The following is a 43791-nucleotide window of genomic DNA, read 5'->3' as shown; positions in this document are numbered from 1 at the left end:
AACGATTGAGGTTCTTATGTTTTTCATTGGACATGATCCCCTCTCCCGCAACTTGCATTAAAATCATCTACCAACCACTCAACAAACTTGTAGTTGGTCTCCTGCCGCCCTTCTGGTACCTTTAGTTCATAGACAAAACGACCATCACGGATAGAAACTCTCACTTGCGTTCTACCGCGTAAATTCGTTACACTGCTCATGCTAGTTACTCCACACAAGTTGTTATTAGCACCCGACGCCTCGGACCGCATATCTGGGGCGTCAACCTTTCTTATGTAATTTAATGAGCGCATTGATAGCCCCTCTAGTGCTTGCGATTGCTCTATCCAACATTGTCAGAATTTGTTTTTCTTCATGCTTATCAACAACACCGTCTTCCAATGCTTTACCAATGAATACAACTAACTCGCCGCGAGTTGTTGATGCTCGAGTTTGTAATTTGAATAATTCTGGTTCGTCCAAATCCTCTGGGCTTATCTTTTCCACCAGCAATAAATTTCTTCTGTTTGCGTAATACCCTGCAAGAAATGAGGTATTAGATAAATCTTCCATCGCTTCAAGCTCTTCACGCTCAAAAAAACGACAGCCGTTCTTTTCATACAAATTGTTATTGAACGTGGTTTCTGTCATACCCAATGCACCAGCCATCGCTGAACGTCCACCGGGATACGCCTTACACATCTCTTTCACGACTTCTTTTAATGTTTGTTTGCACATATCTACAATTCCGTTGTTTTGTTGGTAGTTAACTCAGTTAGTTGGATTTGGTACTTTATTGATAAAGTGCAGGGTCAAACCTCAATTCACCTTTCGTTCTGTAATCAGCCTCAATGGCGCGATTTTTCGGAATTAATTGATTTGGCCGTTTTTTCCACTGGTAAAAAGCTTCGGGGCTTATCCGAAAAAACTCAGCAATTTTATTAGTGGTTCCGAAGTATTTTTCGATCTGCTCTGTGGTCATAACACCTCCCAATTTCTAAGTTAAGTTAGATGTTAATTGTTAATTTATATTTGGTCAATAAAAACTAAGATAACTTAGGTTTATATGAAATGGACTTAGGAATGAGTAAAACTGAAAACACCATCGGAAGCAGAATAAAGGCCTTGAGGGATATCACTAAAACCACCCAAAAAGAACTTGGGCGGTACTGTGGCGTATCTGATGTTACTGTCGGGTATTGGGAGAGAGACCTAAATGCACCACGGAGTGATGCTCTATTGAAATTAGCTAGGTATTTCAATACAACTGAAGCATATATATTGTATGGTATTCCATCTAAGCAAACATCTAACATAATCACGAGCGCACAAAAGGTGCCGATTTTATCTTATGTCCAAGCTGGCAACTTCACTGACTATGCGCCAAATCAGATTTACGATGATGATTTAGAGTTCATAGAGACAACCCTTAAAGTATCGCCTCTATCATTCGCATTGCGCGTCATTGGCGACTCCATGACAAATCCTTATGGCTTACCGTCAATCCCAGAAGGCTCAACAGTTATTGTTGATCCTGAAGCTGAAGTTGTTAGTGGTAAATTTGTTGTCGCTAGATTGCAAGGCTCTGATGAAGTTACCGTGAAACGTTATGTTGTTGATGGCCCCAATAAATTTTTAATGCCACTAAACCCACGATATGACAACATTCCAATCAATGGTAACTGTGAAATAGTTGGTCTCGTTCGTGGTGTTCAATACGAGCTATAACCTCCCTTCTTAATTTAAATCTAAGTTTTCTTAGATTTTGTATTGACATAGATCCTAAGTTGAATTAGTTTATATCTAAGACAACTTAGGAGGTGTTCAATGCAAACCAATTCAAATGAACCAATCGTAACTTTTAGCGTTGCTATGTCGCAAGAAGATGCTGCAGCATGGATTATGGAAAAAGCCGCTGAACTTCAAAAGCTGGCGGCACTTAAAGCTAAGCAAGTCGACCTGCAGCAGCAACTAGAAAAGCTTGATGAGGATATTTTCGACCAGTCTGAACGCTGCCAAGTCATTATTAGTGCTTAATTAGGCTTAATGTGCGGGGTATGGGTATGGATAATGAATGTAAGTGCCAAGAAATTAAACAGGCATTACTAGAGAAGGTTGAGTGGTTAGAAGGAGCCTCAACAAGAGGGCTCACTTTAAGAGTTCAGAACCCAGATATTCCTGCGGAAAAAATAATTTCGCCTGAACATTGCCAGTGGACATTAAAGAACTGCAAAACATTTCAACATTTTATAGAAGAAAGCTTTAGCAAGGCTAAGTGCCAGAAAATTATTGATCTAATGAATGATAATAACGCTAGAGACAAAGCAAAGGCTACAGCACAAAAAATAGCTAATATGCACACAAAAACAGAAAATAAAACCCATGAGCTAAACGTGGGCTTGCTAGGGATTGCTGGGCACTTACTTGATGAAATGGAAAAGCAATTTCAACTAAAAGGTATAGGCCCAGCAGCTAACTATAAGCTAGCGGTACTTAAAGCTCTGGAATGTATAGTTCTTCTAAAATAATACCCTGCTCTTCTAATCGGTCGCGTAATCGACCAGCTAGAAAGCGATATGTTTTATCAAACTCGTCCCGTTTATGTTCTTCATTGGCGAAATCAATCTCAACGCCATTATTTAAAGAGCCAAATAAGTCGACTGTTTGATCAAAAACATGTAATGCAAATTGTTCTTTGGTCATTTTTAGATTGTCTGACATAAAAAATTCTCTTGGTTGTGTAGGGCTTCCAAGAATACCACAGCCGCCTGATGTGGATAAGTTAGTTCAGGCAACCTTATAAACTGTGTGGAGTGCTTAGTATGGGAATGCTTATTCTTACTCGAAAACCAACCGAAGTTGTGGTTATTGGTGATGATATTAAAGTTACAATTTTAGGAGTAAAGGGTAACCAAGTGCGGATTGGTATTGATGCCCCAAAAGATATTAGTGTCCATCGTGAAGAAATTTATAAACTAATTTTTGCTGATAATAATAAGTTCGAGTGATAGTTATTTATTGTATTTAGATTAAAACCAAATCAATAAATAAAAAAATACCGCCAATAAATTCAGCGGTAAATAATTAACACACAGGGATCAGCTCATTCTATAGGAATATAAGTAACTGTAGAATTACTTAAGCTTAGTCCAAAGATATAAATAAACAAGAAATTAGCAAAAAAAACCGACATATAATATGTCGGCAAATAATAGCAAGTATCGCGTGTTACTTAATAAGTATAGTCAAAAATTAAAAATCTGTATGCGGCAGAATGTGGAGGTAATTATGCAAATGCTAACTTTGGAGGAATGGGCGAGCGAACGTTATAGAAGTCGCCCTCCTCGACTGGGGACATTACAACGCTACGCTAGGAGTGGCTTGTTCTATCCACCAGCACAAAAAGAAGGCGGTATTTGGCGCGTGAGAGAAGATGCCGACTTAGTCGGTAATTTGACATCACCGGTTATCAATAAGAGTGATAACCCAAAATTACAAAGGATTTTAAACGATGGCTGCCCGACCACGTAAAAATAACGTCAACATCCCTAATCTCTACCCACTATTTAGCAGAAAAGCTAACAAGGTTTACTGGCGCTATCGTCACCCAATAACTGGAAAGTATCACGCCCTCGGTGACAATGAATCCGAGGCGCGTGAAATTGCGATTGAAGCTAATAACAGGTTAGCTGAACAACGTAGCCGTCAAGTCATGGCGATCAGCGATAGAGTGGCAAGAATTAAAGGTAAAGAGATCACCGTAAATACTTGGCTGGATCGCTACTGGGTAATACAAGAGGAACGCCTTGCTGACGGTGATATAAAACAAAATACATATAAGCAAAAAAGAAAACCTGTGGACCTAATGCGCCACTCTCTCGCAATGAAGCCTTTACCTGCAGTTGATGCGAGAGATATCGCATCAATACTTGATGAGTATAAATCTAATGGCCAACATCGCATGGCTCAGGTTATTCGATCTGTATTAATCGATGTGTTCAAAGAGGCGCAGCATGCTGGTGAAGTCCCACCAGGATATAACCCTGCACTCGCAACTAAACAACCAAAAAGACGAATTACCCGCCAGCGCCTTAATTTAGAGGAGTGGCAAAAAATATTTGAAGTAGCAGACAAGCAACATAAGTATTTAGGCAATGCGATGCTATTAGCTGTGATAACTGGGCAACGGCTTGGTGATATCTCAGCAATGAAATTTAGCGATATTTGGGATGACCATTTGCATGTAACGCAAGAAAAAACAGGAAGTAAACTGGCTATTCCACTAGCATTAAGATCTGATGCATTAAACATGTCGCTGAGGGATGTTATTTCTAGATGTCGAGACCGTGTTCTCAGCCCATATCTAATCCATTATTTCCGTACAACTTCTCAAGCAAATCGAGGTGACCAAGTCACTGCAAATACAATAACAACAAATTTCAAGAAGGCACGAAATAAAACTGATATTGATTGGGGTGAAGGAACGCCGGCATCATTCCATGAACAACGATCTTTATCAGAAAGACTCTATCGAGAACAAGGAATTAACACTAAAGATTTACTGGGTCATAAATCGCAAAAAATGACTGATAAATATAATGATGATCGGGGTAAAGATTGGTTGCTAGTTAAGCTTTAGGATGGATGCTGCAGCAACTTTCATCCAAATCATCGATTAACTCAAAAGCATCATCTATCTCCTTGATCGTTAGATATATATTTTGATACCTGTATTCCTTTCTCTTAAATTGCGCAAAGAAAATAGGATTATTAATTGTACTTTGTGTAGTATCCAGAGCAACCATAGTAACCTCTTGGCAGTATGGTTCTCTTCTAGCTATTTCTGCTAATTTAAATAAATATGGCTTATATTTACTCCATTTCTCATCTAAGCTTTGCACATCAATAGTATACTCATCAATAGGAGAAATTGAATATTTGTACTTTTGTTCTGTAGGATATAAATCTTCTATTAGTTGATGAGTCAACTCATATGTATTGGCTTTCAATTGCATTTGGAAATATTTAATCCCCCTTCCTTGAAGGGTTTCCATAATCAACCGTATATTTTTCTTTTTCATTCGCAAACCAAAATATATAGACCTTACAGCTCTGAAATCGTAATACTGTTTACCCTCACTTGGTGTGATAATTCTGATTTCTTCTTCATACTCCCATCTCTTAGACTTTACGCTTGTTAATTTTTGAAGAATCTCATTTTGAGCATCTGAAGTAAACATGCTGTCAACATTCATTATCGGTGGCTTATTTTGATATAGGACATCAAAAATAGAATATTTAGTACCTTCAAATTCGCACAATTTATCTAAATCATATTCAATACAAAAGCCATTATGGCTATTAGCATAATGCGCCCATAATAATTCATCAGTAAAAGTTTTACTCAAAGAGTAAATTCCAGACTTATCTTTAATAGCAATTAAATCTCTAAATGCTTCTTTTACTGAATCAAGTGAAATAAATGAAGTTTGTACTGTATTACCAAACATATTATTTAAAACATCTAATTGTTCGAATACTTGATCTGTTAGTACTAGACCTTCACATGGATCATTTAGATTGTCATAATTAGGAGACCAAAAATAATCCTGTTCTAATGAAGATAAATCCCTTGAAAACACCTCTTCATCTCCACCTCTATACTTGAATACTCTCATACTAATTTTCTCTATGACGATATCATTAAGATATAAATTATCTGTACATAATGTAAACTATTTTGATAATTCGTTTTGATAACTTTTTGATAACCATTTCAAATGTGACAATAAAAAACGGGAACTATTAAGCTCCCGTTATTAATCACACCACGTAATAAATTACATGTGTTTAATGATTGCGTCACCGAATTCGCTACATTTCAGTAACTTAGCGCCTTCTAATTGACGTTCGAAGTCATAGGTTACAGTTTTAGCTTCGATTGCGCCTTCCATACCTTTAACGATTAGGTCAGCCGCTTCAGTCCAGCCCATATGGCGCAGCATCATCTCAGCAGAAAGGATAATAGAGCCAGGGTTAACTTTATCTTGGCCTGCATATTTTGGTGCAGTACCATGCGTTGCTTCGAACAAGGCGCACTCAGAACCAATATTTGCACCTGGAGCGATACCAATACCACCAACTTGCGCTGCTAATGCATCAGAAATGTAGTCACCATTTAGGTTCATACAAGCGATAACATCGTATTCTGCTGGGCGCAGCAGGATTTGTTGTAAGAAAGCATCTGCGATAACATCTTTAACGATAATATCTTTGCCAGTTTTAGGGTTTTTAATTTTAACCCATGGGCCGCCATCTAATAATTCGCCGCCAAATTCCTCTTGTGCTAATTGGTATCCCCAATCTTTAAATGCACCTTCAGTGAATTTCATAATGTTACCTTTATGAACTAAAGTCACTGAATCACGGCCATTATCAATAGCATATTCAATAGCAGCACGAACTAAACGTTTTGTGCCTTCTTCTGAACAAGGCTTGATACCAATACCACAGTCTTGTGGGAAACGGATTTTAGTCACACCCATTTCATCTTTCAGGAATTTAATAACTTTATCTGCTTCTGCACTACCCGCTTTCCACTCAATACCCGCATAGATATCTTCAGAGTTTTCACGGAAAATAACCATATCAGTCAGTTCAGGTTGTTTAACTGGGCTTGGAGTGCCTTTGTAGTAGCGAACAGGACGTAAACAGATATACAGGTCAAGTTGTTGACGCAATGCAACGTTCAGAGAACGAATACCACCACCAACAGGAGTTGTTAAAGGGCCTTTAATTGAAACACGGTAATCACGGATTAAATCGAGAGTTTCTTCTGGTAACCAAACATCTTTACCATAAATTTGTGTAGATTTTTCACCGGTGTAAACTTCCATCCAAGAAATTTTGCGCTCACCGTTGTAGGCTTTTTTCACTGCCGCATCAACCACTTTCAACATTGCTGGTGTGACATCGATACCAATGCCGTCACCTTCGATAAAAGGGATAATTGGGTTGTTCGGAACGTTTAGTTTGCCTTTTGCATCAATGGTAATTTTAGCGCCTTCTGCCGGAACTACTACTTTGCTTTCCATTAACCTCTCCTTTCACTTGCGTATTTTGCTTGTTAATTTTTTGTAAGAGACGTGTCAATACTACTTCAATCTGCGTCGAACGCCAATGATTACTCATCTAAGCTTCAATGCCGATCGCATTTAACGTACTGTTTTACCTTGTAAGTTAATCGAATATCTATTTATAAACACTGTTAAATCAATAAATTAATTTAAGCATTCCATTATTAGAAATAAATCAAACTGCGATGAAAAGTTGTCAACGACTCATTTGAGCGAACGACACAACTTTTGTTAAAATACTTCCCTAACAAAAAATAATATTAGCAAGTTAACTCAAATTAAAAATACGTTTTGCTCACACTATCACCATCCAAACAAATTCATATGTACTTATTTTTAAATGGAAAATTGTTTTTATTGATTTAAATGTTTTTAAAGTTGTTAATTAAATATTACATCGCCATGAAAAATCCGTTCTAGGATCAAACCGTTAAATCTCCTACACTAGATGGAATAAATCGCCGTAAATTAAAACTCATAAATTCTCATTGAATGACCATGAACAGACCGAACAAAAAATCAGTTGCGAAGAAAAATCGTTACTCGCCCCCCCCTACTACTTTAAAGCATAGGACTAAACGGGTTTCGGGGCATTCGCAAGCATCAACTAAAATCATCTTATTTAACAAGCCATTTGATGTTCTTCCTCAATTTACTGATGAACAAGGTCGCGATACACTAAAAAAATATATTCCAATCAATGATGTATACGCCGCTGGACGTCTTGATAGAGACAGTGAAGGGCTATTAATATTAACCAATGATGGAAAACTACAGGCACGTTTAACTCAACCACAGAAAAAAACAGGGAAAATATACTATGCTCAGGTAGAAGGTATTCCCGATGAAGACGCACTACTAAAATTTCGACGGGGGTTAACATTAAATGATGGTCCAACACTCCCTGCGGGAGTCGAGTTAGTTGGCGAACCAGAATGGCTATGGCAAAGAACCCCGCCAATACGGGAACGCAAAAATATCCCGACTAGCTGGTTAAAAATTACATTATATGAAGGACGTAATCGGCAAGTCCGTCGTATGACGGCAAATATAGGTTTCCCAACACTTAGGCTAATTCGTTATCAAATTGGTGAATTTAATTTGGGAAATCTTTCAGTTGGCGAATGGAAGGAGGTAACTGTTGTTTAAACCCAATGTGACTGTAGCAACTGTCGTGCATGCACAAGGCAAATTTTTAGTCGTGGAAGAGTGGATAAATGACAAACCCACTTGGAATCAACCTGCTGGGCATTTAGAAGCTGATGAGACTATTTTGCAAGCCGCTGAACGCGAATTATTAGAAGAAACGGGAATCAAAGCAACACCCACACAATTAATTAAGATTCATCAATGGATTGCCCCAGATAAAACCCAGTTTATCCGCTTTTTATTTGCCGTAGAACTTGAATCCATTTGTGAGACACAGCCACAAGACAGTGATATTAGCGACTGTCATTGGCTGACTGCCCAAGAAATTCTAAACAGCAACTGTCTGCGTTCGCCATTAGTGGCGGAAAGTCTGCGCTGTTTTCTCATAGGAAAGCATTATCCTCTCGATATCTTAACAGCTTACGGCGATCATTATCTTTAAGCACTCAACTTCTGCTTGGTGAAGATTTCACCAAGCAATAATATTCCCCCGTAACTCTGGTGTAATGCGGGAACAACATGCTAAAGTATGGGGCTTGATTTTTCCGCAGTGAGATATTTCCATGTCAAATAATAGTACCATGTCAGATAACAGCCAAAAAAAAGTCATCGTCGGGATGTCCGGTGGTGTTGACTCCTCTGTATCCGCTTATTTGCTACAGCAACAAGGGTATCAGGTTGCTGGTCTGTTTATGAAGAACTGGGAAGAAGATGACGACACAGAATATTGTTCAGCTGCTACTGACCTTGCCGATGCACAAGCTGTGTGTGACAAATTGGGTATTGAACTTCATACCATTAATTTCGCTGCTGAATATTGGGACAATGTTTTCGAACATTTCTTAACTGAATACAAAGCAGGCCGCACACCGAACCCAGATATTCTCTGCAACAAAGAAATCAAGTTTAAAGCTTTCTTAGAATTTGCGGCTGAAGATTTAGGCGCAGATTACATTGCTACTGGTCACTATGTGCGCCGCCGTGACATCAATGGTAAAAGCCAATTATTACGTGGTTTAGATAACAACAAAGACCAAAGCTATTTTTTATATACTCTGAGCCACGAACAAGTAGCTAAAAGCCTTTTCCCAGTTGGCGAACTCGAAAAACCTGAAGTACGCCGTATTGCAGAAGAAATTGGCTTAATTACTGCAAAGAAAAAAGACTCCACGGGGATCTGTTTCATTGGTGAGCGTAAGTTCCGCGACTTTTTAGGCCGCTACTTACCCGCTCAACCGGGCCCTATCGTCACTGTTGATGGCGAAACAATTGGTCAGCACGAAGGTTTGATGTACCACACTTTAGGACAACGAAAAGGTCTCGGCATCGGTGGTACAAAAGAAGGCTCCGAAGAACCTTGGTATGTTGTCGATAAAGACGTCGAAAACAACATCCTTATCGTAGCTCAAGGCCATGAACACCCTCGTTTAATGTCTGTTGGGTTAATTGCCCAGCAATTACATTGGGTTGACCGAAAAACCATGACTGAGCCACTACGTTGCGTAGTAAAAACACGTTATCGTCAAGCGGATATCCCTTGTACGATTACCCCACTAAGTGATGATCGCATTGAAGTTACTTTTGACTACCCAGTCGCGGCTGTCACTCCAGGTCAATCCGCTGTATTTTATATCGATGAAGTTTGTCTCGGTGGCGGTATTATTGAAGCCCGTATTCAGGAGTAAATGTGGCAAAAAACTATTATGACATTACGCTTGCTTTAGCGGGTATCTGCCAAGCAAGCGCGATGGTTCAAAAACTCGCACATGAAGGTGTTTGTCTTGAGAAAGACACTGAAACCATGGTCAATAGCCTCACCAATATGAATCCAAAATCCACTTTGGATGTATTTGGTAATGATGCCGAAAATTTAAAGACGGGTCTCAGTGCCATGCTAGGTATGCTGACTGGCGGTAACAGTGGTTTATCCGCTGAAATGACGCGATATATGTTAAGTATTATGACACTTGAACGTCGCCTCAATAAAAATCAAGAAGCGATGAACCAGTTAGGCCAACGTATTGAACAATTTGAGCGCCAAGCGGGTTATTTTGAGCCACTTTCTGAAGGCGTGTTTAACGCACTAGCGGGTATTTATGTAGATGTAGTCAGCCCAGCTGGACCGCGAATTCAAGTCACTGGTTCCCCTGACATCCTAAAAAACACACTCGTTCAAGCAAAAGTTAGAGCCACCTTGCTCGCAGGTATTCGCTGTGCAGTGCTTTGGCAACAAGTTGGTGGAAGTCGTATCCAACTCATGTTCTCTCGCAATCGTCTGGCTAATCAGGCGAAAGATATTTTGTCTCACCTTTAAATCTGGAGTTGCTACCAATGGAATTATCCTCACTGACCGCTGTATCCCCGATTGACGGCCGTTACGGTGATAAAGTCAGCACGTTACGCACTATTTTTAGTGAGTTTGGTTTACTGAAATTTCGCGTACAAGTTGAAGTTCGCTGGCTACAAAAACTGGCTGCAACCGCTCAAATCAAAGAAGTTCCTGCATTTGACGCTGACGCAATCGCTTACTTGGATGAAATTGTCGCGAACTTCTGTGAAAAAGACGCAATGCGTATCAAAGAAATTGAACGCACAACTAACCATGATGTGAAAGCTGTAGAATACTTCCTAAAAGAAAAGGTAGCGGACATCCCTGCTCTTCATGCAGTTTCTGAATTTATTCACTTTGCTTGTACTTCAGAAGATATCAATAACCTCTCTCACGCATTAATGCTGAAAACCGCTCGTGAAGAAGTTTTGCTGCCACAATGGCGTCAAATCATTGATAAAATCAAAACAATGGCTCATGAGTACCGCAATTTACCGTTACTGTCACGTACACACGGCCAACCTGCAACCCCATCCACCATTGGTAAAGAGTTTGCGAACGTTGCTTATCGTTTAGAGCGCCAATTCCGCCAGCTACAACAAGTTGAAATTCTAGGTAAAATCAATGGCGCAGTCGGTAACTATAATGCACATATGGTCGCTTATCCTGAAGTTAACTGGCACGAATTCAGCGAAACCTTCGTCACATCGTTAGGCATTCAATGGAACCCATTCACTACGCAAATTGAACCTCATGACTATATTGCTGAGTTATTTGATTGCGTCGCTCGCTTTAACACTATCGTGTTAGACTTCGACCGTGATATTTGGGGCTATATCGCATTAAATCACTTCAAACAAAAAACAATCGCAGGTGAAATTGGTTCCTCGACCATGCCACACAAAGTCAACCCGATTGATTTCGAAAACTCTGAAGGCAATTTAGGCTTAGCCAATGCCGTCTTAGGCCATTTAGCTAGCAAACTCCCCGTTTCTCGCTGGCAGCGTGACTTAACTGACTCGACAGTATTACGTAATCTCGGTGTCGGCTTAGGTTATGCATTGATTGCTTATCAATCAACCATGAAAGGTTTGAATAAATTAGAAGTTAATGAACAACATTTACTGGATGAATTAGACCAAAACTGGGAAGTATTAGCAGAGCCAATTCAAACTGTAATGCGCCGTTATGGTATTGAAAAACCGTACGAAAAACTCAAAGAATTGACCCGAGGTAAACGTGTTACTGCTGAAGGTATGAAACAATTTATTGATAGTTTAGAATTACCAGAGCACGAAAAAGCGCGTTTGAAGGAAATGACGCCTGCTAACTACATCGGTTACGCTGTCACTTTTATCGATGAGCTAAAATAGCTTTCATGCTTTCAAATTAGGCGGCTTATAAGTCGCCTTTTTTAATTACCATTCTGAATTCCCTGTTCTATCCCTCATACTAAACTATTCAAAGCTAAATATAGATAAATTATATTTCCGCTTCGTTTGATTTATATTTACTTAATCCCTTGTCGTTATTCAGAACTCTTTTTACCATAGCGTATCTAGTGCTACTATCTGATAAGTTGTAGCTATCTCTTTTCAATATGAGGGTTTCCGATGCGAATTCTTATTGTCGAAGACAACGCGTTACTTCGTCACCATTTAACCGTACAGCTTAAAGAGCTTGGCCATCAGGTTGATTCAGCTGAAGACGCAAAAGAAGCTGATTACTTTTTACACGAAAGCTGTCCAGATATCGCAGTTGTCGATTTGGGCCTACCTGATGAAGACGGACTTTCTATGATCAAACGCTGGCGTAGTGAGCACGTCAATATTCCACTTTTAGTATTAACCGCTCGGGAAAGTTGGCAAGAAAAAGTACAAGCGCTAAACAGTGGTGCTGATGACTACGTGACTAAACCTTTCCAGCTAGAAGAACTGGTCGCCCGTATGCAAGCTTTGATGCGCAGAAACAGTGGTCTTGCCTCACAAGTACTCGAATTAGGCAATTTCGTGATTGACCTATCGCGCAAAGAATTTACCGTTAATGGCGAAGCCGTCAAATTAACTGCTTTTGAATACACTATCATCGAGACGCTACTGCGCAACAACGGGAAAGTGGTTAGCAAAGACTCGTTAATGCGCCAGCTTTATCCAGATGCAGAACTCAGAGAAAGTCATACTATTGATGTTCTAATGGGTCGTTTACGCAAAAAAATTCAACAGTTTCATAGTGATGATGTAATTGTCACAGTACGTGGTCAAGGCTACCGTTTTGATGTGAATGGCTAATATGAAGCTACGTAAATTTAAGTTCAAACCCCTTTCGCTACGAGCACGTTTTCTCTGTGCAACATCAGCGGTGATCTTGGCACTCACCTTATCCTACGGTATCGTCGCGATTTTGGGGTATTTGATTAGTTTCGATAAAACCACTTACACCCTATTACGTAGCCAAAGTAATTTAATTTATAGCCTAGCCCAATGGCAAAACCAGAAAATTGACATTCGCGTCCCCCCAAATTTCACGTTAAACAACCCGACTTTGGTCATTATTTATGATGAACAAGGGCTTGTGTTATGGCGCCAACGTGATGTACCTAGCGTTGAACGGCTGATCCGTAATGACTGGCTTAAAAAAGAAGGATTATATGAAATTGATACAGACATTCGCGAAACTCGTCAACTCCTAGATGACAACCCCGAATTCAATACAAAATTAGATGACATGGATAACGACGATGAACCGCTTACTCACTCCGTGTCCGTCAACCAATATGCAGCTAGTGAAAACTTGCCTCCGCTCACCATTGTCGTTGTTGATACACTACCGCAAGACTTACAAAATACGGGTTTAGTTTGGGAATGGTTCGGTTATGTGTTACTGGCTAACTTAATCTTAGTTATCCCACTATTATGGTTAGCGGCCTATTGGAGCCTACGGCCAATTAAATCATTAGTATCACAACTCAGTAGCCTAGAAAAAGGTGAACGAGATACTCTAGATGAGAACCCTCCGTATGAGCTTCGTGGGCTAGTACGTAATCTTAATATTTTATTAACGAATGAACGTAAGCGATACAGTAAATACCGCACGACACTTTCTGATTTAACACACAGTTTAAAGACGCCTTTAGCCGTTTTACAGTCAACGCTGCGGCTACTTCGTTCAGGTAAGCAAATGAATATTGAGCAGGCTGAACCCATCATGCTCGAACAAATTGGCCGTATATCTCAACAGGTGGGTTATTATTTGCACCGCGCATCAACGCAAGGTGATGAAAATATGATGCTACGCGAAATTTCATCTGTTCCATCAATATTAGACAGCCTTGCGAGTGCTCTCCACAAAGTTTACCAGCACAAAGGCGTTTCTATTACGGTGAATGTTTCTCCTGAAACAACTTGGCTGGGTCAACCAAATGACTTTATGGAAGTGATGGGTAATATCATGGAAAACGCGTGTAAATATTGCCTTGAATTCGTCGAGGTTAGCGCTATTACTGGAATTGATAGCTTAACACTGGTTGTTGATGATGATGGCCCGGGTGTGCCTGAAAGCAAACGTAGTTTGATTTTCGTTCGTGGGCAACGTGCAGACACCCTTCGCCCTGGTCAAGGTTTGGGCTTATCCATTGCAGTGGATATTATCGATCAATATGATGGAGATATCACAATTAGTGACAGCCCGCTTGGTGGCGCTCGTTTATCCGTCACATTTAAGCAGCAATCTATGATTGAAGATAGTTAATCTGTGATATGCGTCCGCTTGTCCCCTATTTTACAAACCATTTCCGGTATACTATTTATGAAGTGTTTTATAAAAAGTAATTTAGGGTAATGTACTTGGTTCCTCTCAAGATAAACCTTTAATACCAGTTTCTCAGAAAGTTTATTTAACAGCATACCATTACACACATAAGGTCATTTTGCAGTATTGGGACCGGGTATATTGTAATAAACTGATTAGCAATACTTAGCAGCTCCAAGGGACAATAAGATGGATTACAAACTAAATCTCGACTGGCAAAGTTTCCTCGACAGTCACTGGCAGAAGCGCCCACTGCTTATCAAAAAAGGGTTTGCAAATTTTATTGATCCTATCTCGCCTGATGAACTTGCAGGTTTGGCGATGGAAGATGAGGTTGATAGCCGTTTGGTTAGCCATAAAGAAGGGATTTGGCAGGTTGGTCACGGGCCATTTGAAAGCTATGACCACCTTGGCGAAGAGAATTGGTCTATTTTAGTTCAAGCAGTTGACCATTGGCATCATCCAAGTTCTGCATTGATGAAACCATTTCGCGTGCTTTCGGACTGGCGAATGGACGACTTAATGATTTCCTACTCTGTCCCCGGCGGTGGTGTAGGTCCTCACCTCGACCAATACGATGTGTTTATTATTCAAGGTGAAGGCCGTCGTCATTGGCGAGTGGGTGAAAAAATCCCAATGAAACAACATTCCCCGCACCCTGACTTACTACAAGTTCAACCTTTTGACGCCATCATCGACGAAGAAATGGAACCCGGCGATATTTTATATATTCCACCTGGGTTTCCACATGAAGGTTACGCCATTGAGCCTTCATTAAATTACTCAGTTGGTTTCCGTGCCCCAAATACTCGTGAGCTGCTCAGTAGCTTTGCAGACCACTTAATTTCTAATGACTTAGGCAGTTATCGTTATAGCGATCCTGATTTATCATTCCGTGATAACCCTGCTGAGATCTTGCAAGGTGAACAAATTAAACTACGCGAGATGATGGAATCACTGATTAATGACCCTGAGCTATTTCGTAAATGGCTAGGTGAGTTTATCTCACAATCACGCCACGAATTAGACATTGCCCCACCTGAACCACCTTATGAGCAAGAAGAAATTTATGATTTACTGAAAACTCAGCAAGAAACCTTATACAAATTAAATGGTCTCAGAGCATTACGCGTTGGCGACCAATTTTTTGTTAATGGAGAATGCTTAGAAACTGAGTGTTATGAGGCTGCTGATAGTTTGTGTCGTTATGATGCCGTTAATAGTCAAATTTTAGCTGATGCCATTGATGATGTTAACTTTATCGCACTGCTTACCGCACTCGTCAATAATGGTTATTGGTATTTTGATGATTAATCAGTACTTATAATATTAAATTGGTACTTGATAAAAAGGCTCATTAATTATGAGCCTTTTATTAAAAATAATATTATCGGCATAATATAACCCCGCCCTATTACCCATTAATAAAAGCCGCTGATTGCAATTAAAATATCCTTATTAATGACTAAATTATTTATTTTTTTATATATTTTATTTTTCATTTACATACTCATATTATGATCCTTACTTGCCCGTAAGCACGCAAAGATAAAGCACATTATTTGATTCAACTCTAAACTGTTTTTACTTCACCATTATCAATCTCACACAGTACTAATTACCCCCTTAAAGATGATAACAACATGAACATAGAAACACTTTTGGCTTTATCATTGTTTTCCTTTGTGACATCCATAACTCCAGGTCCAAATAATATTATGTTACTTGCTTCAGGTATTAACTTTGGATTTAGCAAAACACTACCGCATTCATTTGGAGTATCAATTGGTTTTTTTATTATGCTGATTGCTGTCGGACTTGGAGTGGGAGCTTTGATTCAAACATCCCCTATAATTTATTCAATATTAAAATATTTTGGAATTATTTATTTGTTCTGGCTTGCATGGAAAACGACTATTAGCCATTCAGTTGCACAGACAAGTAACCAAGAAACTAAACCGCTAACTTTGTTAGAAGCGGCATTATTTCAATGGATAAACCCTAAAGCATTGATGATGGCTATCTCTGGAATGGCGATGTATACCAATATAAATGCCCCCTATTTATCAATGGTACAGGTTGCCGTTATATTTGCGGCCATCAACTGGCCATGTGTTGCTATTTGGGCGATGTTTGGCAGTAAATTAAGAGAAAAACTAAAACAACCTAAGACATTAAAACGTTTTAATTTAGTCATGGGAGTTTTACTGGCACTTAGTGGTGTTTCTGTATTATTTCAATAGCAAATGTAAGCGCGCTTATTGTTATAAGCACGCTTATTTATCATAAAATATCACGATTGCCTTGCGTGAATAGCCGTTAGTTCCGCAATACGCATGATCACACTAACCGCCTGCTCCATACCCTCTTGTGTTATAAATTCATGTTTACTATGAAAGTTATAGCCACCAGTGAAAATATTTGGGCACGGTAAACCACGATGTGAAAGCTGCGCACCGTCAGTACCACCACGGACGGGTTGAATAATTGGTTCAATACCACAATCAAGCATGGCTTGTTTAGCTAATTCAATAACATGTGGGTACTTCATGACTTCTTTATGCATGTTATAATAGGTATCATCAAGCGTCAGTTCGATATAACAGCTCGGATGTAACCCTTCACCAATTTTTTCAGCAATTCGAATGATATTTTTCTTCCTAGCTTCAAAGCCTGCTAAGTCAAAATCACGAATAATATAATTCAATTCTGCCTTTTCTACTGTCCCTTTTAACGATGTTAAATGATAAAAACCTTCATAACCTTCGGTGTTTTCAGGTGTTTCATCAGGTGGTAACATCGAATGAATACGGTTCGCTAGCCCTAATGCATTCACCATTACGCCTTTAGCTGTGCCGGGATGCGTGTTATTGCCAACAATTTTAATAGAAACATTAGCTGCATTAAAATTTTCATACTCTAACTCACCAACCCCACCACCATCGACGGTATAGGCCCACAATGCATCAAATTGTTTAAAATCGATATGTCGAGCCCCACGACCTATCTCTTCATCAGGGGTAAATGCAAGACAGATTTTACCATGAGGAATGTTCTTACCCTTTAAACGCACTAGAGCTGTAATTATTTCTGCGATACCCGCTTTATCATCGGCACCGAGTAAGGTTTTACCATCGGTCATGATGAGGGTTTTGCCAATCATTTCATGCAGCACCGGAAACATCACTGGGGATAGCACTTCATCACCAATACCTAACGCGATATCCCCCCCCCGATAATTTTCGAGGACTTGTGGACTCACATTTTTACCTGAAAAATCAGGTGCTGTGTCTAAATGTGAAATAAACCCAATAGTAGGAACATCCCAATCAACGTTTGACGGTAAATAAGCCATCACACAACCTTGATCACTAAGCGTTATTTTTTCAAAACCTAATTCATTCAGCTCGCTAACTAATGCACGAGCAAACTTTAGCTGTCCTGCGCTGCTAGGCACTGTCTTGGCGTTTGGTTTTGATTGTGTATCGAAAGCGGTATATTCAAAAAACCGCTCTAAGAGTTTGTCCATACCCTTCCCCCTAAAATATCAATGTCCATATTATGGGAAAGATCACAGATTCAATTATTGTTTCAAATCAGCTTTCCTGTTAATGCTCTCTATTTTTTGCAGGAAATCGTTAGTGAAATTTATTTTTTAGCGTAATTTTTATAGGCTACCTATTACACTGGCAATCAATACCTATAATAAATAAGGGTAATAATCAAATTGTATTAATTAGTAGGTTATTATTTATTTGTTACTTAAATACCTCTCATTTGGTTAAATATCACTCACCTACTACACGAATCATCAATCATTAAATTGAAATAGTATGCTATATATGAAGTCTTATTATTTTATTTATTAGCTGATTAATAAATAAAACGAAATTTTACTCGTTAACAGGAAAACTCATGTCAAAAACATGTTTAATTTATGGTGTTAGCAAAGGCTTAGGTAAAGCATTGGTCGAAGGATTCCCTGAAAAAGCAGACCATATTTATGGAGTGTCTCGCTCAAAACCTCCTTTTGAACATACTAACTTTACGTGGATTCCTGCTGATTTAAATGATATTCATAGCGCGAATGCCATTAAGCAGATTATTCAGGACCAACCTATTCATACCTTAATTTATAATGTGGGTATTTGGGAGAAACTGGCTTTTAGTGAAGAATACCAATTTGAATCGACTGATGACATAGAGTTACTCAATATGATTCAAACCAATATCAGTGCCTGTTTATTAAATTTAAAAGCGCTATTACCCAATTTACGTTTAGCAAAAAATAGCAAGATTATATTGATCGGTTCTACATGGGGTTTAGATAACCATAATGGTAAAGAAGTCACCTTTTCCGCCACTAAATATGCCCTCAGGGGTATAGCACAGTCGTTAAGAGAAACACTACGTGAAGATAAAATAGCCATATCAGTCATAAATTTAGGTTATCTAGCAACTGAATACCCATTAGCCGTTCCGGCTGACGAAGTCATTGAAAAAAGTAATGGGCAGCTAATCCCATTACAAGATGTTGTCAATGCCGTACGCTTTATCGCTAGCACAAGCAATGCAACCTGTGTCAAAGAAATTACGATGCCAGCTATGATGGATACAAATGTCTAACCTATAAGAGAAAACAATACGTTTCCCCTTATATTATTATGTATTGAAAGCTTATTGCGCGGTATTTTTAACCTGTAACTCCGTAATAAGCTTATTGATATATTCAACAACAACTTTGCTGGCTAAACCATAGTGTTTCTCATCAAACTCACTTTCCACTTGGCTAGGCTCTAAATTAAGTTCGACCGTATGTGCCCCATGCAATTTAGCCTCGTGAACAAAACCCGCCGCAGGGTATACATGACCAGACGTCCCAATAGAAATAAAAATAGTCGCAGATTCAAGGGATTGATAGATATAATCCATTCCAATTGGCATCTCACCAAACCAAACAATATGGGGCCTGAGCGGCTGAGGAAATTGGCAACAATGACAACGGTCATCTACAGATAAATCCCCTTTCCACTCCAATACTTGATTTGACCAGTTGCAGCGAACTTTTAGTAATTCACCATGCATATGGATAACTCGCTGACTTCCCGCTCTTTCATGTAAATTATCTATATTTTGCGTAATTAACAAAAAACGGTCACCAAAAAGCTCTTCAAGCTGAGCAAGTGCATAGTGAGCAGCGTTAGGCTTAATATTTTCTTGCTGTAACTGTCGACGTCGCTCATTATAAAAACGCTGTACTAATTTAGGGTTACGTTCGAAACCTTCAGGCGTTGCCACATCTTCAACGCGATGCTCTTCCCATAATCCATCCGCAGAACGGAATGTTTGGATCCCAGATTCAGCTGAAATACCCGCTCCTGTTAAGACGACAATATTGATATTTTTCATGTTATCCAATCTATTATCTATATAAAAAGACCGGTTACGAAGTCGCTGGCGGCGTATACATTTATTCTTACGAGCTTTTTTTAACCTATAACGAAATCGCAACATCAAAGCTTCCTTTCATCCATATAACCAATAAATTTATATCATATTAAATATTAATTGCTTTTTATCATGTCATTATGACATGAATTTAGAAATGCTGATTGTGTGAAATTATTAAAATAATCAAGCTCCAAGTGTTTATTTTATTGGCAAACTAACTATTTCCTTACCATAACTGATGACATTATCTAAATGTTAACATACTAAAACGCATCATCTTGCTGAATGCAAATAAAAATATCGAAGGTATCGATTTTGTCACTTTTTATTCATAAAAATGACATTGTTATTTCATAAATACGCCACAAAACATCCACAATGGTAAAACAATAAAAAAACCTTTCACCTTCACTCTCGCTACCGCTAAAATACGCCTCGCAGATTTTACTGTGTTATTAACTCACCACTACAAGGGATTTCATGGAAAAGTTTTTTGAAAGAGCAATGTATGCTTCACGTTGGATTTTAGCGCCTATCTATTTTGGGCTTTCACTGACACTATTGGCTTTAACCATTAAGTTCTTTCAAGAGCTATACCATATTTTGCCAAATATCCTTTCAATTCCTGAAGCGGACCTAATTTTGACGCTATTATCATTGATTGATATGGCATTAGTCGGTGGTTTATTGGTGATGGTAATGTTTTCAGGTTACGAGAACTTTGTCTCCCAAATGGATATCCCTGACAGTAGTGAAAAACTAGGCTGGCTAGGTAAAATGGACGCCTCATCATTAAAAAATAAAGTCGCGGCTTCCATTGTGGCAATTTCCTCTATTCACCTATTAAAAATCTTCATGGACTTAAAAAGCGTCTCAAATGACAAACTGATGTGGTATGTCGTCATCCACTTGACCTTTGTATTATCTGCATTTGTGATGGGCTATCTAGATAAAATGACCAAGAAATAAACGGTAAAATTTATACTCAAAGTGCCTAATTTAAACATCTAGGCACTTATCTATTCGCTAATCTCATCTTTATCTCCCTCACCAGTTTCCGCTTTGTGTTACCATCAATAGTCTGAAATACCTGTACCAAGGAACTCTACATGAGCCAACATTTCGTCGGTAAATATGAAGCTGAAATTAAATTTCAATTGCCGGACCCCGACACCTTTTTGCACAAAATAAAAGCTGATTTGGCTGAACCATTTACGGAAAATAATACCGAGACAGATTATTTCTATGAAAGTCTACATTCGCCACTAGCTGGCAAGAACGTCAGTATGTGTGTACGTGAAATGGTGCCATCAGGCATAAAGTTATGGATAGTCAAAGGCCCTGGAGCTTCTGAATGCAAAGCCATTAATATTGATGACTGCAATCATGTGCAAAATATGTTAACGACACTGGGATATCATTGCTACTTAACCACAACTAAAATAAGAAGCATTTATTTTCTGAATGATATCCACATCACAATTGATCACTTGAGTGGGATCGGTTGGTTTGCTGAATTTGCCATTATGACTGATGAGCAGAATTTGCTGGATAGTTTATATCAAACGTTGATGGCGACCGCCAAACAGTATGGTTTTACAGAAGCAATGGTAGAAACTCGTAGTTATAAACAAATGTTTTTAGCAGCACAGTGATTATATAAAGAGCCAATAAATTTTTGGATTTGTACCCTAAAAATCATTGGCTCTCTACCCCTAAAAGCTATTGCCCACTGAGAATACGTGCAGGGTCTAACTTACTAGCGCGGCGAGCAGGATACCAACTGGCAAGTAAGCTCAATACAATGGTTGTAATTAAAACATAAACCACATCCATGACATGCAATTCAGAAGGTAAAAAGTCAATAAAATAGACATCACCCGATAAAATGGGATGGCCAACAATGGCCTCTATAACCTTAATCATTGGTGTTAAATTTAAAGATATGACGACCCCAAGTACAGCACCAATCAGAGAACCAACAAGGCCACCCAACAAACCATACCATAAGAAAATAGCACGAATCTGCCTATCTTTTGCCCCTAGAGTGCGCAATACCGCGATATCACTACTTTTATCTTTAACCGCCATAACAAGAGTAGAAACAATATTAAAACACGCGACGCCAATCACTAATATCATAGCTAAGTACATGATACTTCTAACCATTTGAATATCATTGTACATATAGCCATAATCACCTATCCAACTTTTTACAACAACATGATGCATGGTTTTCAAGCCTGCATCATAAACAACTTGATCGGCAATAAATGGGTCTGTGGCTTTGATTTCAAACCCTGTCACGCCATCACCATAGTCGAGATATTCTTGTGCATCTGCGAGAGGAACGAGTGCTAGTTGGTGATCTAGCAAGCCACTAAGCTTAAAAATACCCGTCACTTGTACGCGAATACGTTTAGGTTGCTGAATTTTTAAGCTGGCATCGGTATTTGGGATCATAATTGTCACCCAATCCCCAACTTTCACATTCAATGCATCAGCCACACCTTGGCCTAAAATAATCGATTGTTTGCCCGCTTCAAAATGCTGCCAAGCATCATTAAGAATGAATTGTGGTAATGCACTGACTTGTGGCTGAGTTTCTCGTGAAACCCCCATCACTTGGATTGCTTTTAAATTTGCACCACGCTCAAGTAACCCCGTAAAATTGATGTAAGGGCTAACGCCTTCAACTCCTGGCGTTTTCCGGATAACTTGTTCAGCAAATTCCAAATCCTTATAGGGTGGTTTAACAGCATAAATTTGCCCATGGGGAACAACAGATAACACACGGTTATTTAATTCGCGTTCAAAGCCATTCATTGCGCTTAAACCAATAATTAACACCGCAACCCCAAGAACAATACCCAACGTTGAAACTATCGAAACTAATGAAACCATCCCGGTTCGGCGGCGACCACGGCTGAAACGCAGCGCTGTGAGTAATGAAAGAGGCAACTTAGACATTACCGAGCCCCCAAGGTAATATTCTGCTGCAAATGCCCATCACGCATTTCCAGTTGGCGAGATAACCGGCGAGCCAGTGTCATATCATGGGTAACCACTAAAAATGCGGTCCGCTGTGTTCGGTTTAATTCCCCCAACAATTCAAAAATGGCATCTGCATTACGTAAATCAAGGTTACCCGTAGGCTCATCCGCTAAAACCAGTGCAGGCTCATTCACTAACGCCCTTGCAATAGCAACACGCTGGCGCTCTCCTCCCGATAATTCAGAAGGACGATGCCCAGCCCGATGCGCTAGTCCAACCGCTTCTAGCATTTCAGTTGCTTTCGAAAATGCAGTTTCTTTCGCAATACCACCGATTAATAAAGGCATCGCCACATTTTCAAGTGCGGTAAAATCCGGTAAAAGGTGATGAAATTGATAAATAAAACCTAAATCTTTATTACGAATAGCAGCTCGCTCATCTGAAGATAACTGATTAATATGTTGGCCACGAAAGATAACATTCCCTTCTGAAGGGGTATCTAACCCGCCCAGTAAATGTAATAAGGTACTTTTCCCCGAACCAGAACTTCCCACGATGGCCATCATTTCCCCTAGCCCCATGGAAAAACTGACATTTTTCAACACTTGCGTCGACAATGTCCCTTCCTGATATGTTTTACTTAAATTTTCACAGACCAGAAGTGGTTGTTTATTCATAACGTAACGCCTCAGCAGGTTGAACCGCGGCTGCACGCCAAGAAGGATAAAGCGTTGCCAGCAGAGAAATCAGCATTGCACTAAGTGCAATAATTAAAATACCAGAGTAATCAAGCACAATCGGTAAAGAGACACCTTTAGGTAATAAACCAATCAGCGGCATAATGACATTCAGCTGGCTAGAAAGTATCGTACCTAATATTGTACCAATGAGTGAACCAATCACCCCCGCTCCAGCGCCTTGGATCATAAAAATCATTAAAATTCGCCAACGTTTGAGGCCAAGGGTTTTTAAAATAGCAACTTCACCTTGTTTTTCCATCACTAACAATGATAGTGAAGTAATAATATTGAAGGCCGCCACCGCAATAATTAAACTGAGCAATAAGCCCATCATATTTTTTTCCATGCGAACGGCTTGGAAAAACTCCCCTTTACGCTCTCGCCAATCTTTCCATACTAGGCCATTCGGCAACACTTGCTGACTTAGAACATCAACATTTAGGGGCTCATCCAAATATAAACGCCACCCAGTAATATGCCCTGTAGGGTAACGTAACATACGTGCGGCATCTTGCTGTGCCACGACGAGTTCACTTGTATCCGCTTCCCCATTTGTTTGGAAAATACCCGCCACCGTAAATAGGCGCTGACTAGGAATACGCCCCATTGGCGTTAATTGACTCACTCCAGGTATAATTAAGCGAACTTCATCACCACGTTTTACCCCGAGCGTTTCTGCAAGTTTATTCCCCAGAAAAACATTATAACTGCCTTCTTTAAGGTCACTGCGCTCCCCAACAACCAGTTTATCCAATAACAAAGAAGGTTCTTCAGGTTCAATCCCCCCCATGACACCAACGCCAACATTGGTTCGGCTTTGTAATACCACGTCAGATTGCACAATAGGTGCGATATGGCTGACACCGTTTAAATGCTGTAGATCGGTTATTGGATACTTTGCTGGGTCTATATTTCCGGAGGCAGATGTTAAAATTGCCTGCGGCATATAAGCAAGTATGCTATCTTGTAACGATCGCTCGAACCCATTCATCACTGATGTGACGGTTATTAATGCCGTCACCCCCAGTGTGATACCAATAGCAGATAAACTGGAAACGAAACGACCAAATTTATCCGCAGCACGCCCACGTAAATAGCGTAGGCCTATAAATAATGAGACAGATTGGTGCATGAAATCTATGATGCCCCTGTTGCCAAAGCGAAGTGTTCAGCGATAATAAAGGGTACGATTGATGAATGGAACCACTCGATGGTTTTTTTTCTGCTTTGAATGCCTTTTTGTCTGACTTTCAGACGAATTACGAGTTAAAACAGATTGTTTTGTTACGAATTTTGTAGTTTAACTATCCATTAATTAACTTAACTATTTTTCGTGCAAAAATTGGCTATATTTGTGCTAACTCTTGTTTAACTGCTTACTAACCGCTGTGAGATACCGAAGATTTCTATGTTGTCAAAATTTCGTTATGAACTCCCTAGTCGTAGTGGCGATGTTCGCCATTTAGGTTGCCTTATCGGGGCGGCTGGTGCACTTGAATGTGGAGAAATAATACAACGTCATCAAGGGCCTGTTATCATCGTGACACGTGATATGCAAAATGCATTACGTTTAAGAGATGAAATTCAACAGTTTACAAAACACCCTATAGAGACACTTTCTGACTGGGAAACATTGCCATATGACAATTTCTCCCCTCATCAGGAAATTATTTCTCATCGTTTATCGACACTATACCGCTTATCCAGTTTACAAAAAGGCGCGTTAATTCTTCCCGTCAATACACTGATGCAAAAAGTCTGTCCTGCTGACTTTTTAACTAGTCATGCCTTAGTGATGGCAAAAGGTGACAAACTTTCTCGAGATAACTTACGTAATGAGCTCGATAACGCTGGTTATCGCCATGTAGAACAAGTTTTAGAGCATGGTGAATATGCCACTCGTGGCGCTTTACTCGATTTATTTCCTATGGGAAGCTCATTGCCTTTTCGTATTGATTTCTTCGATGATGAAATTGATAGCTTGCGAACTTTTGACGTTGACTCGCAACGAACACTCGAAGAAGTAGAACAAATCAATTTACTGCCAGCTCATGAGTTTCCGACCGATAAAGACGCTATTGAACGTTTTCGCAGCCAATGGCGCGAGCGCTTTGAGGTTCGCCGTGATCCAGAGCATATTTATCAGCAGGTCAGTAAGAATACCTTACCGACAGGTATAGAGTATTGGCAGCCTTTATTCTTCCCGCAGCCACTACCATCGTTATTTGAGTATTTACCGCCATCAAGTTTAATTGTTTCGCAGAGCTTACAAGAAGCGGCTGAACGCTTTCAGGTTGATACTCAGCAGCGGTATGAAAGCCGCGGTGTCGACCCAATGCGCCCATTGCTCCCACCTTCAGAGCTATGGCTAACTGTTGAACAACTTAATCAATCGTTAAAAAAATGGCCTCGTATTCAATTATCACCCGAGTCTCTGCCCAAAAAAGCGGCAAATACCAATTTAGATTACCTGCCATTGCCAGATATCAGCACACAGGGGCAAAGTAAAACACCGCTCGAAAAATTGCGGCAGTTTACTGAACAATTTGATGGAACCATTGTTTTTTCTGTGGAAAGTGAAGGCCGGCGTGAAACTGTTACCGAGCTCTTAGCACGTTTAAAAATTCGCCCTGATATTATTCAAAGCTATACTCACCCTACTGACAGCCGATTTGCCATCACAATTGGGCCCGCTGAACATGGTTTTATTCAATCCGATATCCATAGGGTATTAATTTGCGAAAGCGATTTACTTGGGGAGCGTGTTGTTCGCCGCCGAACAGATAGTCGCCGCACCATTAATACCGATACCCTCATTCGCAATTTAGCTGAATTACGCCCTGGGCAGCCCGTTGTTCATATTGAACATGGTGTAGGTCGTTATCAAGGTTTGATTACGTTAGAAGCAGGTGGTATTAAAGCTGAATATTTAATTTTAACCTATGCGGGCAATGATAAACTGTATGTTCCAGTTTCTTCACTCCATTTAATTAGCCGTTATGCGGGTGGGGCTGATGAAAACGCCCCATTGCATAAATTAGGTAGTGATAGCTGGGGGCGAGCCCGTCAGAAAGCTGCAGAAAAAGTGCGCGATGTCGCGGCTGAACTTCTTGATATCTATGCACAACGTGCGGCTAAAGCTGGCTTTGCATTCAAGCATGATAAACAGCAATACCAAGAATTTTGCCAAGGCTTTCCTTTCGAAACGACACCTGACCAAGAAGTCGCTATCAATGCCGTTCTCAGCGATATGTGCCAACCCTTAGCCATGGACCGATTGGTTTGTGGCGATGTAGGCTTTGGTAAAACCGAAGTGGCAATGCGAGCCGCATTCCTAGCGATTAATAATAACAAGCAAGTTGCCGTTTTAGTGCCTACGACACTACTTGCCCAACAGCATTACGATAATTTTAAAGATAGGTTTGCTAACTGGCCTGTCCGCATCGAAATGTTATCACGCTTTAAAACAGCGAAAGAGCAACAACAAATTATTGCACAAACTGCTGAAGGTAAAGTTGATATTCTAATTGGTACCCATAAGTTACTGCAAAGCGACTTAGTATGGAAAGATTTAGGCTTACTCGTCGTCGATGAAGAGCACCGCTTTGGTGTCCGTCATAAAGAACGCATCAAAGCCATGCGTGCAGACGTTGATATCTTAACACTGACAGCCACACCGATCCCTCGTACTCTCAACATGGCCATGAGTGGCATGCGTGATTTATCGATTATCGCCACACCACCTGCTCGCCGTTTGGCTGTGAAAACCTTTGTTCGCCAATATGATGACTTAGTTGTCCGTGAAGCAATTTTACGGGAAACCTTACGTGGTGGCCAAGTTTATTACCTCTACAATGATGTTGAAAATATTGAAAAGGCAAAAGCACGCCTCGAAGAATTAGTCCCTGAGGCACGTTTTGTTGTTGGACATGGTCAAATGCGTGAACGTGAATTAGAGCGCGTCATGACGGATTTCCATCATCAACGTTTTAATGTATTGATATGCACTACAATTATTGAAACGGGTATTGATATACCAACAGCGAATACTATTATTATTGAGCGTGCTGACCATTTCGGGTTAGCTCAACTCCACCAACTGCGTGGCCGAGTAGGACGTTCTCACCACCAAGCTTATGCATACTTGCTCACACCACATCCAAAAGCGATGACCACTGATGCTCATAAACGCCTTGAAGCCATTTCTTCACTGGAAGATTTAGGTGCTGGGTTTGCTCTAGCAACTCACGATTTGGAAATTCGCGGTGCAGGTGAATTACTTGGTGAAGATCAAAGTGGCCAAATGACCACGATTGGTTTTACCCTCTATATGGAACTGCTAGAAAGTGCTGTTGATGCGCTAAAAGAGGGGCGCGAACCTTCATTGGAAGATTTAACTAGCCAACAAACTGAAGTTGAATTACGCATGCCTGTTCTACTGCCAGACGACTATATTCACGATGTGAACATTCGCTTATCTTTCTATAAACGAATAGCCAGTGCAAAAAACAGTCAAGAACTCGACGAGTTACGGACAGAGCTAATCGACCGCTTTGGTAGTTTACCTGACGCAGGTAAATTCCTGTTAGCCAACGCAGCTATTCGATTACAAGCGCAATCCCTTGGCATTAAACGTATTGAAGCCCATGAAAAAGGTGGTTTTATTGAATTTGGTGATAAAAATAAAGTTGACCCAAGTTTTTTAATCAGCTTATTGCAAAACCAGCCACAAACTTATCGCTTAGATGGCCCTGTTCGACTAAAATTTTTCCATGATTTAACAGAAAGAGCCTCTCGACTAGAATTTATTAAGCAATTACTTATCGGGTTTGAAGAACACCAAATTATCTAAGTTTAAAGCTGTAAAATGATAAAAGGCTACTATCGTGTAGCCTTTTATCTCTATAATTTTTATATAATTATTATTCCATAAAACCAAATGTATTTTTATTCGGTTGCAGCTCTAAGACCGCTGATGAGTTTCTGGTGATTGGTAATTCATTTTGCTGCAAACAATAAAATGGTAATAGTTCTTTTATATCACTGCGTATGGTTTCGCATACTGAGTTAGATGATGTTAGCACTAAGCGTCCTTTGTCATCCAAAGGAATAAACATTGATGGCTCGTAGGATGTTCTAACTTTTCCAATCGTTTTGCCAATTTGATATACGACGTCATATCCAACAATAACTAATTCCATTTTTTGTGTGTTAACACAGGTTTGATTTTGCATATCAAACAGAGATGGAAAGCCTTTCCCTTGTAATGCTTCAATCATGAAAATCATTTTGCATTCGCTTTGTGCAGGATGAAACCGAGAAAGAGATTGTTGGTTAAACGTGCCTAAAACTCCTGTTACAGTACAATTTTGGTACTCAACAAGGCGATTAGCTTTGATCGGCTCAACAGATAACACTGTCGCCAATTTCGTTTCAGGTTCTTGGTTGAGTAAAGTCACGAGCAATACAATAATGAATGCCACTACAGTTGCTAATAACAACTTAAATTTTAGCTTCATTGTATTAACCCTTATTAAAATATGCCGCATCTATTGTAACCACAATCTAAAATAATTCGATAATTACGTACTATTTGTATTGTTTTTTGGAATTATCTTAATTTATCATCAAAACAAATATTTATTATAACTGTGTTAGAAACCACAAACTTCACCATTAGTGCAACCTCACATATCCCCTCAATTGAATGCATTGTTTTATGATTAATAATCAATAAGATAGAAAATATAATTTCCATGGTAACTTTTCGTTATATAAATACACTTATACTTAAATTATTTTAAACTTAAGGTAAGCTAAATTATATTGACTCAATTTATATTAATTTTTAGGCTTTAATTTCATTTAAATACAATATATAAGTAATAGTGGCAATATAATCGATATTTAATCTCTTAAATTTGATCTAAATAGTTTTTCCAAGTAATATTTAACATAAATAAGCCTTGACAGATTTAGCTAATATACTTTATTAGCATACATATTTATCATTATAAAATACAAAAAATAATGCACCTGTTATATAAATACACAGGTGCACGGCGCTAATAAAATCCGATTAAACAAGTAACTACTCGTAGATTAATGTAGTTTTAACTTTGGTCGAATAATTCTGTTAATACTACCAACAAGCATCATTAGCCCTGTTTTAATGTAACCATGTAATGCAATTTGGTGCATACGGTATAAAGAGATGTACACAAAACGCGCAATACGCCCTTCGACCATCATATCCCCACGCATTAAATTTCCCATTAAGCTACCAACGGTACTAAAGCGAGATAGTGAAACTAATGAGCCATGGTCTTTATATACATACTCTTTTAAAGGTTTGCCTTTCATTAAAGCGACAATATTGTCATAACAAAGGCTGGCCATTTGGTGGGCTGACTGTGCTCTTGGTGGAACAACCCCCCCTTCCGGCTTAGCACAAGATGCGCAATCGCCAATAGCAAAAATCATATCATCACGAGATGTTTGTAATGTCGGCTTTACCACTAATTGGTTAATACGATTTGTTTCTAATCCCGCGATATCTTTCATGAAATCAGGTGCTTTAATTCCTGCCGCCCAAACCATTAGGTCTGCATGAATTTTACCATCTTCTTTCGTATTCAAGCCATCTGCATCAGCGCTGGTTACCATAGTTTTCGTCAATACATTCACACCTAACTTATTCAGTTCTTGGTGTGCGGCACTTGAAATTCGCGGAGGTAAAGCGGGTAGGATACGTTCGCCTGCTTCAACTAATGTGACATTCAGTGCATCCGTATCTAACCCTTTAAAACCATAACTCGTTAGTTGCTCAACCGCATTATAGAGTTCTGCTGATAACTCAACCCCCGTAGCTCCACCGCCAACAATGGCAATATTAACGCTCTCTTCTGCGTTATCGCGTACTGAATAACGTAAAAATAGATTTAACATTTCATCGTGAAAACGGTGCGCTTGGTGTGGGTTATCTAAGAAAATGCAATGTTCTTTAACACCAGGTGTACCAAAATCATTCGAAGTACTGCCTAATGCCATGACTAAAATATCGTACTCAAGCTCACGCAAAGGAACTAATAATTCACCATGCTTATCATAAAGTTCACCGAGAACGACTGTTTTATTTTCACGGTCAATATTTGTTAGTGAACCCAGTTGGAAATTGAACGCATTATGGCGAGCATGAGCCAGATAGCTTATCGCATCGACGCCATCATCTAACGAACCTGTCGCAACTTCATGCAATAACGGTTTCCATAAATGGCTCGGGTTGCGGTCAACCAACGTAATTTGTGCGCGTTTCTTGCGGCCCAACTTACGGCCTAAACGCGTTGCTAGTTCTAATCCACCAGCGCCACCGCCTACAACGATGATTTTGGGTTGAGATAAGGTCATAAATCCCTCGAAACAAAATATATTAATGTTATTTAAGATTTCTCATCTAGAAAAGCCTTATATAACAATAATTAGGCACAGCTCCTTCCATACCAACTAGAATATCATGAGTGGTCTATTGGTAATACCAAATATTGATTCATATCAATTTAGTTGATTATTATGACTACGATCACATTCGTCAAATCATTTTTTCTACCAAACGAATCGAGTCAGCTTTTTGGTATTTATATCAATCAATCGTTTAAATCCATGAAAATCGTAATGATAATGAGAATTATTATTCTATCATTTTTTTATTTGTTGCGCATAATCAATTACCCTCCACTCATTTTCAGCATACATCTAAATAAAGCACAAAAAAAACTCCAAGGATGATAAACACCCTCAGAGTTTTTCATGAAATATTAAATTTTATTATTTAATTTTCTTGATACGCACATCAGTTGGAACTGAAACTGGTGAGTTATCTTTAAAGTATTGCATTAACGCTTCGTTGTCTGGCAGGCTATAAACACGGTCTTTACCTTGATTAAAGGCAGAGAAGCGGCTACCACCAGTTGCTAAGAATTCATTTGCAGCAACACGATAGCTTTTATTCATGTCTAACGGCTTACCGTTTAATTTCATTGATTTTTGAATAACCTTGTCACCCACTGGACGGCTGTCATCCCACTCGTAGTAAAAACCTTTAGAAACAGGCATAACTTGTGGACGAGCACGATCCCATTGTTGTTCAAGTGCTTGCTTGATTTGAGCACCTGTCAGTGATTGTGTGACAACCACATTAGAGAACGGTTGTACCGTGAAGATATCACCATAAGTCAATTCCCCTGCTTTCATGTCAGCGCGAATACCGCCACTGTTCATAAATGCAATTTGTGCACCGCCCGCTTCTTTACTGGAGGCTGCATATAATTGACCATCTGCAATAATCTTACCTAGGGTAGAATCCCCTGCCGGTAATAATTTTTTATCCACGTTAGCCGTCAAAGACCCCATCACTTGCTGTGAAATAGGTAAGGCAATTTTTTCGTATTTTTGTACGAAGGTGGTTAACTCAGGGTTTTTCTCATAACGGCTAGTTTCAACAGGGATATTTTTTGCATTGATGCTAACAATATCTTTCGTATTTCTATCAATCTCAATATTTAATTGAGACAATAAAGTCCCATTAGATTGAGCAGAAATTACTGTCATTCCATTGATTTCACAATTATAAGCTTGGTGTGTATGACCACTAACGACAAAGTCTACATTAGTATCTAACTGTTTAACGATATCAACAATTGGGCCTTTGATATTATCACAACGATTAATATCTTTAACTTTAGTGTCAACTTGTTGTGTTGCGCCTTCATGGATCAAAACACCGATACTATTAATACCCTGTGCTTTTAATAACTTAACTTGGTTATTGATAGTTTCAACTTCATTTTTGAATTCTAACCCTGCAGTTCCACTTGGCGTTACGATAGCTGGTGTACCTTCTAACGTTAAACCAATAAACGCCATTGGAATGCCATCAAACTCTTTAATAAAGTAAGATGGGAACAGAGTTTCACCTGTTTCTTTAACAATAACGTTAGCGGCTAAGTAGTTAAAGTCAGCACCCGCAAAGGAATCTTTACCCACACAACCTGCGGTTGGGTGGCAGCCACCGTTTTGTTTTCTCAGCAGCTCTTCTTTACCCTTATCAAACTCATGGTTACCAACTGCGCTAGTTTCCATACCAATCGCGCTTAGTGCTTCAATTGTGGGTTCATCATAGAACATTGATGACAGTAATGGGCTAGCCCCTACTAAGTCACCAGCACCAACAACGATAGTTTTATCGTTTTGCGCTCTTAATTGATTAACCAGTGTTGCAATTGACTCAATCCCACCTAATTTACCATCCCCCGGAGCTTGTAAAGCACCATGGAAATCATTAATACCTATGACTTGTACTTTTACGGTATCCGTATTTTTGGGGGCACAACCCGCCAAGAGTGCACCAGAGATAAGCAGTGTGAGTAATCCAATTTTATGTTTCATTTATCCTACCTTTTTTAATCTTTTTCAACTATCGACTACATTTTAAAACGGTAAGTCGTTGTCATTGATCCAGATAACGAATGTGCACGACGTGAGTGCCCATCATATAATTTTGGCGTTGTGTAGTCGTTTTCTTGCTGGTGGTGCCAACCCAGACCGCCACTTAATGACACGGATAGATTCTCAGTTGGTTTCCAATAGCTAAACAGACCAAATTGACCTTGTTTTAATCTTTCACCTTCATATTTAAATTCTGAATAGTTGGTACGGGCACCAACAGACAGTTCTTTGCTAATACGATATTCAGCCGCCATTGCAATCATGGTTTCGCCATCACGTACGTAGTCGATATCTGCATAAGCTGGGGAGTTAAAACGGCCACGCGTGTTACCAATTGGGTTACGCGCAAATTGTCCGACACCGTTCGCTTTTTTCGCTTGGGTGTAAGTTAAGCCTGTGCTTAGCGTCCAAGGCGATTCAGGGATACGCCATTCTGCCGTTCCTGCATAGTGCCAAGCACGTTTATCAAAGTTACGTTTTCCTTTGGCATCATTTTTCTCAGTGCGCTTACCGTCACTACCATATTCATGGTTATAAATCTGCGTACCTAAAGTGACATCTGAAGTCAGTTTATATTTCGCTTCTAAACCTTGTTGACGGAATAAATCATCGGCTTGACCATAGAAATAATAAACTTTCAATGGCTTAGTATTGTAGTTAATTCCACCCGTGATGACATGATTAACATTGTGTCGAACACCGTTAGCATCAGTAAAATACATGGCATCAATATTTGGGCTATCACGACGCATAACTTTTTTATCGAGATATAATAAATCCAAACTCCAATCACTGATCGCAGTATTCGTGTAGTAACCGCTATAGCTGTTCAATGATAAACGCTGTGAATTCGTGAAAATACCCGTATTTTTCAGTGTAAACCAACCTGCTTTGGCATTAAATTTCACTGGCTCAAGGTCTAGTTTCACTTTTGCATAACGTTGACCAATTTTATTGTACCCTTTCGCATGGCCATCATCATTATATAAAATTGCACGGGAGGCGAAGTCTTTACTTGCGCCTAACTTGATACCACCATAATAGGAAGCGTCAAAACCAATGACATCAGCGAAATAACCTGATTTGAAATCCGCTTGAAAGTTTTGACCCCAAGCATTCGCAACTTGTTTTCTATAACGGTTTTCGTCTTTATCAAAACGGTTTTCTGTTTTTAAGTATTTCCACATGTTACGGGTTGACAGCTCTAGCTCCGAATCCGCAATGAATGAATTTTCCTTGATAGAATCTTCCCAGTTACTGGCATTTGCCATTGCTACAGCTAAATAGCAAGGAGAAAGCATTAATAACGCAATATTTTTAACTTTCATTGGAATTAACCTAGTTAATGATTATTTGAATTAATTTTATGCTGTGCCATGTTTCCATGAACAACAAAACACCATTTTTATTTTTAGCTTAATAAAATAATTTCACTTAAAGACAAACAGATACATCCATTTCAAACACATAAGTCATTTTTTAAAAAATTTAATACAGTATTCGTCTGCATTTGTGTTTACTTATTTCTATGAATAGAGGTATCCCTTATAGGGATCACATAAATATATTATTTAATCGATAATGACATGATACCCACATCACGCGTTTATTTAGCTTAAGGTTTAAGTAATGACGCTGCACTTACCCATTAAAAAATAATTATCACTCTATTTCTTATCCATTTTTTTATGACAAAAGATGCCCCTGAGAAATAATCATCTCAAATAAATTTAAATATTTAACTTAAAATACAACTACTAAATTGCTGTTTTTTTAATTGATTACTTATCACTCTAAATTGTCATAAATCTTTCATAATACGAATGCTATCGTAATTTTATGTCAATTAAAACGATCGCTGTCACAACACGTTACATCAGTTGCATTAAACTACCTATCAATAGTGATATTGGTCACAATTTGTCTTGAGGGGTTCTTAGGGTATAACTCTTTCATTTGGATAGTATTTAATAAGTAATTCATTTATATCTGGTTAAAACACGGATTTAAATGGATATTTGTAATCAGCTTGATACATACAAAGACTCATGAATAAAATATAACCTAATAAAATTTCACATATAAATACATATTGCTGATAGGTGTATAACCAATCCATGAATGTTTTATTTAATTCCTCATAGACGAAAACATTATTCCCCACCATTCAATTTCAATTAAGTAACATTTGACTAAATGATAAGCATGATTTAGTGATTAAATGCCTTTAACTCATCTTATGTTTCATTTATTTAAATTTATCTTAACTTTTGACGGTAATCGATTTCATGATTAAAAGTATCATAATCATATTTAACAACCCCAACCAAATAAAAAAGCAGACCATAATTCAAATTTATAGTCATTTATTTTAAATAAACTAAAAATTCAATTCATAACAAATATAATCATCAATATTTTCATTTTTTTATTTCAAAAAATAATTTTCAAAATGACTATTGAAATAAAAGATTCTCTAGTTATTTTTAATAGTAAAATAAGTATTGATTCACTTTATCTAAAGTAATTTAAAATAACATTGAGATTAACTGTGCAAATATTAATAAAGTTACGGGTAACTTTTACTACGAGGAATACTTTTATTATTCTATTATGCATAATCATGAGCTTTGTGATATGCATTGATACAAAAAAGAAAGGCCAGTAAATAAAATACTGGCCTTTTAGATATCATTGAAATTATTCGCGATATTCTTGCCAACGTGAGTGCAAGTCAACCAGTTGACGATGACTTTCTTTCCAACGCCCAACTGCTTGTAATTCTGTTAAGCTATATTGTCGACCACTATGATATAGCTTAGAAGCTTGGCTATCATGTTGTTTTGGTAAATTATCTAAAACACTGACTGCACCTTCACGGTTATTACAGACTAAAATCATGTCACACCCAGCATTCAATGAAGCCTGTGCTCTCTCGGGATAACTTCCCATAATAGCCGCACCTTCCATCGATAAATCATCAGAGAAAATAACCCCCTGAAACCCAAGTTGCTCTCTCAATACTGATTTTAACCAAAATGGCGAGCCACTCGCCGGACGATCATCAGCTTGAGTATAAATAACATGGGCAGGCATAACCGCATCGAGTAGCTCTCGTTGAATAAAATCTTTAAATATCAACATGTCTTTACCACGGATCTTCTCTAAAGCGCGGTCATCGCGTGGTGTTTCTTTGTGTGAGTCAGCTTTCACGGCGCCATGACCAGGAAAGTGTTTTCCTGTTGTTTTCATTCCTGCACTGCGCATGCCTTTAATAAAACGCTCCGCCATAACCATCGCAATTTCAGGGTCTTCGTGGAATGAGCGTTCGCCTATCGCAATACTTTGATGGCCAAGATCCAGAACAGGTGCGAAACTGATATCAATATCCATGGCTATCATCTCTGATGCCATTAACCAGCCCGCTTCTTCAGCAAGCTTGGCACCATCCATTTCACTATTAAGCGCGGCAAATGCCTGAGCTGAAGGCAATGCCGTAAAACCATCACGGAAACGTTGTACTCGACCACCTTCTTGGTCAACGGCTATCAGCAACCGATGTCTTGATGCATCACGAATTTGGCGAACAAGCTCTCGTAATTGCGCTGCATCATGAAAGTTACGGGTAAATAATATTAATCCGCCCACGGATGGGTGAGCTAATATTTCGCGCTCTTCGTTGTCCAATTCATAACCCTGAACATCTAGCATTATAGGGCCCATAACATGCCTCACTTATTCAACTAATTATCTCAATTCGATACTGTTTTCTGATAGCTTTCAGCCATCAACCTAATAAACCAAAATATTGTCGTAATGACTGTGAGTGTAACAAAAAGTCAGATGACTGGCTTTCATTCCACTGCACTTCATACCACATTAATGTCATATATTTTACCCAAGGTGCCCATGATTGACAGCTTTTCGCCAATTGCTGTTTGTCACGATAAGCACCGTGAATATCACAATATTGCGTCAAGAAAAAATCTCTCTGAATGTCAGTCAGACCATTAAATTGAAAATAGGTTTCTAAAGAAAAAGCGATATCTGTATTGGCTGCATATTCCCAATCCAATAGCATTAACTGCCCTGTTGCTGTGTGAACAATATTTTTTGCATGAATATCCATATGGGCAGGTGCCAGTTTCAACGTTTTGGGAAAAGCATCAGAGGTAAAATGACGATGTAATTTTTTCCAGCGAGGCGAAAACCTTTTTTTATCAATCAAATAGCCATAATGTGATATTTCATCGCGTAGCTGTAAATGATACCCCAGCAGTGGAGTACGATGTAATTGTGTGACTATATTTGCAAGCTCGCACTGAAAACTCGGTAACAGAAAATTATTATTATCAGGGTGTTGCCCTTCACACCACCCTAATAATAACCATTGCGCATTTCGACCAATCACTTTAGGAGTAAATGAATAAGCACGTAATTGCTGTAATACCCGCGCTTCTTTCTTTCGGTCAACGTACAAAGCAGTTTGTGCATTTCCATCAGCGCGCGCGATAAGCTTTATTTCACTACCAGATAAGGGACATTGCAGCAAAAAGCTTCCACCTGATAGCCCGGTTAGCGAAGATATTTTCCAATCATGTACAGGGATTGTCGGAAAACACAACGCTAACAGCCGAAAAAGCGACTGCGGGTTACTCAATATTGTGCTTTCCCGTCCAAATAATTTCACCTGTTTGCACTTCCATCAATTGCATTTCAAGGCTTCTTTCTTTGTTGGAACCTGACATCACGCTGTAGATCACATACTCTGCTTGAACATAACGCCCTAACCCTATCGCTTTGCTGCGGGTTACTAAGCTATCTTCTTGTGATAAACCGAGTGTTTTACGTGCAGAACTTACCACACTGGCAGGAACAACGTTAAAGCGATTCGTATTTTCAACCGCGGTTGTCATGACTGATGTCACAGCCTGTACAGGTAGTGAGCCGTTCGTATTATTTTTCACTGAGTCAACTAACAATACTTTGCCACTTTCTACCCCATCCGCACTCACCATTTGATTAACTAAAGGCGTAATGGAAGCTGACCAATCTATTGTTTGTTGTTTTGGTGGAGTTGGCACAACATCAACGGGTGGTGGAGTCACTTCCGGTTGTTTTTCAGGCTCTACGGGCACTATCGGGGGTTGTGTACCTGGTTGTTGAGGTGGATATGAAGGGCACCCAGCCAAAATTAATGTCGCGGCAGCAACCATTAAGATGCGTTTCATTATTATTCTCCGGCCTTTGGCGATAAAAATACATGAACACGTACATTTGTTGCACGTGGAGAGGAAGTCACGGCACGAACTTTCACAACAGAATTCGCTGCAATTTGCTGATGCATAATATTTGAAGTGTCTACTTTTAACCCTTGCTGATCATACCAATATAAACGATAAGCAATGTTCACCACTTCAGATTGTGAATTACTCATATTGATCGTGGCGATAGTTTGGTGATTTTCATTACCTATCACTGGGTTTTCGACAATGACTCCTTGTGCAAGTACTGCAGGCTCCATAATGATGCGCTGTTGCTCATTAAAAGCCAGTCCTTGTGTCTTTTTAAATACGCAACCACTTAGCAACACGGTTACTAAAGCAAGTAATGCAATACGGTTCATTGTCGACCCCTATACCTTATTATTTCGCCAATAGGGGGCCTAATGGGCGACCACCCACTAGATGCATGTGGATATGAAACACTTCTTGACCTGAATGTTCATTACAGTTCATGATTAAACGGTAACCATTCTCTGCAATACCTTCTTCTTTAGCAATTTTAGCCGCTACAGTAAACAAACGGCCTAACGCAAGTTCATCATCCACAGTAACATCATTAACAGTCGGAATTAATTTATTTGGAATGATAAGAATGTGTGATGGTGCTTGTGGTGAAATGTCACGAAATGCCGTGACAAGTTCATCTTGGTAAACTACGTCTGCCGGGATCTCGCGACGGATAATTTTACTGAAAATCGTTTCTTCTGCCATTTCAATTTCCTTAGTCATTTAATCGTTCTTGTGAACTAATTTATACGTTATTTGTACCAACATTTAAATGAAACAAACGATTGAAGTTTTGCGTCGTAATTTCAGCGAGCTGCTCAACACTAACGCCCTTCAGCACGGCCATGTATTCAATAACATCCCGAACGTACGCGGGTTGGTTTTCCCTACCACGATGAGGAACAGGAGCCAAGTATGGCGAGTCGGTTTCAACTAAAATGCGATCTAAAGGAACAACTCGGGCGGCTTCTCTAATTTGTTCCGCATTGCGAAATGTGACGATCCCTGAAAAAGAGATATACATACCCAAATCGAGCAGTTCCACAGCCGTATCTTTATCTTCAGTAAAGCAGTGTAATACCCCGCCACAATCCATCACGTTTTCTTCACGTAAAATAGATAACGTATCTTCTCGTGCCGCACGAGTATGCACAATAACCGGTTTGTTCACTTCACGACCGATACGAATGTGCTGACGAAAAGACTCTTGTTGTAGTGCCGCGTTTTCTTGCTGGTAATAATAATCCAGCCCGGTTTCTCCTAGCGCAACGACTTCGTTTCCTGCCGCTAATTGTGCTAGTCGTGCAAAATCATATCCCTCATCTAAATTGAGAGGATGAATACCACATGAAAAAGCGATATTGTCACGCAGGCCAATCAATTTCTTCATGCTTTCAAAACCGTGCAACGTCGTTGCAACTGCTAACATGTAGCGAACATCACGAGCCGAGGCCTTTGCGATGACATCATCGACATTCGTGTGTAACTTTTCATAATCTAAACAGTCGAGATGACAGTGTGAATCAACAACAAACATATTTAACTCTTTTTAAAATGTAGGGACAGCCAATGAAGCTTCCCATTGTAATAATTGATTTGTCAGAATCAGTTCCTGATTCAATGCAGGAACTGTCAGTAATTGATGACGGCAATATAACCATTTATCATACATATTTATTAACTGAGTACGATTCATAGCGCCGGCTAATTGTAGGACTTGAGACTGCTGATCTTGGTTGATGCAAAAAGCCCCAGCACCTTGTTGAATTTTAATGGCATCCGCAAATAAGCTGAGTAACCAATTTAAGGCATCCGGCACCTCATCGATATTCAAACTAGGCAGCAAACTCAACATATCACCCGTTTGCAATGCATGGCTTAAACTATGGCATAGTGCATTACGTTTTTGCCAACGTTGTTCGTCCAATAAAGCTAACGCAGAAACCGGGGCGCCTTGGCATATTTTTAATGCCGTTATCGCATTTTCAGTAGCAATACCTGGTTTTTGCTTTTGCAGCCAATAGAGTGCTATTTGTAGATCGGGTGCGGGTAAGAAATGACTTAGACAACGGCTACGAATGGTTGCAAGCAAATCCTCTTGTTTCTCACTTCCTAATAAAAAGTAAGTGTCTTTTGCTGGCTCTTCCAATGTTTTCAATAACGCATTAGCTGCCGCATCTGTCAATGCCTCAACTTGTGGAATATACACCACTTTATTACCACTTTGTTGGGCATGGCGACTCAAGGTTTCAATTAATTTCCTAACCGCATCGACACTAACAGTAGACTTTCCTTTCTCTACCTCAAGAATATGATAATCAGGATGATTGCCTGCAAGCATCAAACGACAACTGTGGCATTGTCCACAGCTTTTTAGCCCGTCTCTTTCTTGGCAAATAAGCCAACGACTAATTCCATAGCATAGCGCTTGCGCACCATTTCCCGGCATTGAATGAAGCAGTAACGCGTGGTGGCCTCGACCGCTTTGGTACGCAGTAATGATTTGTCGGTAAGGTTCATTTAACCAAGGATACCAATTCATGGGATTAATACCTTATGTGGTTTATCAAGCACACGCTAGCCATCCGGTCAGCGTTTGGCGAATATCATGCTGTACTTGCTCAATGTTTTGGCTTGCATCAATCGTGAGTATCGTTTCATCACCCGCGGCCAACTCAAGATAACGGCGGCGTGTTCTTTCGAAAAATGCTAACGACTCTTTTTCAATTCTATCTAATTCACCTCGAGATCTTGCTCGCTGTAAACCTAATTCAGGTGGTAAATCAAGGTATAACGTTAATGAAGGCTTGAAATCGCCCAACACTAAGTCACGTAATGATTGCATCAAATGACGGTCAATTTCACGTCCGCCGCCTTGATAAGCTTGGGAAGATAAATCATGACGGTCACCGACCACCCATTTGCCCGCCGCTAATGCAGGTCGAATCACTGTTTCAACTAGTTGTACACGGGCAGCATAAAGCATGAGCAATTCAGCCTTATCAGTGACTTTATCACCCGCAATACCTTGCTTTACGAGCTCGCGTAATTTTTCTGCCAGTGGGGTGCCCCCAGGCTCACGAGTGAAAACAATATCCGTGATCCCAGCTTGGTTCAACGTTTCTACAACCGTGTTGATTGCTGTCGTTTTACCAGCGCCTTCAAGACCTTCAATAACAATAAATTGGTTTTTCATTTTTATCAGTTTTGCTGTTCAAATTGGCGGTAAACTTTAACGGCACGATTGTGGTCGTTTAAATTACGACTAAAAGTATGCCCACCTTTACCATCTGCGACAAAGAATATGTAATCGGTTTTAGCTGGATGTGCTGCTGCCTTTAACGATGCAAGGCTTGGCATTGCAATCGGTGTTGGTGGCAAGCCATCAATCTTATAAGTATTGTACGGAGTATAATTATCTAAATCACTACGATAAATTTTACCGCGATACTTGTCGCCTAACCCATAGATGACGGTTGGGTCGGTTTGCAAGCGCATATTTTTCTTTAGTCGGTTAACAAACACGGAAGCAACTTGGGCCCTTTCACTATCAACACCGGTTTCTTTTTCAATAATCGAAGCCATAATAAGCATTTCATAGGCATTTTTATAGGGTAAATCCCTATCTCGCCCTTTCCACTCTTCATCAAGGCTGTTTTGCATACGTTTATAAGCACGTTTCAGGATTTCAGCGTCTGTTGTTCCCGCCGTGTATAAATAGGTATCAGGATACAACCACCCTTCTAAAGTGCCTTCCCCGTTAAACCCAATAAGCGCATGCAGTTCTGTCGGGGTTAAGTTGGTGGTTTTATACTCTAAATAAGGCGCATCTCGTAAAATAATACCCCAATCATTCAAACGATTACCTTCAATAAAACGGATTGAAAACTGAGCTTCTTTACCACTCACAATTAATTGTAGGAGCTGTTCAACATTCATCCCCGGCTGCAGGCGGTAAGTTCCCGCTTTTAGCTGAGCCAGTTCAGGACGTAGTTTGAGCAACCATTGGAATTCATTCCCTTTTTCAAGAATTTTATCTTCAATAAGTAACCCTTCAAATGCAACACGCCCCGTTCCTGCAGGCACTGTGAAGATTTTTTCTTGTGTGATGCTGATAGGCGTTTTGGCATAGTTCAATACTTGACGGTATTGCCAATAGACCGCGACTGCAACAATAGCAGCCAAGGTCACGGCGATAAGAATGATTTTTTTGGCTAATTTCATTTATTGACCATTTCAATGCGTGTGTTGGTAATAATTAATTCATTTATAAAAACTAAATTTTGCAACGCAAAAATAAATACTCAAACAACTCACGGGACGCAAATTGCAATGGTGGACACTGTTGACTCATTTGAATACTTTGTACCGGTAAAACTGGCATCAACGCATTACAAATAATCACTTCATCACAATGAGTTAACACGTTAGCAAAGCGTTCGACCTGTTGAAGATGGTACTGGCTATCCTCTAGTAGTGATATTATCTTTTGTCTCATTAATCCATTTACCCCACTATGAGATAAAACTGGGGTGTATACTGTTTGCCCAACTCGCCAAAAAACATTTGCACTACAGCATTCAACAATAATACCGTCGGTATCTAGCACAATCGCTTCATCTGCATCAAGTTCATCAACCTCTTGCTTAATAAGGACTTGTTCTAGACGGTTGAGGTGTTTCATTCCTGCTAGCAATGAGTTGCGAGCTAACGGAATTTGACTAAGAACGAGGCGTGCCCCTTTACACTGCAGTTGAACATAATTATTCGGAAAAGGAGAAACGCTGACTATCACCGTCGGCGAAGTAAAACCTTTAGCGCTATATCCCCTACCGCCTACACCACGACTCAGGATCACTTTAATCACGAACTCATCTTGAGTTTGTTCTGCACAAATCTGCTTTAGATGCTCTGTCAAGCTTTCCCAATCTGGCTGTGCAATTTTTAATCTTTGGCTATCATGCTGTAACCGGGCAATGTGCTCATTTAACATTTTAGCTTGCTGATTAACGCCATGTATGGTCGTAAAGCAGCCGTCCCCAAAAGAGACTGCGCGATCGGTAACACTTATTTGCTGGCAAAGTTGCCCATTAACCCAATATGACATTGATAATACTTATAATAAAAGCTGATAAATCAGACATTAATCAAGTGGGATTATCATAAACTAAAGCGAAGAACTGTGCAAAGAACTGGACAAAATAAAGCCCCAGCCACATTACGTGACTAGGGCTAATTAATAACGGTAATAGATTAATTATTCGCCGCGATAACGACGGAAAATTAATGAACCGTTGGTGCCACCGAAACCAAATGAGTTACACAGAGCGAATTCCATATTCTCAACTTTACGTGCTTCACCTGGGACAAAGTCCAGTTTGCACGCTTCATCTGGGTTATCCAGATTAATG

General features: G+C 39.5%; 45 protein-coding genes (1 of these 45 cut by a window edge). 19 read left to right on the top strand and 26 right to left on the bottom strand.

Going from position 1 to position 43791, the window contains the following annotated elements; all coding sequences use genetic code 11:
• Positions 1-23: 23 nt before the first annotated feature.
• From PSF09_RS18865 to PSF09_RS18855, 3 genes are all read right to left on the bottom strand, one after another.
• Positions 24-200, bottom strand: coding sequence for a hypothetical protein (locus PSF09_RS18865; RefSeq protein WP_164528387.1), 177 nt, complete (start codon positions 198-200; stop codon positions 24-26).
• 61 nt (positions 201-261) lie between these two features.
• Positions 262-717 carry a YmfL family putative regulatory protein gene (locus PSF09_RS18860; RefSeq protein WP_115167082.1) on the bottom strand — a complete coding sequence of 152 codons (456 nt, stop codon included), beginning with the start codon at positions 715-717 and terminating at the stop codon, positions 262-264.
• 55 nt (positions 718-772) lie between these two features.
• Positions 773-961 (bottom strand): Cro/CI family transcriptional regulator, encoded by a 189-nt coding sequence (locus PSF09_RS18855; RefSeq protein ID WP_109913337.1) that lies wholly within the window; start codon positions 959-961, stop codon positions 773-775.
• 101 nt (positions 962-1062) lie between these two features.
• Between PSF09_RS18855 and PSF09_RS18850 the strand changes: the two genes are divergently transcribed.
• The 3 genes from PSF09_RS18850 (at position 1063) to PSF09_RS18840 (ending at position 2507) form a co-directional block, all read left to right on the top strand.
• Positions 1063-1707 carry a LexA family protein gene (locus PSF09_RS18850; protein ID WP_109913345.1) on the top strand — a complete coding sequence of 215 codons (645 nt, stop codon included), beginning with the start codon at positions 1063-1065 and terminating at the stop codon, positions 1705-1707.
• Positions 1708-1806: 99 nt separating this feature from the next.
• On the top strand, positions 1807-2016 hold the full coding sequence (locus tag PSF09_RS18845; RefSeq protein WP_272684309.1) for a hypothetical protein: 210 nt from the start codon (positions 1807-1809) through the stop codon (positions 2014-2016).
• A gap of 26 nt (positions 2017-2042) precedes the next feature.
• Positions 2043-2507, top strand: coding sequence for a hypothetical protein (locus PSF09_RS18840; RefSeq protein WP_272684308.1), 465 nt, complete (start codon positions 2043-2045; stop codon positions 2505-2507).
• On the opposite strand, the gene PSF09_RS18835 is transcribed toward PSF09_RS18840, so the two are convergent.
• A complete protein-coding gene (locus PSF09_RS18835; RefSeq protein ID WP_272684307.1) occupies positions 2473-2700 on the bottom strand; it encodes a hypothetical protein in 228 nt (75 codons plus the stop codon). The genes PSF09_RS18840 and PSF09_RS18835 overlap by 35 nt on opposite strands.
• A 107-nt stretch (positions 2701-2807) precedes the next feature.
• On the opposite strand from PSF09_RS18835, the gene csrA reads away from it, so the two are divergent.
• From csrA to PSF09_RS18820, 3 genes are all read left to right on the top strand, one after another.
• Entirely contained in the window at positions 2808-2987 is a 180-nt protein-coding gene (gene csrA, locus PSF09_RS18830; RefSeq protein WP_272684311.1) for a carbon storage regulator CsrA, read from the top strand.
• A 280-nt stretch (positions 2988-3267) separates the two neighbouring features.
• Positions 3268-3510 carry an excisionase gene (locus PSF09_RS18825; protein WP_210839023.1) on the top strand — a complete coding sequence of 81 codons (243 nt, stop codon included), beginning with the start codon at positions 3268-3270 and terminating at the stop codon, positions 3508-3510.
• Entirely contained in the window at positions 3491-4618 is a 1128-nt protein-coding gene (locus PSF09_RS18820; RefSeq protein WP_272684306.1) for a site-specific integrase, read from the top strand. The genes PSF09_RS18825 and PSF09_RS18820 overlap by 20 nt, the downstream gene beginning before the upstream one ends.
• On the opposite strand, the gene PSF09_RS18815 is transcribed toward PSF09_RS18820, so the two are convergent.
• A complete protein-coding gene (locus PSF09_RS18815; protein WP_272684305.1) occupies positions 4608-5657 on the bottom strand; it encodes a DUF2971 domain-containing protein in 1050 nt (349 codons plus the stop codon). The genes PSF09_RS18820 and PSF09_RS18815 overlap by 11 nt on opposite strands.
• Positions 5658-5819: 162 nt before the next feature.
• Positions 5820-7073, bottom strand: coding sequence for an NADP-dependent isocitrate dehydrogenase (gene icd / locus PSF09_RS18810; RefSeq protein WP_004911741.1), 1254 nt, complete (start codon positions 7071-7073; stop codon positions 5820-5822).
• A gap of 540 nt (positions 7074-7613) precedes the next feature.
• Here icd and rluE point away from each other — a divergent pair.
• From rluE to PSF09_RS18765, 9 genes are all read left to right on the top strand, one after another.
• A complete protein-coding gene (rluE, locus tag PSF09_RS18805; protein WP_336298606.1) occupies positions 7614-8264 on the top strand; it encodes a 23S rRNA pseudouridine(2457) synthase RluE in 651 nt (216 codons plus the stop codon).
• Positions 8257-8706, top strand: coding sequence for an NUDIX hydrolase (locus PSF09_RS18800; protein ID WP_272684304.1), 450 nt, complete (start codon positions 8257-8259; stop codon positions 8704-8706). Before rluE ends, PSF09_RS18800 begins: the two co-directional genes overlap by 8 nt.
• 139 nt (positions 8707-8845) lie before the next feature.
• Positions 8846-9949, top strand: coding sequence for a tRNA 2-thiouridine(34) synthase MnmA (gene mnmA, locus PSF09_RS18795; RefSeq protein ID WP_272664799.1), 1104 nt, complete (start codon positions 8846-8848; stop codon positions 9947-9949).
• A 2-nt stretch (positions 9950-9951) separates the two neighbouring features.
• Entirely contained in the window at positions 9952-10578 is a 627-nt protein-coding gene (hflD, locus tag PSF09_RS18790; RefSeq protein WP_004911750.1) for a high frequency lysogenization protein HflD, read from the top strand.
• A gap of 17 nt (positions 10579-10595) precedes the next feature.
• The gene (gene purB / locus PSF09_RS18785) at positions 10596-11966 is read left to right on the top strand and encodes an adenylosuccinate lyase (protein ID WP_272684303.1); all 1371 of its coding nucleotides are present in this window, start codon (positions 10596-10598) and stop codon (positions 11964-11966) included.
• A gap of 240 nt (positions 11967-12206) precedes the next feature.
• The gene (gene phoP / locus PSF09_RS18780) at positions 12207-12881 is read left to right on the top strand and encodes a two-component system response regulator PhoP (protein ID WP_210837758.1); all 675 of its coding nucleotides are present in this window, start codon (positions 12207-12209) and stop codon (positions 12879-12881) included.
• 1 nt (position 12882) lies between these two features.
• The gene (gene phoQ / locus PSF09_RS18775; protein ID WP_272684302.1) at positions 12883-14340 is read left to right on the top strand and encodes a two-component system sensor histidine kinase PhoQ; all 1458 of its coding nucleotides are present in this window, start codon (positions 12883-12885) and stop codon (positions 14338-14340) included.
• A gap of 249 nt (positions 14341-14589) precedes the next feature.
• The gene (locus PSF09_RS18770; protein WP_210837762.1) at positions 14590-15714 is read left to right on the top strand and encodes a ribosomal protein uL16 3-hydroxylase; all 1125 of its coding nucleotides are present in this window, start codon (positions 14590-14592) and stop codon (positions 15712-15714) included.
• Between the two features lie 329 nt (positions 15715-16043).
• Complete coding sequence (locus PSF09_RS18765) at positions 16044-16643, top strand: LysE family translocator (protein WP_272684301.1); 600 nt, start codon at positions 16044-16046, stop codon at positions 16641-16643.
• 50 nt (positions 16644-16693) lie between these two features.
• On the opposite strand, the gene pepT is transcribed toward PSF09_RS18765, so the two are convergent.
• On the bottom strand, positions 16694-17929 hold the full coding sequence (gene pepT, locus PSF09_RS18760) for a peptidase T (protein WP_272664697.1): 1236 nt from the start codon (positions 17927-17929) through the stop codon (positions 16694-16696).
• 386 nt (positions 17930-18315) lie between these two features.
• On the opposite strand from pepT, the gene PSF09_RS18755 reads away from it, so the two are divergent.
• Positions 18316-19026, top strand: a complete 711-nt coding sequence (locus tag PSF09_RS18755; RefSeq protein ID WP_272664696.1) for an SDR family oxidoreductase — start codon at positions 18316-18318, stop codon at positions 19024-19026.
• 51 nt (positions 19027-19077) lie between these two features.
• Here PSF09_RS18755 and cobB read toward each other — a convergent pair whose 3' ends face one another.
• Positions 19078-19911: a Sir2 family NAD+-dependent deacetylase gene (cobB, locus tag PSF09_RS18750; RefSeq protein ID WP_272684310.1), complete on the bottom strand. Its 834-nt coding sequence runs from the start codon at positions 19909-19911 to the stop codon at positions 19078-19080.
• Between the two features lie 420 nt (positions 19912-20331).
• Between cobB and PSF09_RS18745 the strand changes: the two genes are divergently transcribed.
• Together PSF09_RS18745 and PSF09_RS18740 are read left to right on the top strand one after the other, a co-directional pair.
• Positions 20332-20820 carry a TIGR00645 family protein gene (locus tag PSF09_RS18745; RefSeq protein ID WP_094960443.1) on the top strand — a complete coding sequence of 163 codons (489 nt, stop codon included), beginning with the start codon at positions 20332-20334 and terminating at the stop codon, positions 20818-20820.
• Positions 20821-20960: 140 nt separating this feature from the next.
• Positions 20961-21506 carry a class IV adenylate cyclase gene (locus tag PSF09_RS18740; protein WP_272664695.1) on the top strand — a complete coding sequence of 182 codons (546 nt, stop codon included), beginning with the start codon at positions 20961-20963 and terminating at the stop codon, positions 21504-21506.
• Positions 21507-21573: 67 nt separating this feature from the next.
• Here PSF09_RS18740 and lolE read toward each other — a convergent pair whose 3' ends face one another.
• Genes lolE through lolC form a run of 3 tightly spaced genes read right to left on the bottom strand, consistent with a single transcriptional unit; the run spans position 21574 to position 24717 of the window.
• Entirely contained in the window at positions 21574-22821 is a 1248-nt protein-coding gene (gene lolE, locus PSF09_RS18735; protein ID WP_272664694.1) for a lipoprotein-releasing ABC transporter permease subunit LolE, read from the bottom strand.
• Positions 22821-23522, bottom strand: a complete 702-nt coding sequence (gene lolD / locus PSF09_RS18730; RefSeq protein WP_272684300.1) for a lipoprotein-releasing ABC transporter ATP-binding protein LolD — start codon at positions 23520-23522, stop codon at positions 22821-22823. Before lolD ends, lolE begins: the two co-directional genes overlap by 1 nt.
• Entirely contained in the window at positions 23515-24717 is a 1203-nt protein-coding gene (lolC, locus tag PSF09_RS18725) for a lipoprotein-releasing ABC transporter permease subunit LolC (protein ID WP_272664692.1), read from the bottom strand. The genes lolD and lolC overlap by 8 nt, the downstream gene beginning before the upstream one ends.
• Positions 24718-24993: 276 nt before the next feature.
• On the opposite strand from lolC, the gene mfd reads away from it, so the two are divergent.
• Positions 24994-28437, top strand: a complete 3444-nt coding sequence (mfd, locus tag PSF09_RS18720; protein ID WP_272664691.1) for a transcription-repair coupling factor — start codon at positions 24994-24996, stop codon at positions 28435-28437.
• A gap of 70 nt (positions 28438-28507) precedes the next feature.
• Here mfd and umoD read toward each other — a convergent pair whose 3' ends face one another.
• From umoD to fabF, 15 genes are all read right to left on the bottom strand, one after another.
• Positions 28508-29104, bottom strand: a complete 597-nt coding sequence (umoD, locus tag PSF09_RS18715; protein ID WP_210837775.1) for a UmoD family flagellar biogenesis regulator — start codon at positions 29102-29104, stop codon at positions 28508-28510.
• A gap of 583 nt (positions 29105-29687) precedes the next feature.
• Positions 29688-30992 carry an NAD(P)/FAD-dependent oxidoreductase gene (locus tag PSF09_RS18710; protein WP_272664690.1) on the bottom strand — a complete coding sequence of 435 codons (1305 nt, stop codon included), beginning with the start codon at positions 30990-30992 and terminating at the stop codon, positions 29688-29690.
• Positions 30993-31409: 417 nt separating this feature from the next.
• The gene (locus tag PSF09_RS18705) at positions 31410-33029 is read right to left on the bottom strand and encodes a bifunctional metallophosphatase/5'-nucleotidase (RefSeq protein WP_110731989.1); all 1620 of its coding nucleotides are present in this window, start codon (positions 33027-33029) and stop codon (positions 31410-31412) included.
• Positions 33030-33064: 35 nt separating this feature from the next.
• Entirely contained in the window at positions 33065-34417 is a 1353-nt protein-coding gene (locus PSF09_RS18700; protein ID WP_210837779.1) for an OprD family outer membrane porin, read from the bottom strand.
• 1372 nt (positions 34418-35789) lie between these two features.
• The gene (gene nagZ / locus PSF09_RS18695; RefSeq protein ID WP_272664689.1) at positions 35790-36812 is read right to left on the bottom strand and encodes a beta-N-acetylhexosaminidase; all 1023 of its coding nucleotides are present in this window, start codon (positions 36810-36812) and stop codon (positions 35790-35792) included.
• Between the two features lie 64 nt (positions 36813-36876).
• On the bottom strand, positions 36877-37779 hold the full coding sequence (locus tag PSF09_RS18690) for a phosphotransferase (RefSeq protein WP_272664688.1): 903 nt from the start codon (positions 37777-37779) through the stop codon (positions 36877-36879).
• Entirely contained in the window at positions 37742-38320 is a 579-nt protein-coding gene (gene lpoB / locus PSF09_RS18685) for a penicillin-binding protein activator LpoB (protein WP_272684299.1), read from the bottom strand. Before lpoB ends, PSF09_RS18690 begins: the two co-directional genes overlap by 38 nt.
• Before the next feature lie 2 nt (positions 38321-38322).
• Positions 38323-38715: a YcfL family protein gene (locus tag PSF09_RS18680; protein WP_210836217.1), complete on the bottom strand. Its 393-nt coding sequence runs from the start codon at positions 38713-38715 to the stop codon at positions 38323-38325.
• A gap of 19 nt (positions 38716-38734) precedes the next feature.
• Positions 38735-39085 carry a purine nucleoside phosphoramidase gene (gene hinT, locus PSF09_RS18675; protein ID WP_036957623.1) on the bottom strand — a complete coding sequence of 117 codons (351 nt, stop codon included), beginning with the start codon at positions 39083-39085 and terminating at the stop codon, positions 38735-38737.
• Positions 39086-39125: 40 nt separating this feature from the next.
• Complete coding sequence (locus PSF09_RS18670; RefSeq protein ID WP_210836220.1) at positions 39126-39917, bottom strand: metal-dependent hydrolase; 792 nt, start codon at positions 39915-39917, stop codon at positions 39126-39128.
• A 12-nt stretch (positions 39918-39929) separates the two neighbouring features.
• Positions 39930-40922: a DNA polymerase III subunit delta' gene (gene holB, locus PSF09_RS18665; protein WP_272664686.1), complete on the bottom strand. Its 993-nt coding sequence runs from the start codon at positions 40920-40922 to the stop codon at positions 39930-39932.
• 24 nt (positions 40923-40946) lie between these two features.
• Positions 40947-41576, bottom strand: coding sequence for a dTMP kinase (tmk, locus tag PSF09_RS18660; protein WP_210836222.1), 630 nt, complete (start codon positions 41574-41576; stop codon positions 40947-40949).
• 5 nt (positions 41577-41581) lie between these two features.
• Positions 41582-42604, bottom strand: a complete 1023-nt coding sequence (mltG, locus tag PSF09_RS18655) for an endolytic transglycosylase MltG (protein ID WP_272684298.1) — start codon at positions 42602-42604, stop codon at positions 41582-41584.
• Between the two features lie 52 nt (positions 42605-42656).
• Complete coding sequence (gene pabC, locus PSF09_RS18650; protein WP_272664684.1) at positions 42657-43487, bottom strand: aminodeoxychorismate lyase; 831 nt, start codon at positions 43485-43487, stop codon at positions 42657-42659.
• 150 nt (positions 43488-43637) lie between these two features.
• Positions 43638-43791, bottom strand: partial view of a beta-ketoacyl-ACP synthase II gene (fabF, locus tag PSF09_RS18645; RefSeq protein WP_272664683.1) — the 3' portion only. 1097 nt of this gene lie beyond the right edge of the window; only the last 154 of its 1251 coding nucleotides appear in the window; its start codon lies off the right edge, out of view; its stop codon occupies positions 43638-43640.

It is taken from the genome of Providencia sp. PROV141 (genome assembly GCF_028481645.1).
Lineage (GTDB): Bacteria > Pseudomonadota > Gammaproteobacteria > Enterobacterales > Enterobacteriaceae > Providencia > Providencia rettgeri.
Note: the sequence above shows the minus strand (reverse complement) of the source record. Positions and strands in the feature narration are given on the sequence as shown.

Coding starts and splice junctions, on each gene's coding strand:
- icd (WP_004911741.1), bottom strand. CDS start 7,073: ATGGAAAGCAAAGTAGTAGTTCCGGCAGAAGGCGCTAAAATTACCATT.
- lolE (WP_272664694.1), bottom strand. CDS start 22,821: ATGTCTAAGTTGCCTCTTTCATTACTCACAGCGCTGCGTTTCAGCCGT.
- PSF09_RS18745 (WP_094960443.1), top strand. CDS start 20,332: ATGGAAAAGTTTTTTGAAAGAGCAATGTATGCTTCACGTTGGATTTTA.
- lolC (WP_272664692.1), bottom strand. CDS start 24,717: ATGCACCAATCTGTCTCATTATTTATAGGCCTACGCTATTTACGTGGG.
- purB (WP_272684303.1), top strand. CDS start 10,596: ATGGAATTATCCTCACTGACCGCTGTATCCCCGATTGACGGCCGTTAC.
- PSF09_RS18765 (WP_272684301.1), top strand. CDS start 16,044: ATGAACATAGAAACACTTTTGGCTTTATCATTGTTTTCCTTTGTGACA.
- tmk (WP_210836222.1), bottom strand. CDS start 41,576: ATGAAAAACCAATTTATTGTTATTGAAGGTCTTGAAGGCGCTGGTAAA.
- mltG (WP_272684298.1), bottom strand. CDS start 42,604: ATGAAATTAGCCAAAAAAATCATTCTTATCGCCGTGACCTTGGCTGCT.
- PSF09_RS18755 (WP_272664696.1), top strand. CDS start 18,316: ATGTCAAAAACATGTTTAATTTATGGTGTTAGCAAAGGCTTAGGTAAA.
- PSF09_RS18710 (WP_272664690.1), bottom strand. CDS start 30,992: ATGACCTTATCTCAACCCAAAATCATCGTTGTAGGCGGTGGCGCTGGT.
- phoQ (WP_272684302.1), top strand. CDS start 12,883: ATGAAGCTACGTAAATTTAAGTTCAAACCCCTTTCGCTACGAGCACGT.
- phoP (WP_210837758.1), top strand. CDS start 12,207: ATGCGAATTCTTATTGTCGAAGACAACGCGTTACTTCGTCACCATTTA.
- PSF09_RS18770 (WP_210837762.1), top strand. CDS start 14,590: ATGGATTACAAACTAAATCTCGACTGGCAAAGTTTCCTCGACAGTCAC.
- hinT (WP_036957623.1), bottom strand. CDS start 39,085: ATGGCAGAAGAAACGATTTTCAGTAAAATTATCCGTCGCGAGATCCCG.
- PSF09_RS18815 (WP_272684305.1), bottom strand. CDS start 5,657: ATGAGAGTATTCAAGTATAGAGGTGGAGATGAAGAGGTGTTTTCAAGG.
- PSF09_RS18835 (WP_272684307.1), bottom strand. CDS start 2,700: ATGTCAGACAATCTAAAAATGACCAAAGAACAATTTGCATTACATGTT.
- csrA (WP_272684311.1), top strand. CDS start 2,808: ATGCTTATTCTTACTCGAAAACCAACCGAAGTTGTGGTTATTGGTGAT.
- PSF09_RS18820 (WP_272684306.1), top strand. CDS start 3,491: ATGGCTGCCCGACCACGTAAAAATAACGTCAACATCCCTAATCTCTAC.
- PSF09_RS18705 (WP_110731989.1), bottom strand. CDS start 33,029: ATGAAACATAAAATTGGATTACTCACACTGCTTATCTCTGGTGCACTC.
- holB (WP_272664686.1), bottom strand. CDS start 40,922: ATGAATTGGTATCCTTGGTTAAATGAACCTTACCGACAAATCATTACT.
- PSF09_RS18700 (WP_210837779.1), bottom strand. CDS start 34,417: ATGAAAGTTAAAAATATTGCGTTATTAATGCTTTCTCCTTGCTATTTA.
- PSF09_RS18860 (WP_115167082.1), bottom strand. CDS start 717: ATGTGCAAACAAACATTAAAAGAAGTCGTGAAAGAGATGTGTAAGGCG.
- lolD (WP_272684300.1), bottom strand. CDS start 23,522: ATGAATAAACAACCACTTCTGGTCTGTGAAAATTTAAGTAAAACATAT.
- mfd (WP_272664691.1), top strand. CDS start 24,994: ATGTTGTCAAAATTTCGTTATGAACTCCCTAGTCGTAGTGGCGATGTT.
- PSF09_RS18670 (WP_210836220.1), bottom strand. CDS start 39,917: ATGTTTGTTGTTGATTCACACTGTCATCTCGACTGTTTAGATTATGAA.
- PSF09_RS18840 (WP_272684308.1), top strand. CDS start 2,043: ATGGATAATGAATGTAAGTGCCAAGAAATTAAACAGGCATTACTAGAG.
- PSF09_RS18850 (WP_109913345.1), top strand. CDS start 1,063: ATGAGTAAAACTGAAAACACCATCGGAAGCAGAATAAAGGCCTTGAGG.
- rluE (WP_336298606.1), top strand. CDS start 7,614: ATGAACAGACCGAACAAAAAATCAGTTGCGAAGAAAAATCGTTACTCG.
- umoD (WP_210837775.1), bottom strand. CDS start 29,104: ATGAAGCTAAAATTTAAGTTGTTATTAGCAACTGTAGTGGCATTCATT.
- PSF09_RS18845 (WP_272684309.1), top strand. CDS start 1,807: ATGCAAACCAATTCAAATGAACCAATCGTAACTTTTAGCGTTGCTATG.
- pabC (WP_272664684.1), bottom strand. CDS start 43,487: ATGTCATATTGGGTTAATGGGCAACTTTGCCAGCAAATAAGTGTTACC.
- mnmA (WP_272664799.1), top strand. CDS start 8,846: ATGTCAGATAACAGCCAAAAAAAAGTCATCGTCGGGATGTCCGGTGGT.
- PSF09_RS18740 (WP_272664695.1), top strand. CDS start 20,961: ATGAGCCAACATTTCGTCGGTAAATATGAAGCTGAAATTAAATTTCAA.
- PSF09_RS18865 (WP_164528387.1), bottom strand. CDS start 200: ATGAGCAGTGTAACGAATTTACGCGGTAGAACGCAAGTGAGAGTTTCT.
- pepT (WP_272664697.1), bottom strand. CDS start 17,929: ATGGACAAACTCTTAGAGCGGTTTTTTGAATATACCGCTTTCGATACA.
- PSF09_RS18855 (WP_109913337.1), bottom strand. CDS start 961: ATGACCACAGAGCAGATCGAAAAATACTTCGGAACCACTAATAAAATT.
- lpoB (WP_272684299.1), bottom strand. CDS start 38,320: ATGAAACGCATCTTAATGGTTGCTGCCGCGACATTAATTTTGGCTGGG.
- PSF09_RS18825 (WP_210839023.1), top strand. CDS start 3,268: ATGCAAATGCTAACTTTGGAGGAATGGGCGAGCGAACGTTATAGAAGT.
- nagZ (WP_272664689.1), bottom strand. CDS start 36,812: ATGGGCCCTATAATGCTAGATGTTCAGGGTTATGAATTGGACAACGAA.
- PSF09_RS18680 (WP_210836217.1), bottom strand. CDS start 38,715: ATGAACCGTATTGCATTACTTGCTTTAGTAACCGTGTTGCTAAGTGGT.